At 64.1% G+C, this 56,464-nt stretch carries 55 protein-coding genes, 3 tRNA genes and 1 other RNA gene (2 of these 59 only partly in view); 22 read left to right on the forward strand and 37 right to left on the reverse strand.

The window, feature by feature from the left end; all coding sequences use genetic code 11:
• A protein-coding gene (locus AB0O52_RS12165) for a hypothetical protein (protein WP_364537865.1) crosses the window boundary here: on the reverse strand, positions 1-316 show its beginning. It extends 359 nt beyond the left edge of the window; only the first 316 of its 675 coding nucleotides appear in the window; it begins with the start codon at positions 314-316; the stop codon falls past the left edge of the window.
• 63 nt (positions 317-379) lie between these two features.
• Here AB0O52_RS12165 and tesB point away from each other — a divergent pair, with 63 nt between their 5' ends.
• Entirely contained in the window at positions 380-1,288 is a 909-nt protein-coding gene (gene tesB / locus AB0O52_RS12170) for an acyl-CoA thioesterase II (RefSeq protein ID WP_364537867.1), read from the forward strand.
• Positions 1,289-1,376: 88 nt separating this feature from the next.
• Here tesB and ettA read toward each other — a convergent pair whose 3' ends face one another.
• From ettA to AB0O52_RS12185, 3 genes are all read right to left on the reverse strand, one after another.
• Positions 1,377-3,059, reverse strand: coding sequence for an energy-dependent translational throttle protein EttA (ettA, locus tag AB0O52_RS12175; protein WP_364537869.1), 1,683 nt, complete (start codon positions 3,057-3,059; stop codon positions 1,377-1,379).
• Positions 3,060-3,106: 47 nt separating this feature from the next.
• Positions 3,107-3,583 (reverse strand): hypothetical protein, encoded by a 477-nt coding sequence (locus AB0O52_RS12180; protein ID WP_364537871.1) that lies wholly within the window; start codon positions 3,581-3,583, stop codon positions 3,107-3,109.
• 167 nt (positions 3,584-3,750) lie between these two features.
• Positions 3,751-4,317, reverse strand: a complete 567-nt coding sequence (locus AB0O52_RS12185) for a single-stranded DNA-binding protein (protein ID WP_364537873.1) — start codon at positions 4,315-4,317, stop codon at positions 3,751-3,753.
• Between the two features lie 218 nt (positions 4,318-4,535).
• Between AB0O52_RS12185 and AB0O52_RS12190 the strand changes: the two genes are divergently transcribed.
• Both AB0O52_RS12190 and AB0O52_RS12195 read left to right on the forward strand, forming a co-directional pair.
• A tRNA-Arg gene (locus AB0O52_RS12190) sits at positions 4,536-4,608 on the forward strand.
• Positions 4,609-5,260: 652 nt separating this feature from the next.
• Positions 5,261-5,845: a GNAT family N-acetyltransferase gene (locus tag AB0O52_RS12195; RefSeq protein ID WP_364537875.1), complete on the forward strand. Its 585-nt coding sequence runs from the start codon at positions 5,261-5,263 to the stop codon at positions 5,843-5,845.
• Between the two features lie 35 nt (positions 5,846-5,880).
• On the opposite strand, the gene map is transcribed toward AB0O52_RS12195, so the two are convergent.
• Positions 5,881-6,648, reverse strand: coding sequence for a type I methionyl aminopeptidase (gene map / locus AB0O52_RS12200; RefSeq protein WP_364537877.1), 768 nt, complete (start codon positions 6,646-6,648; stop codon positions 5,881-5,883).
• A gap of 135 nt (positions 6,649-6,783) precedes the next feature.
• Between map and AB0O52_RS12205 the strand changes: the two genes are divergently transcribed.
• Complete coding sequence (locus AB0O52_RS12205) at positions 6,784-6,954, forward strand: DNA alkylation repair protein (RefSeq protein WP_364537879.1); 171 nt, start codon at positions 6,784-6,786, stop codon at positions 6,952-6,954.
• 7 nt (positions 6,955-6,961) lie between these two features.
• Here AB0O52_RS12205 and mptB (AB0O52_RS12210) read toward each other — a convergent pair whose 3' ends face one another.
• Entirely contained in the window at positions 6,962-8,581 is a 1,620-nt protein-coding gene (gene mptB / locus AB0O52_RS12210) for a polyprenol phosphomannose-dependent alpha 1,6 mannosyltransferase MptB (RefSeq protein WP_364537881.1), read from the reverse strand.
• A 267-nt stretch (positions 8,582-8,848) separates the two neighbouring features.
• Between mptB (AB0O52_RS12210) and AB0O52_RS12215 the strand changes: the two genes are divergently transcribed.
• Both AB0O52_RS12215 and AB0O52_RS12220 read left to right on the forward strand, forming a co-directional pair.
• Positions 8,849-10,099, forward strand: coding sequence for a glycosyltransferase 87 family protein (locus AB0O52_RS12215; RefSeq protein ID WP_364537883.1), 1,251 nt, complete (start codon positions 8,849-8,851; stop codon positions 10,097-10,099).
• 34 nt (positions 10,100-10,133) lie between these two features.
• Positions 10,134-11,387 carry a glycosyltransferase 87 family protein gene (locus AB0O52_RS12220; protein ID WP_364537885.1) on the forward strand — a complete coding sequence of 418 codons (1,254 nt, stop codon included), beginning with the start codon at positions 10,134-10,136 and terminating at the stop codon, positions 11,385-11,387.
• On the opposite strand, the gene mptB (AB0O52_RS12225) is transcribed toward AB0O52_RS12220, so the two are convergent.
• Positions 11,371-12,996 (reverse strand): polyprenol phosphomannose-dependent alpha 1,6 mannosyltransferase MptB, encoded by a 1,626-nt coding sequence (gene mptB, locus AB0O52_RS12225; protein WP_364537887.1) that lies wholly within the window; start codon positions 12,994-12,996, stop codon positions 11,371-11,373. The two genes, AB0O52_RS12220 and mptB (AB0O52_RS12225), sit on opposite strands and share 17 nt — an antisense overlap.
• A gap of 151 nt (positions 12,997-13,147) precedes the next feature.
• On the opposite strand from mptB (AB0O52_RS12225), the gene orn reads away from it, so the two are divergent.
• From orn to AB0O52_RS12245, 4 genes are all read left to right on the forward strand, one after another.
• Positions 13,148-13,774 carry an oligoribonuclease gene (gene orn / locus AB0O52_RS12230; protein WP_364537889.1) on the forward strand — a complete coding sequence of 209 codons (627 nt, stop codon included), beginning with the start codon at positions 13,148-13,150 and terminating at the stop codon, positions 13,772-13,774.
• 130 nt (positions 13,775-13,904) lie between these two features.
• Positions 13,905-13,977 (forward strand) — tRNA-His (locus AB0O52_RS12235).
• Between the two features lie 124 nt (positions 13,978-14,101).
• Positions 14,102-14,674 carry a peptide deformylase gene (def, locus tag AB0O52_RS12240; RefSeq protein ID WP_364537891.1) on the forward strand — a complete coding sequence of 191 codons (573 nt, stop codon included), beginning with the start codon at positions 14,102-14,104 and terminating at the stop codon, positions 14,672-14,674.
• A 3-nt stretch (positions 14,675-14,677) separates the two neighbouring features.
• Positions 14,678-15,529 (forward strand): acyltransferase domain-containing protein, encoded by an 852-nt coding sequence (locus AB0O52_RS12245; RefSeq protein WP_364537893.1) that lies wholly within the window; start codon positions 14,678-14,680, stop codon positions 15,527-15,529.
• A gap of 21 nt (positions 15,530-15,550) precedes the next feature.
• On the opposite strand, the gene AB0O52_RS12250 is transcribed toward AB0O52_RS12245, so the two are convergent.
• From AB0O52_RS12250 to rnpB, 4 genes are all read right to left on the reverse strand, one after another.
• Entirely contained in the window at positions 15,551-16,348 is a 798-nt protein-coding gene (locus AB0O52_RS12250) for an HNH endonuclease family protein (protein ID WP_364537895.1), read from the reverse strand.
• A 104-nt stretch (positions 16,349-16,452) separates the two neighbouring features.
• Positions 16,453-16,662, reverse strand: a complete 210-nt coding sequence (locus AB0O52_RS12255; RefSeq protein WP_364537897.1) for a hypothetical protein — start codon at positions 16,660-16,662, stop codon at positions 16,453-16,455.
• 86 nt (positions 16,663-16,748) lie between these two features.
• The gene (locus AB0O52_RS12260) at positions 16,749-18,245 is read right to left on the reverse strand and encodes a glyceraldehyde-3-phosphate dehydrogenase (RefSeq protein WP_364537899.1); all 1,497 of its coding nucleotides are present in this window, start codon (positions 18,243-18,245) and stop codon (positions 16,749-16,751) included.
• A 245-nt stretch (positions 18,246-18,490) separates the two neighbouring features.
• Positions 18,491-18,882: RNase P RNA component class A (gene rnpB / locus AB0O52_RS12265), an RNA gene on the reverse strand.
• Between the two features lie 78 nt (positions 18,883-18,960).
• Here rnpB and AB0O52_RS12270 point away from each other — a divergent pair.
• Positions 18,961-19,731 carry a peroxide stress protein YaaA gene (locus AB0O52_RS12270; protein WP_364537901.1) on the forward strand — a complete coding sequence of 257 codons (771 nt, stop codon included), beginning with the start codon at positions 18,961-18,963 and terminating at the stop codon, positions 19,729-19,731.
• Here the strand turns inward: AB0O52_RS12270 and AB0O52_RS12275 are convergent.
• Complete coding sequence (locus AB0O52_RS12275; protein WP_364537903.1) at positions 19,728-20,465, reverse strand: C4-type zinc ribbon domain-containing protein; 738 nt, start codon at positions 20,463-20,465, stop codon at positions 19,728-19,730. The two genes, AB0O52_RS12270 and AB0O52_RS12275, sit on opposite strands and share 4 nt — an antisense overlap.
• 101 nt (positions 20,466-20,566) lie before the next feature.
• Positions 20,567-21,484, reverse strand: coding sequence for a Nif3-like dinuclear metal center hexameric protein (locus tag AB0O52_RS12280; RefSeq protein WP_364537905.1), 918 nt, complete (start codon positions 21,482-21,484; stop codon positions 20,567-20,569).
• Between the two features lie 146 nt (positions 21,485-21,630).
• Here AB0O52_RS12280 and msrA point away from each other — a divergent pair, with 146 nt between their 5' ends.
• The 3 genes from msrA (at position 21,631) to epsC (ending at position 23,801) form a co-directional block, all read left to right on the forward strand.
• Positions 21,631-22,155 (forward strand): peptide-methionine (S)-S-oxide reductase MsrA, encoded by a 525-nt coding sequence (gene msrA / locus AB0O52_RS12285; RefSeq protein WP_364537907.1) that lies wholly within the window; start codon positions 21,631-21,633, stop codon positions 22,153-22,155.
• Positions 22,156-22,230: 75 nt separating this feature from the next.
• Positions 22,231-23,166 carry a cysteine synthase A gene (gene cysK / locus AB0O52_RS12290; RefSeq protein WP_364537909.1) on the forward strand — a complete coding sequence of 312 codons (936 nt, stop codon included), beginning with the start codon at positions 22,231-22,233 and terminating at the stop codon, positions 23,164-23,166.
• Between the two features lie 50 nt (positions 23,167-23,216).
• A complete protein-coding gene (gene epsC, locus AB0O52_RS12295) occupies positions 23,217-23,801 on the forward strand; it encodes a serine O-acetyltransferase EpsC (protein ID WP_284984325.1) in 585 nt (194 codons plus the stop codon).
• On the opposite strand, the gene AB0O52_RS12300 is transcribed toward epsC, so the two are convergent.
• Together AB0O52_RS12300 and gndA are read right to left on the reverse strand one after the other, a co-directional pair.
• Positions 23,798-24,631 carry an oxidoreductase gene (locus AB0O52_RS12300; protein ID WP_364537911.1) on the reverse strand — a complete coding sequence of 278 codons (834 nt, stop codon included), beginning with the start codon at positions 24,629-24,631 and terminating at the stop codon, positions 23,798-23,800. The two genes, epsC and AB0O52_RS12300, sit on opposite strands and share 4 nt — an antisense overlap.
• 123 nt (positions 24,632-24,754) lie before the next feature.
• On the reverse strand, positions 24,755-26,191 hold the full coding sequence (gndA, locus tag AB0O52_RS12305; RefSeq protein ID WP_364537913.1) for an NADP-dependent phosphogluconate dehydrogenase: 1,437 nt from the start codon (positions 26,189-26,191) through the stop codon (positions 24,755-24,757).
• Between the two features lie 233 nt (positions 26,192-26,424).
• Here gndA and AB0O52_RS12310 point away from each other — a divergent pair, with 233 nt between their 5' ends.
• Positions 26,425-27,159: an FCD domain-containing protein gene (locus AB0O52_RS12310; protein WP_364537915.1), complete on the forward strand. Its 735-nt coding sequence runs from the start codon at positions 26,425-26,427 to the stop codon at positions 27,157-27,159.
• Here AB0O52_RS12310 and AB0O52_RS12315 read toward each other — a convergent pair.
• The 3 genes from AB0O52_RS12315 to AB0O52_RS12325 are packed head-to-tail and all read right to left on the reverse strand — an operon-like array spanning position 27,156 to position 29,910.
• Positions 27,156-28,214: an L-idonate 5-dehydrogenase gene (locus AB0O52_RS12315; protein WP_364537917.1), complete on the reverse strand. Its 1,059-nt coding sequence runs from the start codon at positions 28,212-28,214 to the stop codon at positions 27,156-27,158. The two genes, AB0O52_RS12310 and AB0O52_RS12315, sit on opposite strands and share 4 nt — an antisense overlap.
• Positions 28,214-28,984 (reverse strand): SDR family oxidoreductase, encoded by a 771-nt coding sequence (locus AB0O52_RS12320; protein WP_364537919.1) that lies wholly within the window; start codon positions 28,982-28,984, stop codon positions 28,214-28,216. Before AB0O52_RS12320 ends, AB0O52_RS12315 begins: the two co-directional genes overlap by 1 nt.
• Positions 28,985-28,998: 14 nt before the next feature.
• Complete coding sequence (locus AB0O52_RS12325; RefSeq protein ID WP_364537921.1) at positions 28,999-29,910, reverse strand: NAD(P)-dependent oxidoreductase; 912 nt, start codon at positions 29,908-29,910, stop codon at positions 28,999-29,001.
• Between the two features lie 72 nt (positions 29,911-29,982).
• Between AB0O52_RS12325 and AB0O52_RS12330 the strand changes: the two genes are divergently transcribed.
• Positions 29,983-31,050: a D-2-hydroxyacid dehydrogenase gene (locus AB0O52_RS12330; protein WP_364537923.1), complete on the forward strand. Its 1,068-nt coding sequence runs from the start codon at positions 29,983-29,985 to the stop codon at positions 31,048-31,050.
• A gap of 175 nt (positions 31,051-31,225) precedes the next feature.
• Here the strand turns inward: AB0O52_RS12330 and AB0O52_RS12335 are convergent, their stop codons facing one another.
• The 10 genes from AB0O52_RS12335 to AB0O52_RS12380 form a co-directional block, all read right to left on the reverse strand.
• The gene (locus tag AB0O52_RS12335) at positions 31,226-32,581 is read right to left on the reverse strand and encodes an MFS transporter (RefSeq protein WP_364537925.1); all 1,356 of its coding nucleotides are present in this window, start codon (positions 32,579-32,581) and stop codon (positions 31,226-31,228) included.
• 176 nt (positions 32,582-32,757) lie between these two features.
• Complete coding sequence (locus tag AB0O52_RS12340) at positions 32,758-33,555, reverse strand: IclR family transcriptional regulator (RefSeq protein ID WP_284751978.1); 798 nt, start codon at positions 33,553-33,555, stop codon at positions 32,758-32,760.
• Between the two features lie 276 nt (positions 33,556-33,831).
• The gene (locus AB0O52_RS12345; RefSeq protein WP_364537927.1) at positions 33,832-34,371 is read right to left on the reverse strand and encodes an isoprenylcysteine carboxylmethyltransferase family protein; all 540 of its coding nucleotides are present in this window, start codon (positions 34,369-34,371) and stop codon (positions 33,832-33,834) included.
• A gap of 127 nt (positions 34,372-34,498) precedes the next feature.
• Positions 34,499-37,201 (reverse strand): GH92 family glycosyl hydrolase, encoded by a 2,703-nt coding sequence (locus AB0O52_RS12350; protein WP_364537929.1) that lies wholly within the window; start codon positions 37,199-37,201, stop codon positions 34,499-34,501.
• Positions 37,134-37,592, reverse strand: coding sequence for a hypothetical protein (locus AB0O52_RS12355; RefSeq protein WP_364537930.1), 459 nt, complete (start codon positions 37,590-37,592; stop codon positions 37,134-37,136). Before AB0O52_RS12355 ends, AB0O52_RS12350 begins: the two co-directional genes overlap by 68 nt.
• Before the next feature lie 105 nt (positions 37,593-37,697).
• Positions 37,698-38,702, reverse strand: a complete 1,005-nt coding sequence (locus AB0O52_RS12360; RefSeq protein WP_364537932.1) for a LacI family DNA-binding transcriptional regulator — start codon at positions 38,700-38,702, stop codon at positions 37,698-37,700.
• 134 nt (positions 38,703-38,836) lie between these two features.
• Positions 38,837-38,912: transfer RNA gene (locus AB0O52_RS12365), tRNA-Val, on the reverse strand.
• 56 nt (positions 38,913-38,968) lie between these two features.
• Positions 38,969-39,925 (reverse strand): Sir2 family NAD-dependent protein deacetylase, encoded by a 957-nt coding sequence (locus AB0O52_RS12370; RefSeq protein WP_364537934.1) that lies wholly within the window; start codon positions 39,923-39,925, stop codon positions 38,969-38,971.
• Positions 39,926-39,930: 5 nt separating this feature from the next.
• Positions 39,931-40,419, reverse strand: a complete 489-nt coding sequence (locus AB0O52_RS12375; protein ID WP_364538055.1) for a peroxiredoxin — start codon at positions 40,417-40,419, stop codon at positions 39,931-39,933.
• An 11-nt stretch (positions 40,420-40,430) separates the two neighbouring features.
• Complete coding sequence (locus AB0O52_RS12380) at positions 40,431-40,853, reverse strand: DUF3052 domain-containing protein (RefSeq protein WP_364537936.1); 423 nt, start codon at positions 40,851-40,853, stop codon at positions 40,431-40,433.
• Between the two features lie 400 nt (positions 40,854-41,253).
• Between AB0O52_RS12380 and aceE the strand changes: the two genes are divergently transcribed.
• The 6 genes from aceE (at position 41,254) to fabF (ending at position 49,270) form a co-directional block, all read left to right on the forward strand.
• Positions 41,254-44,022: a pyruvate dehydrogenase (acetyl-transferring), homodimeric type gene (gene aceE / locus AB0O52_RS12385; protein ID WP_364537938.1), complete on the forward strand. Its 2,769-nt coding sequence runs from the start codon at positions 41,254-41,256 to the stop codon at positions 44,020-44,022.
• 195 nt (positions 44,023-44,217) lie between these two features.
• Positions 44,218-45,462, forward strand: coding sequence for a helix-turn-helix domain-containing protein (locus AB0O52_RS12390; RefSeq protein WP_364537940.1), 1,245 nt, complete (start codon positions 44,218-44,220; stop codon positions 45,460-45,462).
• 88 nt (positions 45,463-45,550) lie between these two features.
• Positions 45,551-46,480 carry an ACP S-malonyltransferase gene (locus AB0O52_RS12395; protein ID WP_364537942.1) on the forward strand — a complete coding sequence of 310 codons (930 nt, stop codon included), beginning with the start codon at positions 45,551-45,553 and terminating at the stop codon, positions 46,478-46,480.
• Positions 46,477-47,538 carry a beta-ketoacyl-ACP synthase III gene (locus AB0O52_RS12400; RefSeq protein WP_364537943.1) on the forward strand — a complete coding sequence of 354 codons (1,062 nt, stop codon included), beginning with the start codon at positions 46,477-46,479 and terminating at the stop codon, positions 47,536-47,538. Before AB0O52_RS12395 ends, AB0O52_RS12400 begins: the two co-directional genes overlap by 4 nt.
• A 109-nt stretch (positions 47,539-47,647) precedes the next feature.
• Positions 47,648-47,893 carry an acyl carrier protein gene (locus AB0O52_RS12405; RefSeq protein WP_028267518.1) on the forward strand — a complete coding sequence of 82 codons (246 nt, stop codon included), beginning with the start codon at positions 47,648-47,650 and terminating at the stop codon, positions 47,891-47,893.
• Positions 47,894-48,034: 141 nt separating this feature from the next.
• The gene (gene fabF, locus AB0O52_RS12410) at positions 48,035-49,270 is read left to right on the forward strand and encodes a beta-ketoacyl-ACP synthase II (RefSeq protein WP_364537946.1); all 1,236 of its coding nucleotides are present in this window, start codon (positions 48,035-48,037) and stop codon (positions 49,268-49,270) included.
• A gap of 101 nt (positions 49,271-49,371) precedes the next feature.
• On the opposite strand, the gene AB0O52_RS12415 is transcribed toward fabF, so the two are convergent.
• The 9 genes from AB0O52_RS12415 to lepB all read right to left on the reverse strand — a co-directional run.
• Positions 49,372-49,875 (reverse strand): DUF3145 domain-containing protein, encoded by a 504-nt coding sequence (locus tag AB0O52_RS12415; RefSeq protein ID WP_284988323.1) that lies wholly within the window; start codon positions 49,873-49,875, stop codon positions 49,372-49,374.
• 259 nt (positions 49,876-50,134) lie between these two features.
• The gene (locus tag AB0O52_RS12420) at positions 50,135-51,061 is read right to left on the reverse strand and encodes a tyrosine recombinase XerC (protein ID WP_364537948.1); all 927 of its coding nucleotides are present in this window, start codon (positions 51,059-51,061) and stop codon (positions 50,135-50,137) included.
• 57 nt (positions 51,062-51,118) lie between these two features.
• The gene (locus tag AB0O52_RS12425; protein ID WP_364537950.1) at positions 51,119-51,310 is read right to left on the reverse strand and encodes a hypothetical protein; all 192 of its coding nucleotides are present in this window, start codon (positions 51,308-51,310) and stop codon (positions 51,119-51,121) included.
• 64 nt (positions 51,311-51,374) lie between these two features.
• The gene (dprA, locus tag AB0O52_RS12430; protein WP_364537952.1) at positions 51,375-52,601 is read right to left on the reverse strand and encodes a DNA-processing protein DprA; all 1,227 of its coding nucleotides are present in this window, start codon (positions 52,599-52,601) and stop codon (positions 51,375-51,377) included.
• 11 nt (positions 52,602-52,612) lie between these two features.
• The gene (locus tag AB0O52_RS12435) at positions 52,613-54,154 is read right to left on the reverse strand and encodes a YifB family Mg chelatase-like AAA ATPase (protein WP_364537954.1); all 1,542 of its coding nucleotides are present in this window, start codon (positions 54,152-54,154) and stop codon (positions 52,613-52,615) included.
• Positions 54,155-54,511, reverse strand: coding sequence for a YraN family protein (locus AB0O52_RS12440; protein ID WP_364537956.1), 357 nt, complete (start codon positions 54,509-54,511; stop codon positions 54,155-54,157).
• Positions 54,512-54,643: 132 nt separating this feature from the next.
• Entirely contained in the window at positions 54,644-54,988 is a 345-nt protein-coding gene (locus tag AB0O52_RS12445) for a DUF2469 domain-containing protein (protein ID WP_059387678.1), read from the reverse strand.
• 78 nt (positions 54,989-55,066) lie between these two features.
• On the reverse strand, positions 55,067-55,807 hold the full coding sequence (locus AB0O52_RS12450; protein ID WP_364537958.1) for a ribonuclease HII: 741 nt from the start codon (positions 55,805-55,807) through the stop codon (positions 55,067-55,069).
• Positions 55,804-56,464, reverse strand: partial view of a signal peptidase I gene (gene lepB, locus AB0O52_RS12455; protein WP_364537960.1) — the 3' portion only. 287 nt of this gene lie beyond the right edge of the window; the window shows 661 of its 948 coding nt (coding positions 288-948); its start codon lies off the right edge, out of view; it ends in the stop codon at positions 55,804-55,806. The genes AB0O52_RS12450 and lepB overlap by 4 nt, the downstream gene beginning before the upstream one ends.

Here is a 56,464-nt window from a genome sequence, read left to right on the forward strand (position 1 = left end):
TCGACGGCGGGATCGGAAGCTCGACGTCCTCGGTACCGGAACGCGCCAAGCGGTCCAGGACCGAGGATAGGCTCACGGTGACGTCCGCTTGCGCGTCAGCGGCGAGGGCGATGGTCCGAAGCCCGAGAATGGTCGGCGTAGCTTCGCCCAGGAGGCGGGGCCTCAGGACGCACACATATGCAGCCAGGACGCGTCCGGAGGCCTGCAGCCGGATGGCGCCGTCGTCGATGCTCTTGGCACGGGTGACATAGGTGCGGAGATCCGCCAGATCACGGGGATCGACGAAACGGAAGGACTGGGTCAATACATCGGACACATCATCGACTCTACCGGCATGTCCCCGGTTGAGAGGGGTCAGGGGGGCGTCTAGAGTCGAACCATGACTGACGCGCGCGCCGGCCTGGAACATCAGGTCGCCCTTGAGGACCCCACATCCACCCTCATCGACCTGTTGTCCTTGGCCGACTTCGACGGTGCGAGGACCGCCGAGGACATCTTCCTCGGCCCCTCCCAGAAACAGCCACGCCACCGCGTGTTCGGCGGGCAGGTGCTCGCCCAGTCCCTCGTTGCCGGCATGCGCACAGTCGAGGAGGACCGGACCGTCCATTCCATGCATGGCTATTTCCTTCGTCCGGGCGACGCCAACCAGCCCATCACGTTCAGCGTCGAACGGCTTCGTGACGGACGCTCGTTCTCCGCCCGGCGGGTGCACGCCTACCAGGAAGGCCAACCGATCCTGTCGATGATCGCTTCCTTCCAGACCGAAGCCGAGGGTGTGGAACACCAGTCCGCCATGCCGGCTGGAATCCCGGACCCAGAATCGCTGCCGAGCACGGCGGAACTGCTGCAGAAGTACGACCATCCGCTCGCCCGCCACATGTCCTTCGAGCGGCCCTTCGATGTCCGCCACGTCGATCCCGCAATCTACGTGGAGGCGCCGAAGGACCGGGTAGCCAGCAATGCGGTCTGGATGAAGACCTTCGGCCCCATGCCGGACGATCCCAACCTTCATCTTGCCGCCCTGGCATACGCCAGCGACTACACCATCCTGGAATCGGTGCTGCGCAAGAACGGATTGAGCTGGATGACGCCGGGCATGAGCGTCGCGAGCCTTGATCACGCCATGTGGTGGCATCGCCCTGTCCGTGTGGACGAGTGGCTGCTCTACGTGCAGGAGTCCCCCAGCGCCCAAGGCGCCCGCGGACTCGCCACCGGCAAGATTTTCAGCCGCGATGGCCGGCACGTCGCCACGGTAGCGCAAGAGGGCATGCTCCGGATCCCGTCGTAGCTGCCGCAACGCAGCCAGGATCTTCGAAGCAAGAAGGCCGGCGCCCCGGGAAATATCCGGGGCACCGGCCTTCTGTGGAGCAATTCGCTTAGTCGCGGGTCAGCTTGCGGTGCGTGACACGGTGCGGCTTGGCAGCGTCCGCACCAAGGCGCTCCACTTTGTTCTCCTCGTAGGACTCGAAGTTGCCCTCGAACCAGTACCACTTCGACGGGTTCTCCTCGTCGCCTTCGTAGGCCAGGATGTGGGTGGCAACCCGGTCGAGGAACCACCGGTCGTGCGAGACCACTACGGCACAGCCGGGGAATTCGAGCAAGGCGTTCTCAAGACTGCTGAGGGTTTCGACGTCGAGGTCGTTGGTGGGCTCGTCAAGAAGCAGGAGGTTTCCGCCCTGCTTGAGGGTCAGCGCCAGGTTCAGGCGGTTACGCTCACCACCGGAGAGCACCCCGGCTTTCTTTTGCTGGTCCGGCCCCTTGAAGCCGAAGGCTGCGACGTAGGCGCGGGACGGCATTTCAACATGGCCGACCTGGATGAAGTCCAGACCGTCTGAAACGACCTCCCACAGGGTCTTGTTGGGGTCGATGCCGCCACGGCTCTGGTCTGCGTAGGAGATCTTGACCGAGTCACCGATCTTGAGGTCGCCGCCGTCGAGCGGTTCCAGCCCGACGATGGTCTTGAACAAGGTGGTCTTGCCGACGCCGTTAGGACCGATGACGCCGACGATGCCGTTCCGGGGCAGCGTGAACGAAAGCCCGTCGATCAGGGTCCGGTCCTCGAAGCCCTTTTGCAGGTTCCTGGCTTCCAGGACCAGGCCACCCAGGCGCGGTCCTGGCGGAATCTGGATTTCCTCGAAGTCGAGCTTCCTGGTGCGGTCGGCCTCGGCTGCCATTTCCTCGTACCGGGCCAGACGGGCCTTCGACTTGGTCTGGCGACCCTTCGCGTTGGAGCGGACCCATTCAAGTTCCTCGCTGAGGCGCTTGGCCTGCTTGGCGTCCTTCTTGCCTTGGATTTCGAGGCGGGCACGCTTCTTCTCCAAGTACGTGGAGTAGTTGCCTTCATAGGGGTACAGGCGGCCCCGGTCCACTTCACAGATCCACTCGGCGACGTGGTCCAGGAAGTAGCGGTCGTGGGTGATGGCGAGGACGGCACCAGGGTAGGCCGAGAGGTGCTGCTCCAGCCACAGGACACTTTCGGCGTCCAGGTGGTTGGTGGGCTCGTCAAGGAGCAGGAGGTCCGGCTTCTGCAGCAGGAGCTTGCAGAGAGCTACGCGCCGGCGTTCACCACCGGACAGGACAGTCACGTCGGAGTCGCCCGGCGGGCAGCGGAGTGCGTCCATGGCCTGCTCGAGCTGGGAATCGATGTCCCACGCATCTGCAGCGTCGATCGCTTCCTGAAGGTGGCCCATTTCCTCCAGCAGGGTGTCGTAGTCGGCGTCCGGGTTGGCCATTTCCTCGGAGATCTCGTTAAAGCGCTGGATCTTCGAGTAGATCTCGCCCACGCCTTCCTGGACATTGCCCAGGACGGTCTTTTCCTCGTTCAGGGGCGGCTCCTGCAGGAGGATGCCCACGGAGTAGCCGGGGCTGAGGCGGGCTTCGCCGTTCGACGGTGTGTCGATACCAGCCATGATCTTCAGGATCGTGGATTTGCCGGCTCCGTTCGGGCCAACGACGCCGATCTTCGCGCCAGGGAAGAACGACATGCTGACATCGTCCAGGATTAGTTTTTCGCCAACGGCCTTGCGAGCCTTGGTCATCGTATAAATGAATTCCGCCATGCCGTTAAATCTAATGGGTGGCAAGGCATAACTCACATTCGGCCCTGCTAGCGGGAATCCCCGACGAAGCATTTGCCGCTGGCCAATACTGGCAAGACTGTCACGGAAACCTGGCCGGCCCTGATCTCGCCCATGACGCAGTCCTTGTCCAGTCTCGCCGCGGCCTCGATGGCGTCGACATCCAGCCCCGTTGGCGTCTTGCTCGCCGATACCTCCACAGCAGGGGCTGGAATGCCGGCCGATACGAGTTGCGATCGCAGTTCGTCTTGTGCCGGTTTCGGAGTTGCGGCGGCAATGGTCTTCAGTACGGACTCCATGGTCTGCTTCAGGGCCGCCGTGCCCGGGCTGAGCGAAGCGGACGCCGATGCCGGTGAGTTTCCAGCACTGGGGGTGACTGCGGGAGCGGCAGTGGCTGTGTTCGATGGGGCAGGCGATGAAACCGCCGTGCTTCCTGACACCACAGGAGCAGGCGCCGTGCAGCCGGCCATCAGCCCGGCCACGATTAACGGTACTGCAAGCAGCAAACGCGGGCTCCCGGCCGCGTCGCGGCGTTCTGATCGTTTTCGCGGCGTTCCCCTGCTCATCACCCGGCCATTCTGCCATGCGATGCACTACGCGCTGCGCCACACGGCATCCGCGGATGTCCGTGCCATCCCGGTTTCAGGCGCCGGCGTCATTTCAGACGCCCGAGTCATTTCAGAGCGTCCACGAGTTCTCCGGTGCGGGTATCAACGAGAACCGACTCATCGCCTTCTCCGGCCGGGAGGATAATTTCCCGTTCGGCTGCGGCACTGCCGTCTTCGTCGTCGTGCGGGCCGTCTTCACCGTCTTCCTCGTCCGAGGGCCACGGGTTCTCCGGCTCTGCCTCGGCGGCCAGGGGCGTGCTTTGCGGGCCGGTGCTACCGGTGGTCCGGATGAAGTTCGCCGAGCCCCACATGAGGTCGTGCCCCACGGACTCGGCGACGATTTCGGCAACGTGGTAGATCCTGCCGTCGTGTTCCCATTGCCTCAACTTGAGTTTCCCGACCACGATGACCCGCTGGCCCTTCTTGACGCTGCATCCGATGTTTCCCGCGAGATGCCTGAACGCCTGGACGCTGAACCAATTGGTGTTGCCATCCACCCAGGCATCGTTCGCGCGGTCGAACCTGCGGGCGGTTGAGCCCAGCCGGAACGAGGCCGTCCCCGTTCCGCCCGGGGTAGTCGAACTTTTGGGTTCCGTGGCAACGAATCCCCGGACAGTGATGATGTCGTTCATGGTCTTGTCCTAACGTGAGTTGAGCTGCCTGTCTGGCCCTTTCAGCTTCACGTGCCGCGCAGATCCGCGGCAGTATCCACTTCGCGTATGTGGATAGCCAAGCCCAATGGCCGCCTGTGGGGGGAGAGTCACGGTCGAAGGCGAGCTGACTGCACAGGCAGCCGCCGCAATGTAAACTCTTGGTGGCACCTCAGCCATGTGCTGTGCGTGCGTCGCCTGCCTCGGTAGCTCAGAGGATAGAGCAGGAGCCTTCTAATCTCTTGGTCGGGGGTTCGATTCCCTCCCGGGGCACTCATAGAGCGGCTCTGACCTGCGGAAACGTAGTCCAGAGCCGCTCTTCTCTTGCCTTCGGATGCATCGGATCCCGTTTATCCGCCAGAATCATTTCCTCCGTACCGAAAGTCCGTAAAGCCTGCGGACCGGAGCCTCCTTGATTAACGACAGCAGCGCAAGAGGCTCAAAAGTCGGGTATGGACCACTCGCGACGGTGATTACGAGCCAATCTAATGTTTCGCTGAGGATCCGTTCCGAGCCGGACAGGCCGGACTGCCACGACTGAGCACAGACAATCGACGACCTGAGATTGGTGAAGAACTTGGACGGACAACAATGGATCTGGGTCATTGCGGTGCTGACGGGCGCGGCACTCGTAGCACTTGTTTTGATCTTCGGGAGGCGACCCCCGGCGCTCAAAAATCGCAAACGGTTTGCCAAACACCGCGAACGCGACGCCGGAACCGGGCGGGCGGCTAAGGCCAAGGCGGGACCACTCAGCCGACCGGATGGGCTCGGGGCCGCCCCGCCGGACGGGGTCGAGCTCATCACTGACCCCACGCGCCATTAGACGAGGCAACGGCAAGCGGCTAGCCGTCCGGCCCGGGATGGGGTTACACCCGCCACCGCAACCCGGGCGTTGGCCCTCGCTGCGTTCTAGGCTGGTTGCATGAGCCACAACTCCGCAGCCATCACCACGGGCCCCGCAAGCTGGCCGGACGTCGAAAGGCTCTTCGGCGTCCGTGGCGAGCCCTCGCGCTGTTGGTGCCGGTGGTTCGCACTCACCGGCCAGGATTGGAAGACCACTCCCCCAGATGAGCGAAAGGAACAGCTCAAAGCCAAATTCGACGACGGCCCCGAACCCGGCGTCCTGGCGTTCCGGGGCGGCGAAGCGGTGGGCTGGTGCGCCGTGGAGCCGCGCCAGTGCTATCCGCGCATCGAACGATCCAAGGTCCTCAAAACCGCGGGAGCAGGTGCCCATGAAGGCACGGGAGTTTGGTCGGTGAGCTGTTTCGTGGTTTCTCCCGGCCACCGCCGGAGCGGGGTGGCCGCCGCATTGCTGGAGGCCGCCGTCGGGCATGCCTTCGCCCATGGCGCCGAAATCGTGGAAGGCTACCCCGTGGATCCCTCGCTGCGGCCCAAGGCCGGACCGGCCGATCTCTACCAAGGAACTGTGAAGTTGTTCGAGGCGGCTGGCTTCTTTACGGTTTCCACAGCGGTACCCGGAAGGGCGGTCATGCGCCTGCGGCGCTGATTCTCCAACCCCGGTATGCCCGCGAAACAACCCAGCTAAGGCAGTGTCAACACAACCGGGCCGTCTGCAGTGATCGCCACGGTGTGTTCGCTGTGCGCCGCACGGCGGCCGTTGGCGGAGCGCAGTGTCCACTGGTCGTCATCGTGGTAGTAGTCGTCGCTGCCGCCTAGGATCAACATCGGCTCGATAGCGATCACGAGGCCCTCAACGAGCTTCACGCCACGGCCCGGCCGCCCGAGGTTCGGCACGCTCGGCTCGGCGTGCATGGTCCGGCCAATGCCATGCCCGCCGTGATCTGCAAGGATCCCGTAGCCGCTGCGCTTGGCTTCTCCGCCAATGGCGTACGCGAGGTCGCCCATCTTGTTTCCAATCCTGGCGGCCTCGATTCCGCGGGCGAGGGCAGCGTCCGTGGCATCGATCAATTCCTGGTCCACCGGATCCACGGTGCCCACAATGAAACTGACTGCCGCGTCCCCGCACCAACCATCTACGAATGCCCCGCAATCGACGCTCAACAGATCGCCGTCCTGCAACACATATCCGTCCGGGATGCCGTGCACCACGGCGTCATTGACGCTCGTGCAGATGACCCCTGAAAAGGAAGTGGACGCCCACCGCGGACGGTAATTCAGGAACGCGGGCTTGGCCCCGGCGGCCCCCATGAAAGCGGCCGCCACCTCGTCGAGTTCCTTGAGGGATACGCCAACCCCGGCGTGCGCACGAACCGCCGAAAGTGTGTTGGCAACCACTCTTCCGGCTTCGCGCATGAGCGCAATCTCTTCTGGGGTCTTCACCATAGACACTGAGGCCTCCAAGTACGAGGAACCAGGGCCGGACCGGCCGCCGGACGAACTCTTCCACCCACTCTATGGGCGCCGCCATCCCAGTCAAGCTGGCGGCGGGTCCGCCCTGGCGCAGGAGTGTCCTAAAGTCTCGGTATGGAACACCGAAGAATCGCCATCATCCGCGAACGCCTGCAGGCAGAGGCAGATCCGGACCGTGCGAAAGCGGCACAGGCGTACATGAAATCAGCCATGCCCTACCTCGGTGTCGGGGTCCCCGCAGTCCGCCGCACGGTCCTCGCGACCGCGCTGAAACACCTCGGGTGAATCCGGTTCAGGACTTCGGTTTGAGCTTGAGTTTCAAAGTTCCGCGCCGTGGGCGGAAGAGCACGTGGGTTTTCTTGTCAAAGAACACCAGGTAGGCGATGAAGGAGACCGCGATGGCGATGGCCACTCCGCGCACCACCTCAATGGGGATCCACGGGAAGACACTCAATTGGTCCGTCAGGGCGATGAGGGTGAAGAACGCCGTCAAATAGAACACCGTCCGAAGCTGGGCGCCGTCCGCAATGCCCGTCACGGTAAAGAACACCAGCAGCCACACCATGTACCAAGGCTGGATCACCGGCGCCAGGACGACGACGGCGGCGAAGGCCCAAGCCATCCGGCGAAGCACGGTCTTGTTGAACTCGGTTTCGTTCTCGAGCGGCGCGGGCAAACCCAATCCGCGGCCAGGCGTCCGTACGGCGAGCCACACGATGGCAAGCGCTGAGACCGCTGTTCCGATGGTCTGGATAACATCCGTCACGGGAACGCCGGGACCCCCGAAAAGCCCTACGACGAGTCCTGCCGTGTGTGCGAGCAACCCCACCGGCGCGTACCAGATCCAGACGGCACCGGGAGTCTGGAGGGCACCAAGCCAGCCGAACCCCAGGCCGTTCACCAATCCTGCGGCTGCCAGCAGTCCCAGGGACAAACCCAACGTTGCAGACCAGCAGAGCATTCTGCGGCCCCAGCCGGCACGGGCACCGGCCCACAGCAGCCCGGCAAAAGGCAACGCAATCAAGGTAATCGGCTTGATGGCGATCGAGGCCGTGATCAGCACGATTCCAAGCACGGGCCGTTTGACGGAGGCGAAGTACAACCCGGCAACAACCAGTCCCAACATCAGGGAGTCGTTGTGCGCGCTGGCGATGAAATTGATCAGGAGAACCGGGTTGAGGACCCCAAGCCAGAGCGCCCGCTCCGGGTTCACGCCGTGGAGCGCGGCCAAGCGGGGAACGTAGACCGCGAGCAGCATGACCCCAGCGAGGGCAGCCAGGCGGAAGGGAATCAGTGCAAGCTCGGGGACACTGGCGCTCACCCACACGGCGCCCTGTTCGATCCAGAGCCACAGCGGACCGTATGGCGTCGGTGCTTCGGTCCACAATTTGTCCGGTCCAAGCGAAAAGTAGTTACTCAGGGCTGAGATGCCGTTGGTGTACGGATTCAGTCCCTGCTCCATGAGACGGCCCTGGCCGATGTAGGCATATGCGTCCCTGCTGAACAACGGCAAGCTGAACATCATCGGGACCGCCCACATCCACAATGCGCGCCGAAGGACAGGGCGCGAGGACGGGTTCCAACCGCCGATCCGCTGGGCAATGCGAAGCCAGGAGCGCAGGAGCAGGAGTGCGCCGAGACAGAGCATTACGGTGCAGAGGATCACTCCAACCGGAGACGTCCTGGCCATGATGAAGACGGGGGTCCGGATCAAGGCGCTGCTACTGGCCAGCCAGCCGACCCCGACCGACCCTGCCACCATGAGCAGCGAACCGACGAACCCTTGCAGGATCGCCTTCCGTGCCACTTTCTCTATTACAGTGCCGTGTACCGGGGCGTTGGAATCGCCAAGCGCCTCTGGATGAGCCAACGAACTCCCCACCTCACGCTCACGAAACTTCGACGTCACCATCAAACAAATCCTGTCCGGTTCCCTGCCGCATCCGGGCCAAAGTGGCACTGCCGGCTGCCATGGATTAGTGCAACTGTAGCATCGCCGCCCCTGGCTTCCCGGGGCCAACCGGCCCGTGGGTCCGGCCGCGAAAGTGGCCTGGGATAGGATGGATGGGGCTCTTACGGCACCCTGTGACGATAACTACCTGACAAGGATCCTCCCATTTCCACGGACTCATTCTTCAGCGCGCTCACACGGTTCCGGCATCGTGTTCTCCCCTCTTCGGTGGAGGCAAGGCTCAATTCTCCCAAGGGCTTGTTTGTGGGCTTCTGCGTCGTGCACCTGGTCTTCCTCGTGTTCGCCCTGATTCTTTCGCTGCGTGGCGAGGCCTTCAGCGACACTTTCATCTATCGGGAGTGGACCTCTGCCGGGTTCCGGGATGAGAACCTCAGCAGCGGGCCCAGCCCGTGGGTATACCCCGTTCTGGCCTTGGTGCCCATGGCCGTCGCGGGCGTGGCCGGACCCGGTCCGTTCTTCTTTCTCTGGGTGCTCATGATCACCCTGCTCAACGGAGCCGCCCTCGCCAAGCTCACGGGACGGGGCCGCCGTCGCGAGGCCATCCCGGCGGGCTGGTGGTGGCTGGTCTTTGTCTTCATCATGGGTTGGCTCGGATTCGCCCGGGTCGACGGATTGACTGCCCCCATCGTGCTGATCGCCTTGGCGTACGGGGTCTCGAACCCTTTCATTGCCTCGACCCTCCTGAGCATTGCCACCTGGATGAAGGTCTGGCCGGCCGCCGTCATGCTCTCCCTGTTCACCGTGGTCAAGCAGAGAACCAAAGTGGTTGCTGCCGGAATTCTCACCAGCGTCTTAGTCATCGCCCTCACGGCTGCCGTAGGTCAGCTGCCGAAGCTCCTCAACTTCCTGACCCAGCAAGGCGATCGTGGCATGCAGTTGGAGGCCACCTTCACCACTCCATGGTTGTGGCTCTCGGTCCTCCATGTGGGTGACTCGAGAATGTACATGAACACCGACATCAACTCGATGCAGGTGGATGGCCCTGGCACGGCCTTCATGTCGTTCCTTATGCAGCCCCTTCTTGTCCTGGCCGCCATCCTGGTTGCCGCCCTGACCTTCTGGGCACTGCACAACGGCAAGCGAACAGGCGGGGCGGACCGCACCGAACTGTTGCTGGCTGGATCCCTCACCATGGCCACGGCTTTCGTCGTATTCAACAAGGTCGGCTCACCCCAGTTCATGGTGTGGCTGGCGCCTGCTGTCGCCGTCGGGCTTGCCCACAGCTGGAAGGATTGGCGGGTTCCCGCGGCGATGCTGATCGCCATCGGGGTGGCGACATACTTCATCTACCCCCTCTTCTATGACGCACTCAGCCACAACAACCCTTGGATGGCGCTGGTGTTGACGGTGCGCAATGTCCTGCTGGTGGTCCTGTTCTGCTGGTCCGTACGCCGCTTGTACCTTTTGGGCAAGAAGATCCCGGCCAACGAACCGGCCGCCGCTGCCAAGGAGTCCTGAGATTTCCGTTCGATTCTTTGACGGGCTGGCCCGCGTGCGCGACGCCGCCCTGCCGCCTGCCGCCGTCGCCTGGTTCGGCCGTCCCTCAAGCGTTTGGTGGGGTTTCGCCGCCATCCATGTGTACTTCCTCGGCTGGATGGCAAGCTTCTTCCTGTCCGGAAACACGTTCAGCGACACTGAGCAGTACCGCCAGTGGGCCATGGCCGGCTACAACCCCGCGGATCTCCACGGAGCCATCAGCCCCTGGGTATACCCGGTGCTCGCCCAGATTCCGATCTTCCTGGCCAACATCGCGGGCCCGGGCCCATACCTGCTGGTGTGGACGTTGATCATCACCGCGCTCAATGCCGCCGGCTTGTTCATCCTGACCCGCGGCCCGCGCAGGACAACGGGCATTGCCCCTGCCTGGTGGTGGCTGTTCTTCACCGCTTTCATGGGCTACCTCAGCTTCGCGCGCGTGGAAGGCATCACGGCACCCATCGTGTTGGTCGCGCTGCTGTATGCCGCCACGCGGCCCGTGGCGGCGGGCATCCTCCTCAGCATCGCCACGTGGATCAAAGTCTGGCCGGCCGCCGTTCTGGTGCCTATCATCATCGCGAGCCACCGCAGGCTGCGGATCATCGCGTGCGGCGCCGCCGTAACCGCCGCCGTCACACTGGGCACCTACCTTTCCGGCGGCCTCCCGCATATCCTCGACTTTTTGACCAACCAGGGTGAGCGCGGCATGCAACTTGAAGCGACGTTCTCGACCCCTTGGGTCTGGCTGAGTGTGCTCAACATCGGCGGTTCCAAAATTGCCGACAATGTCGCCATCAATTCCACCGAGGTATACGGGCCGGGGGCCAATGTGGCGGCATTCATGATGCAGCCGCTCCTGGTGCTTGCCGCCGTCGCCAGCTCTGCCCTTTTGCTTTGGGCGCTTCGGCGGGGTGCCGAAGCGGAAGAGCTGTTCCTCGAGGGCGCCCTCATGATGACCACCGCGTTCATCGTGTTCAACAAGGTGGGTTCGCCCCAATTCATCATCTGGCTCGCGCCGGTGGTTATCGCCGGGCTGACCCACGACTGGAATCGTTGGCGGGTTCCCGCGGCCCTCCTGATGGGGATCGCCATGACGACCTTCGTGATCTACCCGTTGTTCTACACGCCGCTGATCCATGCCAACCCCGTGATGGCAACAGTGCTCACCGCCCGGAACGTGCTTCTGGTTGTCCTGCTCTGGTGGTCCGTGCAGCGGACCTTGGAACTGGGCCGCAAGGCCAGCGCAAGAACCGCTATTCAGAGCGCCTGAGCCGCCGCTCAAGCCTGCGGAGCAGTTGCGCAGGGGTGGAACGGATCAACAGTCTGCGCGTGTGAACGTCCAACACCATCAGGTAGACGGTGAATCCCAAGGCCACGAGGAAGGACAGGGAGGACACTTTGACGTTCAGTTCCACGAAGGACAGCACCGAAATCTGGTCCTGGGCGCCGAAGGCCACGAAGAACGTGACCGCGACATAGAGGGACTTGATCTGCCAGTCGTCCCTGATGCCCGTGACCGCGAGCAGCGGGATGAACCACAGGATGTACCACGGCTGGATAATCGGCGAAAGCATGACGACGGCGGCAAACGCCAGGGCCGCTCGCCGCACCAGCCGTGAATAGTCGCCGCGGAACATCAGTAACACCACCAGCCCGATTCCGGCCCACTTCATGAGGATCCGGAGCCCAGTGGCTACGGTGGATCCCGGCAGGCCGAGGAGATTGGCGATCACTTCGACCTGCTGGCCGAGGAAGCCCGAAGGCGAGTATCCCGTGTAGCCGGGCGTCGGGTCAAGGATGGCCCAGACCCATCCAAAGCCAAGGTTGTAAGGAATTCCGCTCACTGCCAGGACGGCAAAGCTGATCCCCGCCGTCGCGCCCCAGAAGAGGAACTTGCGGGCCCAACTCGCTGCCGGACCCGCCCACATGAGGCCTATGAAAGGCAGGAGAAGTACCGTGATCGGCTTGATGCCGATGGAAGCCGTGACCAGCAGAAGCCCGGTGATGTGGCGCCCGGTAGCTGCGAAGTACATTCCGGCCACGGCCAGGCCCACCATTAGGGCATCATTGTGGGCGCTGGCGACGAAGCTGATGAGAAAGAGCGGGTTGGCTACCGCGATCCACAGGGCGCGGCCGGGATTGATCCCGTGCAATTCGGCGAGCCTGGGAACATACACCACGCAGAGCAGCACTCCCACGGTCGCAAGAACGCGAAACAGCAGAACAGAAAGATCGGGCTGGGCGTCGGTGGTGCCCACTACCCACCTGGCAAGCCACAGGAAGTACGGTCCGTACGGAGTCTTGGCTTCAGCCCAGGCAGGATCGGCGCCCAGCGAAAACCAGTTGCTGAGCGAGGAAATGCCCGCGGTGTAGGGGTTCTGGCCTTCCAGCACCAGCCTGCCCTGGCCGGTGTAGGCGTACACGTCGCGCGAATAGATGGGCACGGCAAACATCAGGGGCGCCGCCCACGCCGCAACAGCGACAACCACGGACCTGAGCGAGCCAGGCCCCCAATCCTTGAGCCTTTGCCCGAGCCTCAACCATGACCTGACCAAAAGCATGGCCCCGGCCGTCAGCAGGATGGTGGAGATCGTCACGCCCCAGCCCTCCGTGCGCAGGGCGATGACAAGGGGGTGCCTGAACATGGGCGAGCCGTTGGCGATCCAGCCGGCACCGATCGAGCCGACGAAGATCATCAGGGATCCAAAAAATCCTTGCCAGATTGCCACATAGGCCTTGATCTGGGCGGGGGTGCCGCCGCCGATGCGCGCGGCGTCCGGGGAATAGAGGCCCGCGGCGGCTTTCTCCGACGGCGCCGCGGGTTCCTTTGCCTCATCCCGGCTATTTGAGGTGCCCACGCCCGTTCCGCCTGCCGTCATGATATTCCAGTCCCTACGTACATTGGTCCAGCTCATCGATGCAGGCAACAACCGCTCGACAACGGCCCAGTTTACCAGCCGCGGTAAGCAGCAGAGGTGGAATGGAGCGCTCCGACACCCTTCCGACGCGCCCGAACGGTAGGCTTGGCGGGTGCCTATTACTAATGAACGCATCGTCTGGATTGACTGTGAGATGACCGGTCTCGACCTGGTAAACGACGCCCTGATCGAGGTCGCGGCCTTGGTCACCGATTCGGAGCTCAACATCCTGGGTGACGGGGTCGACGTCGTCATCAAACCCGAAGACGCCGCGCTTGAACAGATGAACGACTTCGTCCGCGACATGCACACCCGCTCGAAACTCCTGGACGAACTCCCGCACGGCAAGACCATGGCCGAAGCCGAAGCGATCGTCATGGATTACATCGAGAAGTGGGTACCGGATCCGAAGAAGGCACCGCTGGGTGGCAACTCAGTCGGAACCGACCGGATGTTCCTCGCGCGGGATATGCCCAACATCGTCGAACACCTCCACTACCGGGTCATCGACGTCAGCACCATCAAGGAACTCTCGCGCCGATGGTTCCCCCGCGCCTATTTCCAGTCGCCCGCCAAACACGGTGGCCACCGCGCCCTGGGTGACATCAGGGACTCCATCGACGAACTGCGTTATTACCGCGAGGCCGTGTTCGTCCCGGCCCCTGGCCCTGATACGGCAACGGCACAGAAGATTTCCAAGCAGATCGCGGCCGGACCGGAGACGCCGGAAAGCACGTGATCTGCGGCACCTTTTCGGGAATTTTCAGCCAAACGGTCAAAAGTGGCAAAACCACCCCCTAAGACGGGGTATAGTTTTTGTCGTTGCCTTCACAGCTAACGGGTCATTCCGAAAGCATAAAAGGCTCATGGTGGGCGTAGCTCAGTTGGCAGAGCGCCTGGTTGTGGTCCAGGAGGTCGCGGGTTCAACCCCCGTCGCTCACCCTCATGGGATTGGTAGCAGCTTATCGATCGCAGCCAAAGGCCGTACTGGATATCCAGTGCGGCCTTTGTTTTGTTCCGGCCGATTTCGGCCATTCCAGACCCGAGAACCAGAGGACCACCTGACATGACCGTCCTGCCAGTCACCATCTGGGGCGAGCCCGTGCTTCACCGGCGGGCGAGCGAGGTGGAAGAGTTCGACGACGAGCTGCGCACCTTGATTGCCGACATGTTCGAGACGAACGAAGCCGCCAACGGCGTCGGGCTGGCCGCACCCCAGGTGGGGGTCGGCAAGCGGATCTTCGTCTTCAAATACGCCAACGAGGACGACGCACCGGACGAAGGCGTTCTGGTGAACCCGGTCCTCACCCTCTCCAAGATCCCTGGCGCCCTTCCCGATCCGGAGGAAGACGTCGAAGGCTGCTTGTCGTTCCCCGGCGAGCACTACCCGCTGCAGAGGGCCGAATGGGCCCGCGTCCAGGGCTTCGACGGCGACGGCCAACCGGTGGACTTCGTCGCGACAGGCTGGTTCGCGAGGGTCATGCAGCACGAGTTCGACCACCTTGACGGAAAGCTCTATGTGGACCGCCTTGTTGACCGATACGCCAAGAAAGCGATGAAGCAGGCCAAGAAGAACGGCTGGGGAGTTCCCGGGCTGACTTGGATGCCTGGTGTTGACCCGGACCCCTTCGGACACTGAGCGATGACCGGCGTCGCGCAGAACGAATTGTTCGAGCTTCTCGACATCCACGGCGAGGACGCTTTGGCATGTGCCTCGCTGTTGGCGTCAGCTCCCGGAGACGGGACGCGACAGGCCCTTGCCAGCCTTCACGCCCGAATTGGCACCTTTCCAAGCAAGTCCGCGTCCGCCGATGGCTGCACGGAAACGGACTGGATCGAAGCGCTCCTGCGCTTCGCGCCGGTAGTCCACCGCCATCATCTTTCCCTCGGCATCCCGCCGGAGTACTCCGCCGCGATCCTGGCCGACGTAGGACTGAACCTTCGTATCAACCGACGGGTCCATGGACGGTTCGGCTTGGACACGTGGGCGTGGCTGACCCTCCACATGGCCGGAAACATCTTCCGGATCGGCCGCTTGCAATTCCACCTTGTGCGCGGCGACGCGGGAGGACCAGCCGCCGTTGAAGACTCTTGGGTGCTGGGTGTCCATATCCCCGAGGACGGCGGCCTCTCCCCTGCCCTCGTGGACACGAGCTTCAGCCAGGCCAGGGAGTTCTTCGAGCGATACTTCCCGGACAAGGCGGTCACCGTGGCGAGCTGCGACTCGTGGATGCTGGATCCCTATCTGGCCCGGAAACTTCCGGACAGCAACATCGCCGCTTTTGCCCGCCGGTTCACCCTTGACCGCTGTTCAGACGCTCCGGCCGACGCCGTCTACTTCACCTTCCGGCAGCGCGGCCTGGAAAACCTCGATCGGCTCCCCCGCGAGACCTCTCTTCAGCGGGTGGTGCTGGAACGGATCGACGACGGCGGGGTCTGGCAACTTGGACACGGCCACTTGGTGCTTCCCCCGGCGCCGGGCAACCAGGCCTGACCCGGGCGCCCCCTCAGGCGGCTACATCGCCCTGATGGTCCGCTGACCGGGGCACGAGTCCAGGACGCGCCTTATGGCGTCTTTCTCCCCCTGGGTGACCCAGAGCCGGTAGGCGGCTTTGACGGAAACCTGACGGGCTACGTAATGGCAACGAAAGCCCTTGTTGGCAGGGAGCCAGCTCGCGGCGTCGCTCGCGCCTTTCTTCACGTTGGCGGGACCGTCAACGGCAATGAGGTTGAGGGGGTCGTTGGCGAGGCTTTGGCGCTGTTTGGCGGTGAGCTGCTGGGCGCCCTTCTGCCAGGCGTCCCCGAGAGCCACCACATGGTCGATCTGTACGGCTGAACTGCTTTCGGAGCCCCTGCGGAAATGGATGACCTGCCCGACGTAGGGCTCACGTAGCTCCCCGGAGGCGATCCTGCATTTGGAGCCTGCGGTGAACTCCGACGCCGTGAGATCCCGCCTCAGGATGTCGTTCCTTGTATCGCAGCCGTTTCGGTCGACGTCGAGCCACGCCTGGCCGAATTCGTTGCGGTCGTAGTTGTCCTTGCCTGCCCGTCCCTTCACGGGAAGCGCCTCCAAGGCATCAACGGCCGAACCGACGGGCACGGGCTGAACAGCTTCCACCGGCTTCATCCAGTCCGGGTCGAAGACCGGAGCTTCCGTTGGCCCGTTAACCGGGTCCTGGCCACCTGCGAACTGCCCGTCGGTGAAGAACCATCCGATGCCGGCGAGTCCACCCGCGATGATGAGAATCACCAGCACCCAGGCCTGAAGGGACTGGCGGCGGGCGCGTCGATAGGCGGCCCAGGTGGTGCTCAAGGGATTGTGTCCTTTCGGGGAGGATTACGTCCCTTGAGACTAGATGAGGGTCAGGTGGCCGATGCCGATATCCACAGTGTGGAGGGGAAGTCGGGGCGCCGGGCTTACTGCTCCTTGGTGACGCGTTTCAGGTCTTCGGCCGCCAACTCCAAAAGGGACCCCAACTGGATAACCCGGTCCTCGGAGATATCACCCGCTGCGTGTGCGGCTTTGGCTTCGTCAAGCAGGCGCTGGGCTTCCTTAAGGTTGGCGCGCGCCACGTCCAGTGCGTGCTCCAGGGTTGTTTCATGTTCCAGAATCTTTTCGCTTTCCATGCGTCCATTCTGGTCAGGTTTCCCGGCTGATACCAGCGCATCAGCCGGGAATACCCTGTGTCTTTCCCGGCCTTGGCCAGGGCAGGCTAGACCGCTGCCGGCTCCAGCGATGCCTTCGGCTCCAGGCCAACGGAGACGCTGCGTGCCGGGAACGACGGCGGGTTCACGCCGGCCATTTCCTCCATGACGCGCACTACCTGGCAGGAGTAGCCGAATTCGTTGTCGTACCAGACATACACCACGAGGTTCTTGTCGTTGGCGATGGTAGCCAGGCCGTCCACGATGCCCGCACGGCGGGAGCCGACGAAGTCCGTGGAGACGACCTCGGGAGAGTCGATGAAGTCGATCTGCTTGCGCAGTTCCGAGTGCAGGGACATCTCGCGAAGGTAGTTGTTGACTTCATCCTTCGTGGTTCCCTTTTCAAGGTTCAGGTTCAGGATGGCCATCGACACGTCCGGGGTGGGAACGCGGATCGCGTTGCCGGTCAGCTTGCCCTGCAGTTCCGGGAGGGCCTTCGCTACCGCCTTGGCCGCGCCTGTTTCGGTGATGACCATGTTCAGGGCAGCCGAGCGGCCGCGGCGGTCGCCCTTGTGGAAGTTGTCGATCAGGTTCTGGTCGTTCGTGAACGAGTGGACGGTCTCCACGTGGCCGTGAATGACACCGAACTTGTCGTTGAGCGCCTTGAGCACGGGAGTGATCGCATTGGTGGTGCAGGATGCTGCCGTAATGATCTTGTCCGTGTCCTCGATGGAGGAGTGGTTGATGCCGTGGACGATGTTCTTCAGCTCGCCCTTGCCCGGAGCCGTGAGCAGCACGCGCGCGACACCTTTGCTCTGCAGGTGCTGGGACAGGCCCTCGGCGTCGCGCCAACGGCCCGTGTTGTCAACCACGAGGGCATCCTTGATCCCGAAGGCCGTGTAGTCGACCGTGGAGGGGTTGTCCGAGTAGATGACCTGGATCTGGACACCGTTGGCCGTAATCGTGTTTGCGGCCTCGTCCACGCGGATGGTGCCTTCAAAGGAACCGTGCACGGAGTCGCGCCGCAGCAGGCTGGCGCGCTTGACGAGGTCGTTCTCGGCTCCCTTGCGGACCACGATGGCGCGCAGGCGCAGGCCGTGCCCGCCGCCGGCCTTTTCGATCAGGAGGCGGGCCAGCAGGCGGCCGATGCGGCCGAAACCGTAAAGCACGACGTCGGTGCTGGTCCGGTCGTCCGCGCCGCGGCGCCCCACAACCTCGGCAAGTTCGGCACGGAGGAAGTCTTCCAGGGGCGTGCCCGCGGCCTCGGCCTTGTACTTCTCGTTCAGGCGGGCGATGTCGATCGCGGCGGCCCCGAGTTCAAGTTCGGCCAATGTGTTCAGTAGCGGCGCGGTTTCCTCGAGCCGGAGTTCGTCCTTGCTCATCCGGCGCGCAAAACGGTGGGCTTTCAGGATGTTCATCGACGACTTGTTGATGAGGCTGCGCCCGTGGATGCTTGTCACCACGTTGTTCTCACGGTACAGCCGGCCGATCACCGGAATCATGGCCTCGGCCAGCGCTTCGCGGCCCATCCATGTATCAAGACAAGAATCTGATGACTGGCTCACAGAACTACCTTCCTAGGGTCAGCTACATACGTCCTCGTACGTAGATGGCGGCCGCCCGGAGTAATCCTGCGGCACTGGCATCGGCGGGACTTCGGTCTGCCCGGACACCTCGAACGCTGCAAAGAAAAACCGCCGGCTGCGAACGCAGAACCGGCGGTGGAACTTCTACGTTCACTGTCCATTCTAAGGTCTGGCACGGGAGGCTTTGGCCGCCCGAACGCGTGAATTCACTCACACACGGCTGAGGGATGGGTTGACCGATACGCCGGGTTCTGTGCTCCCGCGCCGTTGCCGGCGAAGGAGTGGCGACCATCCATCTACGAACGCCGTTGCCGACGCCCTCCAGCGGCCTACCCGGACACTCGGGCGAGCAGCCCTCAATCGTGTCCTGTCTGGCCTTGCTCCGGGTGGGGTTTACCTAGCCTCCCTGGTCACCCAGGGAGCTGGTGGTCTCTTACACCACCGTTTCACCCTTACCCGCTGCCTCCCCGTGCTGGCACAAGCAGGCGCGGGCGGTCTGTTCTCTGTGGCACTGGCCTGCGGGTTACCCCGAGTGGGCGTTACCCACCACCCTGCCCTGTGGAGCCCGGACGTTCCTCGAGCCACTTGCGTGGCGCGCGGCCGCCTAGCCAACCCATCCGCCCTACAGTCTACCGGCGTCGGGCCCAGCACCCCGACCAGTCAATGGTCCCGGCAATGCGGCTAATATCGACTGGTGCTGATTCTGCTGCCGCCTTCCGAAGGCAAGACCCCCGCGGTGAGGGGCTCCGCCCTCGATTGGGAGTCCTTGAGCTTTCCCGAACTCAACAGCTACCGGGCCAAGGTGCTCGACGCGCTGGGCCTGGTCAGCGCGCATGAGGACGCCCTCGCCCTGTTGGGGGTGGGCGCATCCTTGAAGGACGACGTCGAACGCAATACCCGGCTCCACGCCGAACCCGCAGCCCCTGCCCATCAGGTGTATTCCGGTGTCCTCTACGACGCGCTCGGCTACCAGACCCTGACATCGGCACAGCGCCGCAAGGCGGTGGAGTCGATCCTCGTGGTATCCGCCCTGTGGGGCGCCATCGGCTTCGGCGACCGCGTGCCTGCCTACCGCTTGTCCATGGGAACGGCCCTGCCCGACGTCGGGCGCCTCGCGTCGTTCTGGAAACCGCAGCTTACGCAGGCCCTCGCCTTCCGGGTGGAGGGCGAGCTGCTCGTGGACTGCCGCTCGAGCACATACGCCGCGGCCTGGGCTCCGCCCGCGGCGCAGACTGTCTCCGTCAACGTCTTTTCCGAGTCCAACGGCAAACGCACGGTCGTCAGCCACTTCGCCAAGCACACCCGCGGCGAACTGGCCCGGCACTTGCTCAGCCGTCGAGGCAAGGCACCGGGGACCCCCGAACAGCTGCTCAAGGCTGCCTCGGAAATCTGGACAGCGGAGTTGACGGAAGGCACGGCGCGCAAGCCGCACACCCTCAGCATCATCCTGAAAACAGGCAGTTAGTTCCACTCGGCGGAGCGCACCAGGATGCAGCCGGAATCGGGGCAGAACACGATCTCGTCGTCGGCAGCGGCTTTAACCTCGGCGAGGTCGCCCGGGCTGAGCGTCATTCCCGAGCCTTCGGACTTGCCGTGGAACAGCCGGGCGGCCCCCACCCCGCGCTTGGCGAGGGTCTTTTCGTAGATGGCAAGCATCCCGGCGTCGAGCCCTTCGGCGAAGGCGGTCCGCTGAGCGCGTAGATCCTCCTCTTCGGCAACAATCTCGGCGATCGCGGCGTCCAGCTCCGCACGGATCCCGGAGAAGGAACCCTGGATGTCATCGACTATCTGCTGTTGCGCGGCTTGGCGCTCCCTGAGTCCGTCCAGGCGTTCCAGGATTTCCAGTTCGACATCTTCAAGGTCCGAGCGGCGCTTGTTCAGCGACGCGATGTCGCTTTGCAGTGCGACGAGATCCTTGGAAAGTCCCGTCCCACTGTTCAGCCGTGCCTCGTCCCGCGCAATGCGGCTGGCCACCTGCTCGACGTCTGCCTCTGACTTGCGCAGCTCTGTTTCGGCGTCGTGGACGGCAAGTTTCGCGGTCCCGAGAGCACCGTTGGCCACGCTGAGGGCGTCCTGGAGATCGGTGATGCGGGGGTCGTTCTCCAACGTGCGACGGCGGTTCGCCAAGGATTTGAGCTTCGCATCCAACCCCTGCAGTTCGAGCAATTTCAACTGTTCCGCCGGTGCTGCCTTGGCCACGCTTACCTCCGCTTGATCGTGCCGGGGTTGATGTTCAGCCCCAGCCAGGCCTTGGGCCTGCTTGTCTCGACTCTAGCGCCTGGGGTGCTCCCCTGCCTCGCTTAGCCGGGAGTCAGAATGAAGTCCCAGGGATCGCTGTTGGTGGTAGCCACCCGGATCTCGACGTCGTGGCCCTGGTCAGCGAGCACATTGCCGAGCGCTTCGGCCGCCGCGGGCAGCCACAGCCACTCGCTCGCGAAATGCGACACGTCAACGAGGTACGGCCTGCCGTCAACGGCAGCTTCGCGGGCCTCGGATGCGGGGTGGTGCCGCATATCCGCGGTGACGTAGATGTCTGCCTGGCTGGCACGGACGGCGTCGAAGAGACTGTCTCCGGCTCCCCCGCAGACGGCCACACGGCGCACGAGCCCATCCTTGTCCCCGGCGACGCGCACGCCGCCGGCCACTGAGGGCAGGATCTCGAATACCCGCGCGGCGAAATCTCCCAGGGTCATGACTTCGGGCAGGTCGCCGACCCGGCCGATGCCCTCTTCCGGCAGGCCGTGGGCCGCAGGAGCCAGGGGCACGACGTTGTCCAGTCCAAACGCGTCAGCGAGGACATCGGAAACGCCTCCGACGGCGGAGTCCCCGTTGGTGTGCACGGTCAGCAACCCGGTACCGGACTCAATGAGCCGGTGGACAGCAAGGCCCTTGGCACTCGTGGCGGCAACGGAGGTGACGCCCTTGAGCAGCAAAGGATGGTGCGTAACGAGGAGCTCGGCACCCCATTCAATGGCTTCTTCAATGGCGGCGAGTGTCGGATCCACAGCGAACATGACCTTGGTGACGGTGGCGGTAGGCCGTCCGACCACCAGTCCTACCTCGTCCCATTCCTCGGCGAGCGATTCCGGCCAGAGCTCCTCCGCTGCCAAGAGGACCTGACCTAGCGTAGGGGTGCTGGCTCTTGGAGTTCCGGCTGCGCCATTCTCCGGTTCTTCGCCGGATCCTGTATCTGCAACCGAGGTGTTCACAGCTTCCATGCATTACATTCTTGCGCATCCGGCGGCCAAGTCGCGCTTGCCGCAACCGGCCGGTTCGAGATTGTTGCCACTGCCCGGGTCCGCGCCGTCACAGTCCCGTAAGGTTGTGCGGGAATCATCCGGGACTCCCGGCCATTGAAGAGATCATGAAAACTTTTGTACTTGGCGGAGGCTGCTTCTGGTGCCTCGACGCTGTCTACCAGAAGACCAAGGGAGTCAGTTCGGTGGTTTCCGGCTACACGGGCGGGCATATCCGCAATCCTGACTATTACGATGTGTGCTCCGGAATGACGGGCCACGCGGAGGTCGTCGCCGTGACTTTCGACGAGGACATCATTCCGGCGGACATTATCCTTGACATGTTCTTTGCACTACACGATCCCACCACGCTCAACCGCCAGGGCTACGACGTCGGAACCCAGTACCGTTCCTCGATGTTCTACACCACCACGGAAGAAAAGATCCTTTTCGAGGAAGCCATCCTGCGGAACCAGAAACTGTGGTCCAAGCCGATTGTGACCGAGGTCAGCAGGCTGCCGGAATTCTACGAGGCCGAATCCATCCACCAGAACTACTACGCCAAGTTCCCGGAGCAAGGCTATTGCCAGGTGATCATCAACCCCAAGCTCGCCAAGGCCCGGAAATATTACTCTTCGTGGCTCCGCGCGTAGCAGCGTGTAGCACGGCTCGTTAGGCTGACCTCAGCAGTAGCTATTTCAGCGCATTCAGAGAATAGGCATGATTACATGGCACGGATCTACGACGACGTCACCCAGCTGATCGGCGGAACCCCCCTGGTCCGCTTGAACAGGCTCACCGAAGGCTTGGATGCCACGGTTGCCGTGAAGCTGGAGTTCTACAACCCCGCCAATAGCGTCAAGGACCGCATCGGCGTCGCGATCGTCGATGCTGCCGAGAAGTCCGGTGCGCTGAAGCCCGGTGGCACGATCGTCGAGGGAACCTCCGGCAACACCGGCATCGCGCTGGCCTTGGTCGGCGCGGCGCGCGGTTACAAGGTCATCCTGACCATGCCGGAGACCATGTCCACCGAGCGCCGTGTCATGCTGCGCGCTTACGGTGCTGAGATCGTCCTGACTCCGGGCTCTGAAGGCATGCGCGGTGCCGTCGAAAAGGCCCAGGAAATCGTCGCCAACACGGAAAACTCCGTCTGGGCCCAGCAGTTCGCCAACGAGGCAAACCCGGAGATCCACCGCACAACCACTGCCGAGGAAATCTGGGCGGACACCGAGGGCGGCGTGGACATCTTCGTCGGCGGAGTCGGCACGGGCGGCACCATCACCGGCGTCGGGCAGGTCCTGAAGGAGCGCAAGCCGGAGATCCAGATCGTGGCCGTCGAGCCCAAGGACTCCCCCATCCTGAATGGCGGCGCCCCCGGCCCGCACAAGATCCAGGGCCTGGGTGCGAACTTCATCCCGGAAATCCTGGACACCAACGTCTATGACGAGGTTCTCGACGCAACCCTCGAGGACTCGGTGGCCACCGCACGCGCCCTTGGCACCAAGGAGGGCATCCTGGGCGGCATCTCTGCCGGCGCAGCCGTCTGGGGTGCACTGCAGCTCGCGAAGCGTCCGGAGAACAAGGACAAGCTCATCGTGGCAATCGTTCCCGACTTCGGCGAACGTTACATCTCCACCGTGCTTTTTGACGATATTCGCGGCTGATTGCGGACCCCGCGCAACCGCTTTCTTTCATTTCCTGTAGAAAGGTCTTTGTGAGCTTCTTCGCAAGACTTATGGAGGACCTCGAGGCCGCCCGGTCACATGACCCGGCGGCCCGAGGCTCCTTTGAGAACTTTTTTGCCTACTCCGGCCTGCATGCCATCTGGGCACACCGCGTGACGCACAAATTGTGGCAACACCCTGAGCTGCGCTTCCCGGCACGGCTCATTTCCCAGCTTGCCCGGTTCCTGACCGGGATCGAGATCCACCCCGGGGCGACCATCGGCCGCAGGTTCTTCATTGACCACGGCATGGGCGTGGTGATCGGCGAGACCGCCGAGATCGGCGAAGACGTCATGATCTACCACGGAGTGACGCTGGGTGGCCGGTCCTTGGCCAAGGTCAAGCGCCATCCCACCATCGGGGATCGGGTCACCATCGGAGCCGGAGCCAAGGTCCTTGGTCCCATCACCATAGGCGCCGACAGTGCGATCGGCGCCAACGCCGTCGTGGTCAAGGACGCACCGCCTGAATCGATCATCACCGGCGTTCCCGCGACGTGGCGGCACCGTGATGCCAAGAGCGAAACGAAACCCGCCGTCGACCCCGCCGAGTACTACATCGAGTACCGGATCTAACCGGAAAAGCGTTTGTAGGCGTTCCAGAAAACTGTGTCGAAGGCCCGGTCGGGAAGCACCCTCCGCAAGGCCAGAATGGTCCAGGCACCCCTGCCCACCGGGTAGCGGGTCCTGGGCCTCCGCGAAGTCGCCGCATGGACTATGGCGCCCGCCACAGTACGCGGGTGAGTCGAAAGAGCGGTTCCCGACGTCGATGCAAGGGCGGCCGCCACGATCCCGGCCTGCTCGCGGTAGGGTCCATGTCCCGAGACCATCAGCAGGCTCTCCCCGGCGATGGTTCCCCATTCCGTGTCGGTGCCGGCAGGTTCGATGATTGCCACGTCGATGCCATAGGGCTTCAGTTCCAGGCGGAGCGAATCGCTGAGGCCCTCGACGGCGAATTTGGTTCCGTGGTACCACGCTCCCAGGGGCTCATACATTTTGCCGCCGATCGAGGACACGTTGATGATCCTGCCCGAAGCCGCAGCCCGCATCACCGGAATCACCAGCTGAGACATCCGGGCGAGACCGAAGACGTTGACCTCGAACTGGCGCCGGCCCTCGTCCAGCGGGACCTCTTCCAAGGAACCATAGGAGCCATATCCGGCGTTGTTGACCAGCACGTCGAGCCGCCCCTGCTCGGCCAGGATAAGGTCCACGGCGGCCTTCATCGAGTCATCCTCAGTGACGTCCAGGGGCAACACCTTGATTCCGTGGGCTTTGAGCGGTTCCATCTTTTCGACCCGCCGCGCCCCTGCGTACACGATCATCCCTGTTTTGCTGAGCTTGATGGCGGCTTCGAAACCGATTCCGGTTGACGCACCTGTGACAAATGCGACGCGTTGCGGCATGGACTGCTCCCTCGTGCGGCGGATGGTGATTCCTTCAGGACGTACCTACGGCAAAGGCCGGCGCCTCCACAGTAACGCGGAAGTGCCGGCCTTAGCCGTGAACCGAGTGGGGCAGCAGGGTCCCTAGTGGGTGTCGACTGCCGAGATCTCGGACTTGTCTTCGCCCCAGAGGGTGTGGAAGGTTCCTTCGGCGTCCACGCGGCCGTAGGTGTGTGCGCCGAAGAGGTCGCGCTGTCCCTGGATGACGGCTGCGGCGAGGCGCTTGCGGCGAAGTCCGTCGTAGTAGGCCAGCGAGGAGGAGAACACGGGAACCGGGATGCCCAGCTGCACGGCCGTTGCCACGACGCGGCGCCATGCCGGCAGGGCGCCGGCGATCGCCTTGGTGAAGGCCGGTGCGAACAGCAAGTTGGCTGGCTTCTCCTCGGCTGCGTAGGCGTTGGTGATTTCCTTGAGCAGCTCGGCGCGGATGATGCAGCCGCCGCGCCACAGCGAAGCGATTTCATCGAGCTTGAGGTCCCAGCCGTATTCCTTCGCGGCGGAGGTCAGCATGTCCAGGCCCTGGGCGTAGGAAACGAGCTTGGAAGCGTAGAGCGCCTGGCGGACGTCCTCGACGAAGTCTTCGGGGACCTCGACGGCGATTTCCTCGCCCGCGAGCAGCTCCTGGCCCAGCTTGCGCTGTTCTGCCTGGGAAGAGAGGGCCCGGGCGAAGACGGACTCCGCGATGCCCGAAACCGGGGAGCCGAGCTCGAGTGCGGAGATGACCGTCCAGCGGCCGGTGCCCTTCTGCCCGGCAGCATCGACGACCACATCGACGAACGGCTTGCCCGTCTTGGCGTCGACGTGGCCCAGGACCTCTGCGGAGATTTCGATCAGGAAGGAAGCGAGTTCGCCCTTGTTCCATTCGGCGAAGATCTTGGACTGCTCGGCCGGCTCGATGCCAGCGCCGGAGCGCAGGAGATCGAAGGCTTCACCGATGACCTGCATGTCGGCGTATTCGATGCCGTTGTGGACCATCTTGACGAAGTGTCCGGCGCCGTCGGTGCCTATCCACGCGCAGCAGGGCTTGCCGTCAACCTTGGCGGAGATCTTTTCGAGCAGCGGGCCCAGAGCCTCGTAGGACTCCTTGGAACCGCCGGGCATGATGGAGGGGCCGTTGAGGGCCCCCTCTTCGCCGCCGGAAACGCCGACGCCCACGAAGTGCAGGTCCTTCTCGGCCAGCGCGGATTCGCGGCGGCGGGTGTCCTCGTAGTGCGAGTTGCCGGCGTCGATCACGATGTCACCGGGTTCCAGCAAGGGGACGAGCTGGTCGATGACGGCGTCAACCGGCTTGCCGGCCTTCACCATGATCAGGACTCGGCGGGGCTTCTCGAGGGAGTCCACGAGTTCCTGGAGGGTTTCCGTGCGGATGAAGTCGCCGTCCGTGCCGTGCTTGGCCAGCAGGGCGTCGGTCTTCTCGACGGAGCGGTTGTGGAGGGCAACGGTGAAGCCGTTGCGGGCCAGGTTGCGGGCCAGATTGGCGCCCATCACCGCGAGGCCGGTGACACCGATGTGTGCTGACATCAAAACTCCAATTCATTCTTGTGCATCGAGTCCTGCTAAGAGCGAGGAAACGCTTTCTAGAGCAGTAGCTGGAATAAACCATACGTATTCGGACCACGTCTGGGAAAGTTGCGCCCACGTTTTGGAAACGTCCGCGTCACAAAAGAGTCTATGTTGCGAGCTCGTCCTCTGGGGAGTTCGCCGGCGCCCGGGCTTCCGGTGGCAGGGCGGTCAACGCCACTATGCTTACGACTATGTCAACCAGTCTCCACTACCGCGCGGTCGAGCACCTCGGTACCCGGATCGTCGGCGGTAAGCTCCCCACCGGTCACGTCATGTTGGCTGAGCACCTTGAGGAGGAACTCAAAGTGTCGCGGTCGGTGGTACGTGAGGCCGTCAGGGTATTGCAGTCTCTGGGACTGGTGGAAACCATCAAGCGTGTTGGCATCCGGGTCCTCCCGGCGCATCGCTGGAATCCCTTCGATCCGCTTGTCATCCGCTGGCGGTTGGCTGGAGAAGGCCGCGGCGCACAGTTGCGCTCCCTCGCCGAACTCCGCTCCGCCGTCGAGCCCGTAGCCGCGGAACTGGCCGCCGAAAACGCTCCCGAGTCCCTGCGAAGCGAGCTGGTGGACATCTCCCTGGCCATGCGGGAAGCGGGCCGTGCGGGCGACATGCCCACCTTTCTGGACCTCGACATCCGCTTTCACGCGCTGGTCCTCTCCGGTTCCGGCAATGAAATGTTCGCAAACCTGATCGGGCAGGTCGCGGAGACACTCACCGGCCGGACAGTTCACGGCCTTATGCCGGAACATCCGAAGGAAGCTGCCCTGCAATGGCATCTGGATGTAGCCCAGGGCATCAGGGACGGGGACGGCGACAAGGCCCGCGAGGCCTCGTCCAACATCATGCGGGAGACCATCGCGGACCTGTCGCCGGGCTGGGAAGGCCAGCCCCGGGTATTTGTTCCAGTCGAACGGCCGCGTGCTTAGGCCACCGGCTGGAAGTTCAGCAGGACCTTTCCGGATTCGGCGGAGTTCCTGGCCACCTCGAAGGCCTCCAGGCCGCGGTCCAGCGTGAATTCGTGGGTCACCACCGGATCCACGTAGAGCGAACCGTCCGCGAGCGCCGCAATGACCTCGTCAATCTCGTTGTTGAAACGGAAGGAACCGAACAGTTCGAGCTCACGGGTGATGGCCAGCGAAATGAAGACCGGCTGCGGTCCCGAGGGCAGCAGCCCGACCATGACCACCTTGCCGCCGCGTACTGCGCCCTTGATGGCCGACGCCAGTCCGAAGTGGCTGCCGGAGGACTCAATGACGACGTCGGCTTCCACGGCGGCAATTGCCTCTGCGTCATCGCCCTTGAGAACTTCGTCGGCGCCCACTGCACGCGCGATCTCAAGTGGCTTGTCGTGCATGTCGACTGCCACGATCCGGGTTGCCCCCGCGCGCTTGAGGACGGCTACTGCCAGCGCGCCGATCGGACCGCTTCCGATCACCAGCGCCGTCTTTCCGGCCACGTCACCTGCGCGGGAGACGGCGTGCCAGGCAACGCTGGCCGGCTCCACAAGCGCCGCCGTGCGCAAGTCCAGCGTGGCCGGAAGGGCCCGGAGCATGCGGGACGGCAGGGTGGCGTAGCGGCTAAAGGCGCCGTCCGTGTGCGGGTACCGCGCTGCACTGCCGAGGTAGGTGCACCCCGGCGATAGGTTGGGCCGGTCTTCCGGATACCTGGCGGCACCCGGAGCGGGGGTTGCCGGATGAACTGCGACGGCGGTTCCGGCTGCCGGGCCGCTGCCATCGGCGGCCTGCTGGACGACGGTGCCGACGATTTCGTGGCCGAGCACCATGGGAGCCTTGAGGATCGATTCCCCCGCCGCGCCATGGAGCCAGTAGTGCAGGTCCGAGCCGCAGATGCCACCGTAGGCGATCTCGACGACGGCCTGGTCAGGGGTAGGAACAACGAGGGCTATGTCCTCGATGCGAAGGTCGCCGGCGGCGTGGGCCACCACCGCGGGTGAGGACTGGGGAAGCTGGAAATCGCTCATTAGACGACCACCGTCATTCCGCCGTCGACGAAGATCGTCTGCCCGTTGACGAAGTTCGAAGCCTCGGAGGCAAGCCATACCGCCGGGCCGGCGAGATCCGCCACGGTGCCCCATCGGTGGGCCGGCGTCCGGCCGAGGATCCAGGAGTTGAAGTCGGGATCGTCCACGAGGTTCTGGGTCATCTCAGTGTGGATGTAACCCGGAGCGATGCCGTTGATCTGGAGTCCGGAGGCCGCCCATTCGGCGGTCATGGCGCGGGTCAGGTTGCGCAGTCCACCCTTGGCGGCGACATAGGGTGCAATAGTGGGGCGCGCCAGGTCAGTCTGCACGGAGCAGATGTTGATGATCTTGCCGCGGCCCCGGGGGATCATGTGGCGGGCTGCTTCACGTCCTACGAGGAAGGCGCTTGTCAGGTCAGTGGTGATGACCCGGTCCCAGTCCTTTACATCCAAGTCCAGCATCGGAACGCGGTGCTGGATTCCGGCATTGTTGACGAGGATATCGAGGGGGCCGACGTTCTCCTCGACCCAGGCAACACCGCGGGAGGCCTCGGTATCGCTGGTGACGTCGAACGCACAGCTGTGGATGCGGCCGGGCCCGAAGTCCGCCGCCATGGCCGCTTCCGCGTCCTTGAGCCGCTCGGCGTTGATCCCGTTGAGGACAACGGTCGCACCGGCGTCGGCCAATCCGCGGGCCAGCGCGTTGCCGATGCCGCGGCTGGATCCGGTAACGAGCGCAACGCGCCCGGTGAGATCAAAGAGTCCACTCATGGTTGATTCCTTACTTAGTTCAAGGGGCTTAGGGAAGAGTCGCTGAGGTTGGCGATGGCCTGGCGGACAACTGCGAGGTCCTGGTCGCCGAGGCCCTGATCAATCAGTTCGCGGTAGAGTTCGACGCCGGCAGTCGCCATCGGGACAGCGGCACCGGCCGCTTCGGCGCTTTCGAGCACGAAATTGAGGTCCTTGTGCATGAACTTCGCGGGACCCGTGGGCGCGTAGTCCTTGGCTGCCAGGCGTGGGCCGACGATCTCCAGGACCCGGCTTCCGGCGAGTCCACCGGCCAGGACATCGAAGAGGGCAGAAGCATCCATGCCCGAGCGCTCGGCGAGTTCGGCTGCTTCCGCGAGCGCCGCCGTCGTGGTCCCGACGATCAGCTGGTTGCAGGCCTTCGCCAGCGAACCGGCACCCAGGTTGCCCATGCGGCGGACCGTGGTGCCCATGGATTGGAGCACGGGAAGCGAGCGCTGGAAGTCTTCTTCGCTGGCTCCCACCATGATGGCCAGCGTGCCGTCCTGCGCCCCCTTGGTGCCCCCGCTGACCGGGGCGTCGACGACGACCGCGTTCCCGCCGCTGGCGTCCTGGACCGTCCGGCCGAATTCCTGGACGGCCGTGGGAGACACGCTGCTCATGATGAGGATCGTGGTTCCCGGAACCGGCGCGCTGGAACGCCAGGAGTCGAGCAGCGGCGCGGCTGCGTCCTGGATATAGGAGAGATCCGGAAGCATGAAAATGATCACGGCTTGGTCCCGGAGCCCGGCAACCGATTCCGAACGTTTCCCGCCGAGCTTCTCCAGTTCGGCCAGCGCCTCGGCCGAACGGTTCCAGGCGGTCACTTCCCAGCCGCCGGCAAGTAGATTGGCGGCCATGGGGAATCCCATGAGCCCGAGCCCCACGAAACCTACGGTCCTGGCAGTCATGTTCCGTTTGCACCTCACTTCTTTGTGGTTCATATTCTCAAAAACTGTTCAATATCCTAGCCGCAATTCAGTATGATGAACACTATGACGACTGATGAACTTGCCATCGCGATCGCGGTCCCGCTCGAAGCTGAGCATGTGGAGCGTATCCGCGCAGTGGATCCCCGCATTACTGTCCTTTACGAACCCGAACTTCTTCCCCCGGAGCGCTTTCCGGCCGACCACTCCGGCGATCCGGATTTCAAGCGCACCCCGGAACAAGAGGAGCGCTACTGGTCCATGCTGAACAAGGCACAGGTCCTTTACGGCTTCCCCAATGAGAACCCGGCCGGGCTGGCCCGCATCGCCCTGAGCAACCCGCACCTGCAGTGGATCCACGCCATGGCAGCGGGCGCCGGTGGCGCCGTCAAGGCTTCCGGCCTCGACAGCGAGACCCTGCAGAAGTTCAAGGTGACCACCTCCGCAGGCGTGCACGCCCTTCCGCTTGCCGAGTTTGCCGCCCTTGGCATCCTCAATGGCTTCAAGCGGAGCGCGGAACTCGCGCAGGACCAGGCTGCGAAGGTCTGGCCGGAGCTGCGGACCCCCACCAAACTTGTCAACGGCTCCAAGCTGGTCGTCACGGGCCTCGGCGAAATCGGCCTTGAGACCGCCCGCATCGCCCGCGCACTCGGCATGAAGGTCAGCGGAACCAAGCGGAACGTCGAAGCGATCGAAGGAATCGACGAGGTCTCGGACAACGATGGCCTGGCAGGACTCCTGGCCACGGCCGATGCCGTCGTCAACACCCTGCCCGGTACGCCGTACACGGAAAAGCTCTTCAACCGCGAGGTTTTCTCGGCCATGAAGCCCGGAACGGTCTTTGTCAACGTTGGCCGTGGAACCGTGGTTGACGAGGAGGCCCTCCTCGAAGCCCTGGACAACGGCCAGGTGTCCTACGCCTGCCTTGACGTCTTCGCCGTCGAGCCGCTCCCCCAGGACAGCCCACTGTGGAACCATCCCAAGGTCATGGTCTCTCCGCATACGTCGGCACTCAGCGCGGCTGAGAACCGCCTCATTGCCGAGCGTTTCGTCAGCAACCTGCGTACGTTCCTCGACGGCGGGGAGCTCCCCCACCTCGTGGATACGGTGCACTTCTACTAAAGCGCGAACAACCAGCGCGTCCTGGCGGCCCCTCCGGTATTTCCGGAGGGGCCGCTTTGCTGTGTGGGGCTTACTGTGCGGGGCTTACTGTGTGGGGCGGCGCAACAAAGCGACGGCCCCCTCCGAATTTCGGAGGGGGCCGTCGCTGCTTGCGTACCTCGGGGTACGGGACTAGCTACTTCGCGTCTTCCAGGGAAAGGAGGTCGCGGCCAGCCGTTTCCGGGGTGAAGAAGGTGGTGATGTACGAAATCAGCGCCAGGACCAGCGAGTAGACCGCCAGGACCACCCAGGAGTTGCCCGTAGCGGCAAGGAGTGCGACGCCAACGAGGGGCACGAGTCCGCCGGCCAGGACCGCAGACAGTTCCCGGCTCAGGGCGACGCCGGTGAAGCGGTACTGCGAGCCGAAGAGTTCGGGCAGAAGCGGGCACTGCGGGCCAAGCATGGACTGCACGCCGAGGGCGATGCCGACCACCATGACGGCCCACACGAGGGTCACGTTGCCGAGGGTCACCAGGTAGAAGGCGGGAATCGCGAAGATTGCCTGGAACAGGGCTCCATAGCGGTAGACCTTGACGCGACCGATTCGGTCAGACAAGGCACCGAACGTAACCACCATGACGGCGGCAAATCCGGCGGCGATCAAGAGACCGACCGGGCCGATGAACTTGTCGCCCGGGAAGACGCCTTCCTTGACGGACATGAATGAGATGAGCAGTGCCGAGTAGATCGAGGAGTTGCCGTTCTCGCCCATGCGGAGGCCGATGCCCACCAGCACGTTCTTTTTGGAGTGCTTCCAGAGCTCTCCAACGGGGTTCTTCACCACGTTCTTGTGCTTCTCCAACTCCTGGAACACCGGGGTTTCCTTCAGCCTGAGACGGATGAAGATTGCGACGACGATCAGCAGGAAGCTGGCGAGGAAAGGCACACGCCACAGCCAGCCTTCGAGCACGCTCTTGTTGGCCATGCCAATCAGGGCGAAGGTGCCGGCGCCGAGGAGGGTTCCAAGCTGGATGCCAACGAACGGAAGTGAAGCGAAGTAGCCGCGGCGCTTGGGCGGAGCGACTTCGGAGATCAGCGTGGTTGCGCCCGCCTGTTCCGCACCGGCACCGAGGCCCTGGATAATACGGAGCGTCACCAGGAGGACAGCGCCGAGCATGCCGGCCTGGTCGAACGTCGGCAGCAAGCCAATGGCGAAGCTGGCGAGGCCCATCATGCCAATGGTCATCAGAAGGACCATCTTGCGGCCGAAGCGGTCACCGATGAATCCGAAGAAGATACCGCCGAAGGGCCGCGCCGCGAATCCGACGCCATACGTGGCGAACGACGCGATCAATGCGCCGCTTTCACCCAAGGGCTTGAAGAACAGCGGTCCGAAGATCAGGGCCGAAGCCAGGCCGTAAATGTAGAAGTCGTAGTACTCCAGGGCGGATCCTACGGAGCTGGCAAGAGTTGCCCTTCGCAGCTGTTCCGGCTCAACTACTGCGCCGTCCGTCTCAGCAAGCTTTGTCTTAGTACGAGTTGTCACAAGCACTCCCTCAAGAACACCCCAGACCCCCGTTGGCCTGGCGAGATAGTGTCAGCCGCCATGGCGTGAATCACTATAGTGAACAGAGTACAGCACGTTGGACAAGTTTCAAGTGGTGTAATCAGATTTATTTATGACCCCGCCGGGCGGCGGGCTTATGACCGGCCGGGCGGCGGGATCCGCTACCCCATCGGGTTGCCCAGCGAGTGGGCGAGCTCCTTGAGTTCCTTCACCATCAGGGCAGCCTGCTCCTCGGAAAAAGTGGCCTTTAGGGCTGTCACCGAGAGACCGAGACTGGGGCCGTGCGCCCCGTGGGTCGGCACGGGCACGGCAAGGCAAACCACGCCGAGCGTGGATTCCTCGTCCTCCAGGGCATAGCCCTGCTTCCGGATCGCGGCGACCTGGGCTTTGAGCTCGGCGGCACTCCGCAGGGACTTCGGGGTCATGACAGGGAGCTCCACGTCGTCCGGGAACATCGCCTCGATGTCATGGTCGTGAAGCTGGGCCAGGAGAACCTTTCCGACGGCGCTCAAGGAAAGCGGCATTTTGTCGCCGATGTTCGACGTGAGCCGGACGGCCGGGTGCCCTTCGTAGCGCGCCAGGTAGATGATGTGGTCGCCGTCGATCATCGCGATCCGCACGGTTTCGCCGGAGAGCGTTGGTGCCTGCTCGCAGAACTTGTAAAACTCCTGGACTTCATCGAGCCTGCTGAGATACGCGGCGCCAAGCTCAACCAGCTTCCGGCCCAGTGAAAAGTCGGCACCTTCGCGGGTAATGAGCCGGGCCTCCTCAAGAGCGAGCAGCAGGTTCGACGTGGAAGACTTCGGAATCCCGAGCTCCCTCGAAAGGTCGCTCAGCGTCAGCCGGCCCGAAGGTGCCTCCGCCAAGGCATCCAAGACTGCGGCTGCGCGGGTCACGGCGGGCGCCGGCGAGGAGCTCCCCAATCCCTCGGCGGAACGGGGGGTGCGGGAATCGGCCATGATTCTCCTTCGCAATCGTGCGTCTGGCGCAGAGTGGGCGCGTGCCAGGCAGAAACGCTACCCAGGGGCAGCGGAACTCCGGTCCGCGGCAGTCGCGCTTGTTCAATCCACTGAACAACCACCATCATAGTGGCTCGGTGCCGGGATGGGACGCGCCGGACGGAGAGCGGCTTCCTTTCCATATCCAAAAATTCTCTGTATATTCATCTATGAGCTCTCCACCGCGGCATCCCCCAATAGTCGCGGTGGAGAGCTCTTCCACTTTCCCGGCTCGAATCAGGTGCGCCGCTGGCCCTGCTGCCGCCAGGGTGTGAGCCGTGGCAGCCAGCGCGGAACGTTGGCACGGTAGTCCTCATACTCGGCGCCGAACCTCCTTGCCAGCGTTGGCTCCTCATACAGCCTGACGAAAGCCACCACGGGAATTGCGCCCAGCGCGGCAAGGCCAAAAAGCTTAGGTTGTCCCAGCAGCAGGCCCTGTCCGGTGATCGCAGCGCCAACGCCTACGTAGATGGGGTTCCGCACGAACTGGTAGAAACCGCTGACCACCAGGTTCTTCGGCGGCGCAAAGGGTGCGGGCGTGCCCATTCCCTCCAGGGCGAACCGCGCAAACGAATTGGTGATCACGGCCGCGCCTGCGCCGACCAGGAGAACACCTGCGCACTGGGCCGCCAGTCCGCCGGGCACCGGCTGTTGCACTTTCCAGCGGGTCACAACCCACGGCAACAAACCGGCGGCGGTAGCCGGAGCTGCGGCGAACACCGCTGTACCTATTTTCGCCAGCCTCTTCTCACGCGCTGCATCTCCGGATGCCGTCATGCTGCCATTCTGAACCGCCGAACGATTGGCGGCAACCATCAGGACACGAACGTACCCGGAATAGAAGGAAAGCCCCTGAGCTGCGTTTTCGCAGATCAGGGGCTCTTCTTCCTTGGTCGGCAGTCTCCTAGCTGTTCGCTCGCTTGCGGCGAATCACCAAGGCCGAGCCGAGTGCAATAGCGGCGAGAGCTGCGAGCGTGAGGGAGAACACCATTGGGGCCATGCCGGTATCGGCCAGTCCGCTCGTTGCCTTAACGGTTCCGGTGGTTGGGGGAACCACGGTGACCCCGGCGTCGACGGGCGGATTGACCGGCAGGACGACGGGCGGAGTGACCGGTGGTTTGACCGGTGGGTCGACGGGTGCGGCGCCGACCACAACCGTGAGGTTGGCCGAGGTCGGCTCGAACAGCGCTGGCGAGAACCTCGGCGTGTTCGAGGCACTCGCGATGCTCACCACTCCCCTCACGGTTCCGGCAGCCGGGAACGTCGAGGTGGAACTGATCACCCAGGCGCCGTTGTCCTCGGTCACAGTTGCCGCGACCGGGTCTTTCCCTGCCCACGACACCGTTGCGGTGATGGGTTCGGCAGCACCGGCGAATGTGACGCGCGCGACCTCGACTGTCTTCTCCCGGCCGGCGATCGCGGTCAAGTCCGCACCCGGCACGATCACCGGAGTGGCCTTGCGGGGAGCGGAGACACTCGGGATCCAGTCTTTCCGGGCCGTGGCCCAGCTGAGGCCAGTCTTGCTTCCGGACAGCGCGAAGTCGAGCCGGCCGCCGTTCCGAAGCTCGTCCACGTCGACCCAGGCAGCCGTGTGCTCTTTGCCGTTCACAGTCACACCGGCGATGTAGCTCGGGAGCAACTCCTTCGCGCCTGCAGCAGTGATCCGCAGCTTTTCACCGCTCTCAAGGGTGATGGCGGCGGCCTGGACCTTGGGGGCGTTGAGCGCCATGATCCCGGAGCCGGGCGCCACCGGCTGGATGCCGAGCGAGGCCATCACATACCAGGAGGCGAGGGTGCCGAGGTCGTCATTGCCGACTCCGCCGCCGGGGGTGTTCGGGAAGCGGTTGAGGTTGGCCGCGAGCACATCGTTCGTCTTGGCCGGCTCACCGACGAAGCCGTACAGCCAGGGGTTCATCATCATCGGCTCGTTGCCCGGGTTGTACCCGATGCTCGTGTAGTACGTACTGCCACCAGCGGCCCAGCTACCCGGAGAGACCCCCGGAGCAGATTGGAGGGCAGGCTGGTTGAAGTAGTAGTCGAGTCGCTTGACGAATTCATCGCGACCACCCATCTTCTGCTGCAGACCGACCACATCCTGCGTCGCCATCCACTGGTAGTGCCAGGGGGTGCCTTCGTGGAAACCGGACCGGGTCACATCCGAGAGCTCGGGAACAGAGACGAACTTCCCGTCGGGGGTGACGGCGTTGACGACACCTTTGAAACCGCCGCTGAGTGTGACATCCGGGTTCCAGAGCTTCGACCAGTTGGTGCCACGGGCCAGGAATTCCGCGGCCTGCGCGGTCTTGCCCAGACGCTGTGCGGCCGAGCCGATGCTGGCGTCCGCAGCGGCGAACTCCATCGTGGCCGAGCCGCCGTGGCGGTACTCTTCGAACTGGCCGCCGAGGCCGCTGCCCGACTCCGGGTAGAAGGGGATGTGGCCCTTGGCCAGGTAGAACGCGGCGCTCTGCCGGCCGACGGATGCGACGCCGGCGGGAGGCGCCGTCGTGGCGTTCTCGACGAGATGGTCCCACATCCGGTCGGCGATATCGGCGGGCACGGTGCCGAGCGTGAAGTTCTCGGCGATCCATGGCGAGACCGGGTCGCCGGCCATGATGTTCGTCTCGACCGAGCCGAGCGACCAGCGCGGGAACCAACCGCCCTCGACCCGGGCCTGGTACATCGACCGGACGATGTCGGCAGTGCGGTTCTTTGCGAACAGAGCATGGAACGTCGCCTGCGTGCGGTAGGTGTCCCAGAGCGAGAACGTCTGGTAGTAGTTCCAGCCGTCCGCGGTGTGAGTCTTGGCGTCCATTCCCGTGTACCGGCCGTCGACGTCGCTGCCGATGGTCGGTGACAGCAGCGCCTTGTACAGCTGGGTGTAGAAGATCCTGCGCTGCTCGGCGGACGCAGTGATTTCGAACCGGCCGAGTTCGGCGTTCCAGGCGTCGCGGGCTTTCGCGCGGATCTGGTCAAACGGCACCCGAGTGCCGCTTGAGGTCGCCTCCGCGATCCGGTTACCGCGGGCGCCTTCGACGCTCACGTATGAGACCCCGACGCTCACCTCGACATCGCGGTCGGTAGTGGTATCGAACGTGGCGACGAAACCGTTGTTGCCGTTGGTGACCTCGCTGGAGTTCCGGCCGACGACGAACTGGGCGTTGGTGCCCCATGTGCCCGTCGAAAGCGGAGCGCGGTCGAAGGTGGCGCTGAAGTAGTAGCGGGACTTCTTCTCGTTGCCGCTGCAGAATCCGCCGTTGTCGATCCAGCCCTCGAGGGTGGTCCCATCGACCCAGGAGACCGAACTCGCGCCGGCGGTGCGCAGCGTCTGACCCGTGTTGAACGAGAGATTGGAGGTCGTGCCGGCCGGGAAGGTGTACTTGTGCGCGCCCACTCTGGTGGTGGCCGAGAGATCGACCTTGACGGAGTTGTCCAGAGTGACACCGTAGTAACCGGCTGTGGCGGACTCGCTTCCGGATTGGATGCCCGTGAACCGCCGCGAGGTTGTGGGCGTGGCGGTGGTGCTGGGCGAGGCCAGGAACTCACCGGCGGCGGGGCAACCAGCGCTGTTGACGTGCCGGTGGCTGAAGCCCCACACCGCGACCGGCATCGTGGCTGTACGACGTGGAACCGTAGGTGTTGGTGTTGTCAGGACTGAGCTGGACCATTCCGAACGGGAGCGTCGCCCCCGGGTAGGCGTTGCCCTCGCTCTCGGTGCCGACGAACGGGTTGACCTCCTTGGAAAGGTCAGTGGCGGCGGGGGCTGCGGTTGCCTCCACCGGAGTTCCGATCGCGAGCGCGGCCGCGACCGCCATCGCCGGCGCGAGCCGCGAACGACGTGGCCCCCACCTGCTCCCTGGGCGTAACGCCGGACTGTCGTGTGGGCTTGACATCGTGGGGGTGTCCTCCTTGACCTGGCTCACGGGTACCGAGCATCGACGCTCATCACCGGCGTCCGCCGTCGAGCGGTGGCGGATAGCGGTGCGTGGAAACGTTTCCACGCGGCCGAGTCTACTGAGCGCACCTCGATCGCGTCAACGGCGAAGAAGTAGCGACCGAGATGAGTGCCGGTCAAAGTGGGATTTACAGGGGCTTCCGAACTGGTGTCAGCGCGCGGCGAGCACTGCGTCGCGGCTCAGCTCTCCCGAGCCCCGCACAATGAGACGGGTGTCCAGCGTGATCCTCCGCGAGGGCGAGACATCGCCGTCCAGGCGCTTGTAGAGCATCCCCACCGCGATCTGCCCCATCGCCTTCGGGTCCTGCGCCACCACTGTGATCCCGGGCACGACGACGTCGGCAAGTTCGAAGTCGTCAAAACCCACGATCGCCAGCGACGTGTTGAGGATACGCAGCGCGCCGATCACGTTGATGCTCGTGCGATTGTTGCCGGCGAAAACCGCGGTCGGCGGGTCATTCGACGCCAGCATCCGCCCGAGGGGCTCGTCCACCGGTTCCCGTGTCGTCGCGCTGGAGTAGACGAGTTCGGGGTCGAACGGGATGCCCGCTTCCTCGAGCGCAGCCCGATAGCCGGCGATGCGTTCGCTCGCGGTATAGAGGTCCGGCCGATCGGTGAAGCACGCGATCCGCCTATGCCCGTAGCCGATGAGATGCGCGACGCCGGTGCGCGCGCCGCCGCGGTTGTCCACGATCACGGAGTCGACGTCGAGCACGCGCGGCGGGCGGTCAACGAAGACCATACTCGTACCGGCGTCGAGCTCGGCACGCAGGTATTCCTCGTCGCCGCCTTCGGGGAGAGTGATCACCAGGCCGTCGACCCGGCGGGCGCAGAAGGTGAGGATCATCTTGCGGGCGCGCTCCGGATCCTTGTCCGAGGAGGCTGTCAGGAGCACTGAATCGCGTCGGAGGACCTCCTCCTCCACGGAGCGGTTCAGCAGGGAGAAGAACGGGTCCGCGACATCTTCGACCAGCAGCCCGATACTGGCCGTCTCCCCGGTTCTGAGCATCCTGGCACTGTCGTTGCGACGGAATCCGAGGCTCTCGATCGCAGCGTTGACCGCGGCGATGCTCTCCTCGCTCACGTTCGACTTGCCGTTGACGACCCGGGAGACCGTGCCGACGCCGACTCCGGCGACCCGTGCGACGTCTTTCATCGTGGCACGGGGATTTGGACGCTCGGTAGCCGCTCTCACCCCGTCACCTGCGTCCTTTTCCGAAACCATTCCGCGTTGCATATTTGAAAAGAGCCCCTGAGCTGCGTATTCGCAGTTCAGGGGCTCTTCTTTCCTGGTGGGTCCTACCGGGATCGAACCGATGACATCCACGGTGTAAACGTGGCGCTCTACCAGCTGAGCTAAAGACCCAAAGACTGATTTCAGCACCCTCAGCGCTTCAACCAACGAACATGTACTCTACCGGATCATTCGCCTGGAACACCAATCGGCTGCCCGAGAGGCAGCAAGTCGGGAAGCTCGGCGGCAAGCCAGGCCAGCGCGCCGCTGACTCCGGCTTCCACTTTGAGGTTCGCGAACCCGTCCCCGCGGGTCGGCCCACGGTTGATGATCACTACCGGCTTGCCGAGTTTGGCTGCGTGCCTCACGAATCTCAGCCCGCTCATTACCGTCAACGAAGAACCTGCCACCAGCAACGCCGCGGCATCGTCCACCATGGAATAGGCGCGCTGCACCCGGTCCCTGGGCACATTTTCACCGAAGTACACGAAGTCGGGTTTGAGGGTTCCCCCGCACACGGGACAAACGGCGACGACGAACGACCGGATGAGCTCGGGATCCTCCACCGAGGCGTCCGCGTCGGGTGCCATCTCCACGACGCCTAAAGCCTGCGCGGCTTCGAGGAAGCCGGGATTGATTTCCTCAAGAATCGACGCCACGAGCCGCCGGGTGAAGACGTGTCCCCCGTTAAGGCAGATCACGCGATCGTAGCGGCCGTGCAGGTCGACCACATTGATGCTGCCCGCGTCCTCGTGCAGACGGTCCACGTTCTGCGTGATGAGCCCCGTGATCAGCCCGCGCCGCTCAAGGAGGGCGACGGCGGCGTGCCCGGCATTGGGGTCCGCATGCCGGAGGTGCGACCAGCCAAGGTGGTTCCTCGCCCAATACCGGCGCCCGTTGGCGGCGCTTCCGATGAACTCCTGGAAGGTCATCGGATTCCGCGGCGCGGCTCCGGGGCCGCGGTAGTCCGGGATTCCGGAGTCGGTGCTGAGGCCGGCTCCTGTCAGGACAGCAAACCGCTTGCCGCCCAGGATCCCGGCGGCTTGGCGCAAAACGTCCAACTCGCCTGCATCCAACTCAACTGTGGGTGCCGGCGGATGTATGGCGAAGCCGGTCATTCCGACGCCGGGCCGTTGGGCGCTCATCCGCGCTAGGCCTGGCCAAGTGCGGACAAAGCCTCGCGATATTCCGCTAAGTCGCGTGCCTGGCCGCGCGGATTGACCACGACATAGCGGATGATGCCCGCGGCATCGATGATGAAAGTGCCCCGCAAGGACATGCCGGTAGCTGTATCAAACACGCCATACTTTTGGGCTACTTCCCCGTGCGGCCAGAAGTCCGCCAAAAGATCGAACTCATAGCCTTCCTTGTCCGCGTAAGCCCGCAAAGCGAACTTGCTGTCCACGGACACCCCGAGAACTGTGGCGTTGGCGTGTTCGAAAATACCCAGATTGTCGCGGATCTCGCACAACTCCCCGGTGCAGATTCCAGAGAAGGCGAAGGGATAGAAGACCACTACCACGTTGCGGCCGCGAAGCTCGGACAGGCGAACCGGCTCCCCGAACTGGTTCACAAGCTCAAAATCCGGGGCTTCCTGGCCCACAACGGGAACTCCCGGACGCAGTCCGGGAGGGGTCAACCTGGTGTGAGTCACTTGTTCTTCTTGCGCGCCACAAGCCGCGTGGCGCTCCAGTCCTTGGAGACGCCTGCGGAGGTAGTGTAATGCAGGCCGGCGGTGGGAGCAGCGTCCTGGATCTCCGAGGGAGAAACGTAGTTGTCGCGGCCCGACTTGGGGGTCAGTACCCAGACCACGCCGCCTTCACCCAAGGTGGTCAGTGAATCAACTAGTGCGTCGACCAGGTCTCCATCACCATCGCGCCACCAGAAAATGACCGCGTCCACTACCTCGTGATCGTCTTCGTCAAGCAGCTCGGAACCCGTGAGTTCCTCAATGTCATCACGCAAATCGAAATCGACATCATCGTCGTAACCGAGTTCCTGAATTAGATCCCCATCTTTGAAACCCAATCTTTCCGCCACATTTACCGATGTGGCGGCGTCGGCCTCGCTCACGTTTCCTCCTCTTGAAGTGATTTCGATTACTACAAGCCAACACCCTTTGGGCGTGTGCTTCAAGCCATTGTCCCGCGTTCCACCATAATCCGCGCCCTAGCCACGGCTAAAGCCACGGTGACATTCGGGGCCGTAGCCATGGCCGCAGCGACAACTGCCTTCGATGTAACAGCTTGAGTGTGACATACAACGCCTTCACGACCGCGCGGCTACGCATCGCGGCTCGTACAAAGCTACAGTGGCCAGTGAAGACTTTGGCTGCAGGGCAACCGCCCGCCGCGAATAGCGCAGCTCGAGCTCAACAGAACCTGCCCGGCGCACATGACCGGGCTGTTGTAACCGATATGTCGCACACGCCGCGTTCATGACGGGCAGTTACCCTGCCGGACCTGAGGCGACGATGAATGCGCCAAAAGAGAGGTTGGACGTGGCTGCAGGAGAAGAGACCTCACACATCCTTAGCGGGTTGACTTCCCAGCTGCCTGATCGTGATCCGGAAGAGACTGCCGAGTGGGCTGAGTCTTTGGATGCGTTGATCAGGGAGCAGGGCACGGAGCGGGCGCAGTTCATCATGCGCAGCCTGCTTCAGCGGGCGGGGTCCCAGTCGGTGGGGGTGCCGATGGTGACGACCACCGATTACGTGAACACGATCCCGGCGGACCAGGAAGCGCCGTTCCCGGGCAACGAGGAGTTCGAGCGCCGGTACCGGGCGTACATGCGCTGGAACGCGGCCGTCATGGTGCACCGGGCCCAGCGCTCGGACATCGGGGTCGGCGGGCACATCTCCACCTACGCCGGGGCCGCGACCCTGTACGAGGTCGGCTTCAACCATTTCTTCCGCGGCAAGGACCACCCCTCGGGCGGGGACCAGGTCTTCTTCCAGGGACACGCGTCCCCGGGCATGTACGCCAGGGCGTTCATGGAAGGCCGGCTCTCCGAGGAGGACCTGGACGGGTTCCGGCAGGAAAAGTCCAAGCAGGGCCACGCGCTGTCCTCCTACCCGCACCCGCGCCTGATGCCCGCGTTCTGGGAATTCCCGACCGTGTCCATGGGCATCGGCCCGATGAACGCGATCTACCAGGCCCAGTCCAACCGCTACCTGCACGACCGCGGCCTCAAAGACACCTCCGGGCAGCAGGTCTGGGCGTTCCTGGGCGACGGGGAAATGGACGAGCCCGAGTCCCGCGGCCTGCTCCAGCTCGCCGCGAACGAGAACCTGGACAACCTGAACTTCGTGATCAACTGCAACCTCCAGCGCCTGGACGGGCCGGTGCGGGGCAACGGGAAGATCATGCAGGAACTCGAAGCGTTCTTCCGCGGCGCGGGCTGGAACGTCATCAAGGTCGTCTGGGGCCGGGAATGGGATGAGCTGCTGGCCAAGGACACCGACGGGTCCCTGGTGAAGATCATGAACGAAACCGTCGACGGGGACTACCAGACCTACAAGGCCGAATCCGGCGGGTTCGTCCGCGAACACTTCTTCGGGAAGACCCCGGCCACCAAGGACATGGTCGCGGACCTGGACGACGAGCAGATCTGGAACCTCAAACGCGGCGGCCACGACTACCGCAAGGTCTACGCCGCGTACAAGGCCGCGACCGAGTTCAAGGGCAAACCCACCGTGATCCTGGCCAAGACCGTCAAGGGCTACGGACTCGGACCCCACTTCGAGGGCCGCAACGCGACCCACCAAATGAAGAAACTCACCATGGAAGACCTCAAGGCCTTCCGCGACCACCTGCGCATCCCCATCACGGACGCCCAGCTCGACACCGACCTGTACCGGCCCCCGTACTACCACCCCGGCATGGACGCCCCGGAAATCCGGTACATGATGGACCGCCGCGCGGCCCTGGGCGGGTCCGTGCCCGAACGCCGCTCCACGCACACCCCCGTGGTGCTGCCGGACGCGAAGTCCTACGAGGTCGCCAAGCGCGGCTCCGGCAAGCAGCAGGCCGCCACCACCATGGCCTTCGTGAGGCTCCTGAAGGACCTCATGCGGGACAAGAACTTCGGCACACGCTTCGTCCCGGTCGTCCCGGATGAATCCCGGACCTTCGGCATGGACGCGTTCTTCCCCACCGCGAAGATCTACAACCCCAAGGGCCAGAACTACCTCTCCGTGGACCGGGACCTCGTCCTGGCCTACAAGGAATCCCCCATGGGCCAGCTCATCCACCCCGGCATCAACGAAGCCGGCGCCGTCGCGGCCTTCACCGCCGCCGGCACCGCCTACGCCACCCACGGCGAACCCCTCGTGCCGATCTACGTCTTCTACTCCATGTTCGGCTTCCAACGCACCGGCGACGCCTTCTGGGCCGCCGCGGACCAAATGACCCGCGGCTTCATCATCGGCGCCACCGCAGGACGGACCACCCTCACCGGCGAAGGACTCCAACACGCCGACGGACACTCCCCCATCCTGGCCTCCACCAACCCCGCCGTGCTCACCTACGACCCCGCCTACGGCTACGAAATCGGCCACATCATCCGCGACGGACTCGAACGCATGTACGGCGAGAACTCGGCCGACAGAAACCTGATGTACTACCTCACCGTGTACAACGAACCCATCACCCAGCCCGCGGAACCGGAAAACCTCGACATCCAGGGCCTCCTGAAGGGCATCTACCTCCTGGCCCCGGCCAAAACAGACGGCCCCCGCGCCCAGCTCCTGGCCTCCGGCGTCTCGGTCCCCTGGGCCCTGGAAGCCCAGAAAGTCCTCGCCCAGGACTGGGGAGTCTCCGCCGACGTCTGGTCCGTGACCTCCTGGAACGAACTCCGACGCGACGGACTCGCCGCCGAAGAACACGCCTTCCTGAACCCCGGCGAAGAACCCCGCACCCCGTTCGTCGCCCAGCAACTCGCCGGCGCCACCGGACCGGTCATCGCCGTCACCGACTACATGAAGGCCGTCCCGGACCAGATCCGCCAATTCATCCCCAACGAATTCGCCTCCCTCGGCGCCGACGGCTTCGGATTCTCCGACACCCGCCAGGCCGCACGCCGCTTCTTCAAAAACGACACCCACTCCATCGTCGTGAAAACCCTGCAACTCCTCGGCCGCCGAGGAGAAGTCGACGCCCAGGCGGCAGCCCAGGCAATCGAGAAGTACAGTCTCCTCGATGTCAACGCCGGCACCACCGGAGGGGCAGGCGGCGAAAGCTAAGCCTCCAGCGAAGCCAGGCAACATTCCGACGGCGGCCGGCACCGAAAGGTGCGGGCCGCCGTCGGGCATTAACACCCGGGCTTCAACAATCGCCGCACAACACCAATCGATGCGCCCGGCACGTGACGCGCACCAAACGCAGTTGTAGCCTTCGCACAAATGGAGCTTGTGGATGATGCGCCGTATGCTCAAGGCATGGCAGAGCCGATTCAATCCCCCGCGAAACGCAAAGCGGCTGCGCGCCCGGTAACACCGGAAAAGGCGGAGACCCTCAAGCGCCTCCGCGCCAATGTGGGGCAGTTGTCCACCACCACCATGCGCAAGCTTGAGAAATCGTTGCCTTGGTACAGCCGGCTGAGCTCCGACGAACGTTCAGCCTTGGGCCTGGTTGCCCAAAACGGAATCGCCGCTTTCGTGACGTGGTACGAAAGGCCGAGCTCGCCGTCGTGGATCCTGACGGACGTCTTCGGGAATGCCCCCACGGAGCTGACCCGCTCCATCAGCCTGCAGAAGGCCCTCCAGCTGATCCGGATCGTCGTTGAGGTAGTCGAGGACCAGGTCCCCGTGATCGCTCCCGAAGCCGACCAGCCTTCTTTGCGCGAGGCGGTCCTGCGCTATTCGCGCGAAGTGGCATTCGCCGCCGCGGATGTATATGCCCGCGCCGCCGAGTCCCGCGGTTCCTGGGACACCAGGCTCGAAGCCCTGATTGTGGATGCCATCCTCCGCGGCGAGAACACCGACGCCCTTCGTTCCCGGATCGCGGCCCTCGGCTGGAAGGCCCAGGAGCGCTTCACGGTGATGGTGGGAAACTCTCCGTCGGAACCAAGCGCAAGCTATGTGAGCGAGTTGCGCCGGACCGCGGGACGCTACGCGGAGGACGCCCTCGTGGGCATCCAGGGCGACCGCCTCATCCTGATTCTGGGTGGCGTGCAGGACCGGGACACCGCGTATCTGAAACTCAGCGAGCTTTTCGCCCCCGGCCCGGTGGTCTACGGCCCTGAGGCCGGCTCCCTGTTGGAGGCAAGCAGCTCTGCCCAGGCGGCCTTTGCAGGGCTCACCGCCGCCAGGGCCTGGCCTTCGGCCCCGCGACCGGTAGCCGCGGACGATCTCCTCCCGGAGCGCGTGGTCTCCGGTGACGACGCTGCCCGCCGTTCCCTCATCAAGAACATTTACCGGCCGCTGCTGGCCGCTTCCAACGGCCTTGTCGAAACCCTCAGCACCTACCTGGAACTTGGCCATTCCCTCGAAGCAACAGCCCGCGAGCTGTTCGTCCACGCGAACACGGTGCGGTATCGTCTCAAGCGCGTCTGCGACGTCACGGGGTGGGATCCACTCCTCCCCCGGGAGGCTTTCGTACTCCAAACTGCGTTGGTCGTCGGCAGGCTTTCGGCCCCGCCAAAGGCGACGTCGGAGCGTCACGGTACCCGATCCGCGGGTTGAACCGTTGTAGACTTCCTACAAACTGACCCAGTGAGCTTGGTGTACGCAAACACCAGTAGTTCACGCGGCAATTTGGAAAGCTGGTTACGTGCTTGCAATCGTCTGCCCTGGACAGGGCTCCCAGACCCCTGGATTTTTGGCCCCCTGGCTGGAGCTCCCTTCCGTAGAAGGCCATTTGGCCTCCCTGAGCGAAATCGCAGGCATCGACCTCAAGGCCCACGGCACCACCTCCGATGAAGAAACCATAAAGGACACCGCCGTCGCGCAGCCCTTGATTGTTGCCGCGGGGCTCGTGGCAGCGAAATCGCTGTTCGACGTCGAACTCAGTACCCTTCCGATCGTCCTTGCCGGCCACTCGGTCGGGGAGATCACGGCCTCGGCGCTTGCGGGCGTCCTAAGCGAGGAAGAAGCCATGACGTTCGTCCGCGAGCGGGCCAACAACATGGCCGCTGCCGCCGCCGTCACCCCCACCGGAATGAGTGCAGTCGTCGGCGGCGATCCGGCCGAGGTGCTGTCCGCTATTGAGGCCGCCGGAGCCACTCCAGCGAACGTCAACGGCGCGGGCCAGACCGTAGCCGCAGGCACGTTCGAACAGCTTCAGGCCCTGGCTGACAACCCGCCGGCCAAAGCCCGGGTCATCCCGCTGAAGGTCGCCGGAGCATTCCACACCTCCCACATGGCTCCGGCCGTGAGCGCGCTTGAAGCACTACGGCCGTCGCTCAAGCCCCAGGCTCCCACGGTTCCCTTGCTCTCGAACTTCGACGGCCAGGAGGTCACGGACGGGGGCGCCGCCGTCGAAAGCCTGATCGCCCAGGTCTCGCGCCCGGTACGTTGGGACAAGTGCATGGAAAACCTCGTCCAGCGCGGAGTCACCGGACTTATCGAACTGGCACCGGCCGGCACGCTGGCCGGCCTCGCCAAGCGCGGCATGCCCGGCGTGAAGACCGTTGCCGTCAAGACCCCGGATGACTTGTCCGCTGCACTTGCACTCTTCGCGGAATTGGAGGGAGACGCATGAGCGCCCCAGTACTCAAGCAGGCACCGACGAGGGAACATTCACGCATTGTGGGCATCGGGGCATACCGCCCGGACATCATCGTCACCAACGACGACGTCTGCCAGTGGATCGATTCCTCGGACGAATGGATCCGCCAGCGCACCGGTATCGTGACCCGCCACCGCGCCGCAGCCAATGTCAGCGTCATCGACATGGCCGAGGGGGCCGCCCGCGAGGCACTCAAGCAGGCCGGCATTGAGGCTTCCCAACTTGGTGCCGTCATCATCTCCACTGTCACGCACCCGTATGCCACGCCGTCCGCGGCTGCCGCCCTCGCCGACCGTTTGGGGGCCACCCCGGCGCCTGCCTTCGACATTTCCGCGGCGTGCGCAGGCTACTGCTACGGCATTGCCCAGGGCGATGCCCTGGTCCGGTCGGGCGCGGCTGAATACGTCCTGGTGGTCGGCGCTGAGAAGCTCTCGGACGTCATCGACAACCATGAACGAACCATTTCCTTCCTTCTCGGCGACGGTGCCGGCGCAGTGGTCATCGGCCCCTCCGACACGCCCGGCATAGCCCCGTCCGTCTGGGGATCCGATGGCAGCAAGTGGAACGCGATCGGCATGACGCATTCCCTTGACGAAGTCCGCACTCTTGGCGAGACCGCCCGTCATTCGGATGAATCCGACGATCAGGCCATTATTTCCGCAGCGCAGGATGTTTGGCCGACGCTCCGGCAGGACGGCCAGACGGTCTTCCGTTGGGCTGTGTGGGAAATGGCGAAGGTCGCCCAGCAAGCCCTCGACGCCGCAGGGATTGAAGCCTCGGATCTGGCAGCGTTCGTCCCCCACCAGGCGAACATGCGGATCATCGACGAAATGGTCAAGAAGCTCAAACTTCCCGAAACCGTGGTGGTTGCACGGGACATCGCTGATGCGGGAAACACTTCGGCCGCCTCGATTCCGCTGGCCACGCACCGGCTCCTCAAGGAGAACCCTGCGCTCAGCGGTGGCCTTGCCCTGCAGATCGGCTTCGGTGCCGGTCTGGTCTTTGGTGCCCAGGTAGTCGTTCTTCCGTAGTTTCGGACCGCGCCTACCTTCCAATTGAATAGTGCTTTGAAACCCAAGCCGTGTCCGCGGTTTGGCCCCATTTCGGCAATAGCCGGCACAACAAGAAAAGGAGCCAACAATGGCTAGCAACGAAGAAATCCTGGCCGGCCTGGCTGAAATCGTGAACGAAGAGACCGGCCTCGCCACCGAAGCCGTGGAGCTGGACAAGTCCTTCACCGAGGACCTGGACATCGACTCCATCTCCATGATGACGATCGTCGTCAACGCTGAAGAGAAGTTCGGCGTCCGCATCCCGGACGAAGAGGTCAAGAACCTCAAGACCGTCGGCGACGCCGTCAACTTCATCTCGAACGCACAGGCCTAGCCTGGCCTCAACTGTGCCGGACTTCGGGTGCGCCCTGTTGCATCCGAAGTCCGGCACAGCTGCTATATCTCCCAAAGTTTTTTCCTGCCTCCCCGGTGAGAACAGCACCTGGGTTTGGCTGATCCGACAGAGAGTGATCGCATGGCACGCAAAGTAGTCATAACCGGTCTGGGCGCTACAACGCCCATCGGCGGCGACGTCCCCACGATGTGGAAGAACGCGCTCAAAGGGGTCTCCGGTGCCCACACACTCGAGGACGAGTGGGTAGCCAAGTATGACCTTCCGGTCCACTTTGCCGCCCGGTGCTCGACGCCGGCCCTCGAGGTCCTGAGCCGCGTTGAAGCCAAGCGCATGGACCCGTCCACGCAGTTCGGTGTCATCGCCGCCCGCGAGGCATGGGCGGATTCCGGTATCGCCGACATCGACCACGATCGCCTAGCCGTGGCTTTCGCCACGGGCATCGGCGGCGTCTGGACGCTGCTGGACGCTTGGGACACGCTGAAGGAAAAGGGCCCCCGCCGGGTCCTGCCCATGACGGTCCCGATGCTTATGCCGAACGGCGTCGCCGCCGCGGTCAGCCTTGACCTTGGTGCCCGCGCCGGTGCGCACACCCCGGTTTCGGCTTGCGCTTCCGGCACCGAAGCGATGCACCTCGGCCTGGATCTCATCCGCTCGGGCAAGGCCGACGTCGTCGTGTGCGGTGGTGCCGAAGCCGCCATCCACCCGATGCCCCTCGCGGCGTTTTCCTCGATGCAGGCGCTCTCCCGCCGCAATGACGATCCCGAGCACGCTTCGCGGCCATACGACCGCGACCGCGACGGCTTCGTCATGGGCGAAGGCGCCGGCGCCCTGGTCCTGGAAGCCGAAGAGCACGCGATCGCCCGCGGCGCGCGCATCTACGCTGAGCTCGCCGGCACTTCGGTCACCGCGGACGCATACCACATCACGGCACCGGACCCGGAAGGCCTGGGCGCTACCCGCGCTTTGAAGGCTGCCATGTTCGATGGACGCATCCAGGCCGAGGACGTCGTGCACGTCAACGCCCACGCCACCTCGACCCCTGTCGGCGACAAGCCCGAGTACACGGCGCTCCGTGCCGCGCTGGGCGCCCACGTCGACAATGTGGCGGTCTCCGCCACCAAGTCGCAGATGGGCCACCTGTTGGGCGCTTCAGGGGCCGTAGAGGCAGTGCTGACGGTTCTTGCCGTCTACGAACGCCAGGCTCCGTTGACCATCAACCTTGAGAACCAGGATCCGGAGATCCCGCTCGACGTCGTCACTTCGGCACGGACTTTGCCCGCAGGTGACATCGTCGCTTTGAGCAACTCCTTCGGTTTCGGTGGCCACAACGCGGTCATCGCCATCCGCAACGTCTGACCGTCGCGGCCGGTCCGAGGCACAGGCCAGGCACAAGAGGAGGGCCCCACCGTGGTGGGGCCCTCCTCTTTGCTATGGAAACCGTCTCGGTACTTTGTTCCCTAACCGACCTGGTGGAGCCAACGGACAGGGGCGCCTTCGGCGGCGTGCCGGAACGGCTCGAGCTCTTCGTCCCAGGCCTCACCGAGCGCCAGGGACAGTTCATGGTAGACGGCGGCAGGATCTCCCGCCGCTGACTCGTAGGCGTAGCGGATGCGGTCTTCAGTCACCATGATGTTGCCGTGGACATCGGTGACGGCATGGAAAATACCCAGCTCCGGTGTGTGCGACCAGCGCGCGCCGTCCACGCCTTGGCTCGGCTCCTCGGTGACTTCGTAGCGAAGGTGCGCCCACCCTCGTAATGCCGAAGCCAATTGGGCGCCCGTTCCGGGGACTCCTACCCAAGAGAGCTCGGCGCGGAACATTCCGGGCGCGGCAGGTTGAGGGGTCCACTCAAGATCGGTCCGCTTGTCAACGACCGATCCGATGGCCCACTCAACGTGAGGGCACAACGCGGTAGGGGCCGAATGCACGAACAAGACACCACGGGTTATTGCAACAGACATTCCATCCTCCATAGCTGTAGGTACGTCTTCCCCAACGACCTCTGCCTGGATGAAATTTTGCTGCGCGGGTGCCACGCCGTTCCGGTTTCCCTGCCTATCTATGATTTTTCCGCAGCGGAAGAACATTCAAGTTTAGGTTGAAAGTTTCCCCACAGTGCTTTCATTTTGCCGTACGGACCGGAATTACGCCAGTGCGATTCACGGACGGGCGGATTTCCTCCTTTGGGACTCCTCGAAGTGTTGCACGGTTTCCAGGTCTTCATGCGCGGGGGTGGGCTTGCTGATAGCTCTTGCGAAGCCGGTGGACCGACACATGGGTGTAGATCTGGGTTGTTGCGAGGCTGCTGTGCCCCAGGATTTCCTGCACGGCGCGCAGGTCCGCCCCGCCGTCGAGCAGGTGGGTGGCGGCGGTGTGGCGCAGGGCGTGGGGTCCGGTTGCCGCCGTATCCCCCAGGGCCGTCAGCAGATCGTTGACGACGCTGCGGGCCTGGCGCTGATCGATGCGGTTCCCCCTTGAACTGAGGAAGAGCGCCGGTCCGCTACGCTCGTTTGCGAGCCGCGGACGGCCGCGGCGGAGCCAGTCGTCGACGGCGAGCGCGGCCGGGACCCCATATGGCACCGTCCGTTCCTTGTTGCCTTTGCCGAGCACGCGGAGAGTCCTGCGATCCCGATCGAGATCGTCGATGTCCAGGCCGGCGAGCTCGCCGACGCGGATCCCCGTGGCGTAGAGCAATTCGACGACGGCGCGGTTCCTCAGCGGCATCGGAGAGCCGTCCGCGGCTGTCTCCGACAGGTTTTCGAAGATCCTGGAGACCTGCTGCTGATGAAGGACGCCAGGGAGCGTGTGGTCCCGCTTGGGGGCTTGGAGGCGAAGAGCCGGGTCCGAGGCGATGAGCTCTTCCCGCAGGGCCCAGGAGGTGAATGCGCGGGCTGTGGCGGCATGACGGGCGAGCGTCGCCCTGGACCGGCCGGATTCGCTTTGCGCCCCGAGCCAACGCCGAAGAGTGCCGAGCTCCAAGGCCGCGAGCTCCCCGACGCCCTCCGCGGCGGCGAAGCGCAGCAGGTCCTCGACGTCTGCGATGTACGCCCTTACTGTGTGGGCGGATCTTGCCCGTTCGCCCTCGAGGTAACGCCGGAAGTCGTGAACAGACCGGGCGAGTGCTTCGGGGAGCGGATTCTCTTGCACACTTCCACTGTGCCAGCCGCGGGGCCCGATGGTTGGCATCGCCACGTCCGGCCGTCTTCACCCTTGACCGGTGGACCTGTAAATCCTGTAGTACTGCCACACGAGCAACCCCTGCCAGACCGCGAAGAGAACCCAAAGCCATGCCGGGCCAGGGCGGCCTTGGACGAACCAGACGGCTCCCGCGATCAGAAGGAGACCGATTTGCTGACCGATCACGAACCTCGCGGGCTGCGCCTTTGACTTCATCATGTCCACACCATCCCCACCGAAGCTACGCCAACCTCCAGCTAACCAATAGTCGACTATCCATAGCTCAACCCTGCTTTCCAGACCTCTTCCAGGCTCCGCTCGCTGATACCGCCAAGCCCAACAAGCCAAGGCGTCCAAGACCGGCCCTGACGGACTCCGGGCTAAGTCCTGCCACGACCGCGAGCTTCTCCACCGAGCTCGTCGAGCGGACGGGCAGGGCATCGAGCAGGATAAGGTCCTCCAAGGTGAGTCCGTCATGGTCCGAGGCAGCCGTTTCCTTATCCCGGGCGAGGGCCTCACCACTTGGCCCCGCCAGTTCAGCGATCTCGCCGACGTCCGTGACGCAGACAGCCCCGCCATCCCTGAGGAGCCTATGACAGCCCGCAGAGTTGGCACTGTGGATGGACCCCGGGACCGCGGCAACGGCCCTGCCAATGGATTCAGCATGATGGGCCGTATTCAGGGCGCCCGAACGCCATCGCGCTTCCACCACCACCGTCACGGCTGCCAAGGCGGCGATGATCCTGTTCCGCTGGAGGAACCTGTAGCGGGTGGGCGCCGACCCCGGGGGAACCTCCGCGATGACCGCCCCTTGGTTCGCCACGGCACGCAGTAGGTCCTCATTTCCGGACGGATAGTATCGATCCACGCCCCCGGCCATCACTGCGATGGTCGGCATGTCGTTCGTGCCCCCGGCCAAAGCCCCGCGGTGCGCGTGGGCGTCGATCCCATAGGCCCCTCCAGACACGACCGCGCAGCCGCGCTGACCGAGCCCGTAAGCGAAATCGCCCGTTACGGAGGCCCCGTAGCTGGTGCTGTCCCGTGAGCCGACAAGGGCCACGACCTGCCGGACCGGTGGGAACTCCATCTCGTGTCCCCGCCACCACAGGCACAGCGGTTCATGAAGGCCCAGGTCTGCCAGTTGCGAGGGCCACATCGGGTCGCCCGGGATGATCATGCGCCCGCCAAGGCGTTGCATCGTGGCAAGATCCCGTTCCGGGGCAAGATCCGGGATCCGTGGCGCCCACCGCCGCAATGCAGCGGCCAGTCCGGCCCCGGCAGAAGAAACCCCGCTGTCAAGCAACAGGGAAGCCACTTCCTGCTCAAGCCCTGGTCCGGGAGCGAGCTGGCCGCTCGCTATTTTGAGGCCGTCAACGGCCCCTGCAGCCCGCACCAGCGCGAGCCCTGCGGCATCTTGCGGTTCCATGAGCCGTGATAGGGCTGCCCGGGCTAGCCGCTCCGTTTTCCGGTCCGGAGGGTCCGGGGTGAGCTGCTGGCCGTGTTCAGTCATGGCGTGTCCTTTCATGCGGCCGCAACCGCCTGCCGCAAGCCGAGGGCCTGCCCGATGTCGTCACTGTGGGGTTGGTCCCGGTGGCCGAGATCCGCAAGTGTCCATGCGAGGCGCAGGACGCGGTCGTAGCCTCTTGCCGTGAGGATTCCACGTTCGAGGGAAGTATCCAGAATCTTGGTGGTCGCGGACGGAAGGCGCAGTTCGCCGCGCAGTACACGCCCGGGAACCTGCGAGTTGGTTTCCATCCCGTACCTGCCCAGGCGTTCACGTTGCCGTGACCGGGCGGCATGGACCCTCCGGGCGACGGTAGCCGTGTCCTCCTCCGCGCCGGATTGCCCGAAGTCCGCGAGGGACACTCGTTCCACCTGGAGCTGGATGTCCACTCTGTCCAGCAACGGCCCGGACATGCGCCCGAAATAGCGGCGCCGCATCACGGGAGTACAGGTGCAATCGACTCCCTTGCCGGCGGCCTTCCCGCAAGGGCAAGGATTCGCCGCGAGGACCAGTTGGAAGCGGGCCGGATATGCGGCTGTGCCGGCCGAACGATGAATGACCAGCTCTCCGCTTTCCAGCGGTTGCCGCAGGGCGTCCAGGACCCGCCGTTCGTACTCAGGCGCCTCGTCCAGGAACAGGACGCCACGGTGTGCCCGTGATGCGGCCCCGGGCCGCGGCAGGCCGGAGCCACCGCCGATGATTGCTGCGGCGGTCGCGCTGTGATGGGGGTTCTCAAAGGGCGGGCGGCGCAACAGCCGCACTGAGTCAACGTGCACAGCCGAAAGCGAGTGGATCGCGGTGACCTCCATGGCCTCCTGGTCCCCCAAATCCGGTAAGAGTCCCGGGAGCCGCTCGGCAAGCATCGTCTTGCCCGCACCCGGCGGACCACAAAGCAGCACGTGATGTGCCCCCGCTGCCGCAACCTCCAAGGCTCGGCGGGCATCGCCTTGCCCCGAGACATCGCAAAGGTCCGGAGCGAGCACGGCACCGATGTCACCGTCTCCCGCAACGTCACTATCGGCCGGGTCATAATCCAGGGCCAGGTCCTGCGGATCGGCCCCGAAATCAAAGGCAAGGCGAGCCAGGGTCTTGTAGCCACGGACCACCGCCCCCGGAACCAACTCCGCCTCGGCAACGTTTGCCTGGGCCACCACAATCTCGTCGTGGCCGGCCTGGACCGCTGCCATGACCGCCGGCAAGATGCCGCGAACCGGCCTCAGCCTGCCATCCAGTCCCAACTCGGCGACGAAGACCGTGTCTTCGGTGGAGCGGATATCTCCGGCGGCGCGCAATACTGCCATGGTGATCGCGAGGTCGAACCCCGAGCCACGCTTCGGCAGTGAGGCCGGAATCAGGTTTGCGGTGATCTTTCGGCGACTCAGGGGGATGCCCGAATTCTGCGCCGCGGAACGAATGCGTTCCTTGGCTTCGTTCAGGGAAGCGTCCGGCAGCCCCAGGATCACGAAATTGGGGAGGGTTTGGCCGATGTCTGCTTCGACCTCCACGATGTATCCGTTCAGGCCCAGCAGCGCCACGGAGTAGCTTCGGCCCACGCCCATCTAGCCCACGCCCCTGAGGTGTTCGAGCTTTGGCTCGCCCACCCCGTCGTCGATGATTCCCACGACATCCACACGGCGGCGCGGGGCACGCAGTTCGTGATCACGGCACCAGGAAAGGGCCAGGCGATGGAGCCGGGCGAGTTTGGTTGCGTCAACCGCTTCGAAAGGATGCCCATAAGCCAGGTTCTTCCGGGTCTTGACCTCGGCGATCACCAAGGTGTCGCCGTCGAGCGCCACGATGTCGATCTCGCCCTCGGAGCATCTCCAATTGCGGTCCACGATCCGCATTCCCTGGGTTTCAAGGAAAGTTACGGCAAGCGTTTCACCGTGCCGGCCCAGCAAGTCTTTGGCTTTCATGACCACCTCCGCTTCCAGCCTGGAGGCGCGGAAATACCAAAGACAGGGGGCAGTTTGGCTATGTGGGAAACTGCGTCTATCAGACGGTGTGGAGGAGCAGTCGGCGGGCTTGCTCAGCCAGCGGGCCTGCTCTTAGTTGCCCAGGTTGCCGAGATCGCCTAGATCGCCGTCCTTTGGCAGGGAAAGCTCTTCACTGCGCGGCAGTTCTTCAACGTTGACGTCCTTGAACGTAATGACCCGGACATTCTTCACGAATCGGGCGGAACGGTAGACGTCCCAAACCCAGGCATCCTGGAGCGTCAGGTCGAAGTAGACCTCGCCATCGGCACTCCGGGCCTGGAGGTCAACGTGGTTTGCCAGATAGAACCGGCGTTCGGTCTCGACAACGTAGCTGAACAAACCAACGACGTCGCGGTATTCGCGGTAGAGCTGCAGCTCCATGTCGGTTTCGTAGTTCTCAAGATCCTCGGCACTCATAGATCCATCTTGCACCATAGAGGGCGCACGCGACGCCACGATCGGGCAGGCGGCATCCAGGAGAAGGAAAAGCGGAGGCTAGAGCAGGTTCCAGCTGGTCCGATGGTACGGCGTGGGACCCAACGAACGGATGGCATCGCGGTGGAAGGACGTGGCGTAACCCTTGTTCTCGTTCCAGCCGAAGGGCGGATATTCTTCGTGCAGATCAAGCATGATCCGGTCCCTGGCCACCTTGGCCAGCACGCTGGCGGCCGCCACGCTGAGGCAGCTCAGGTCCGCCTTCACCCGGGTGTGCACCGGCGCCTCACAGGCGGGCCCGGTCGGCTCTGTATCGAACAAGGACCCTTGGCTCTGGGGCGAGAGCCAGTTGTGGCTCCCATCCAGCAGGACGAGGTCCGGATGCACGCCCGAGGCGAGAAGCTCGAACCACGCGCGTGTTCCGGCAAGGCGCAGGGCGCCCACTATCCCCAGCGCATCAATCTCCACAGAACTTGCGTGGCCCACCGCGGAGCCGACCGCCCACGCGCGTACCAGCGGGGCCAAGCGCTCGCGGTCCTCGGGCTTGAGAAGCTTGCTATCGCGGACGTCGGCGAGCAGGCCGTGGTCCCTGAGGTCGACGACGGCGATCCCCACCGACACGGGCCCGGCGAGGGCTCCGCGGCCCACTTCATCGACGCCGGCCAGGAGCGTGACCCCCGGAGACAGGAAACTCCGTTCGACATCCAGGGTCGGAAAATCAAGAGCATGCTTCGCCCCCGCCGCGGGTTTTCGCTGCGTTCGAACCGGAATTGCCGCTCCTGTCCCCGCCGGAGCCATCATTTACCCGCTGGAGCCGTGGGTGAAGCCGTGTTCTGGGGCGACGGCGCGGGAACGTTGCGGAAGACCTCGGAGTGGTTGTCGAGGATCTGCCAACGGTTGATGGGCCAGGCAATAACCGTGGCCTTGCCCTCGACGTCGGAGATGTCGATGAAACCACCGTTGACTGATTGGTGTTCGCGGGAGTCGGCCGAGTTATTGCGGTTATCGCCCATAACCCAAATTTTGCCCGCCGGGACCACTACATCGAAAGACTTGGCCATGGGAATCTGGGCAGGATTGATGTAGCTCTCGTTGAGAACCGTGCCGTTGACGCTGACCCGCGCGGAACTGTCGCAACAGGAGACCCTGTCCCCCGGCAGGCCGATCACGCGCTTGACGAGGTGCTGATTGGTCTCGTCCGGGAGCAGCCCGACGAAGACAAGGCCGTCCTGGAACCATTTGAAGGGCCCGGGCGTCGCCTTCTGCGTGGGTGGAAGCCATCCTTGTGTGTCCTTGAAGACCACGATGTCGCCGCGCTCCAGTGCGAACGGTTGCGGGACCAGCAGATTGACGAAGATCCGGTCGTCAACGTCAAGGGTGTTGACCATGGACTCAGAGGGAATGAAAAAAGCACGGAACAGGAAGGTCTTGATAAGGAACGACAAGACGATCGCGATG

It is taken from the genome of Arthrobacter sp. NPDC080073, assembly GCF_040686575.1.
Classification (GTDB): domain Bacteria; phylum Actinomycetota; class Actinomycetes; order Actinomycetales; family Micrococcaceae; genus Arthrobacter.

Bases quoted from the DNA above. Each gene is read 5' to 3' on its own strand.
- tesB (WP_364537867.1), top strand. From the start codon at position 380: ATGACTGACGCGCGCGCCGGCCTGGAACATCAGGTCGCCCTTGAGGAC.
- ettA (WP_364537869.1), bottom strand. From the start codon at position 3,059: ATGGCGGAATTCATTTATACGATGACCAAGGCTCGCAAGGCCGTTGGC.
- AB0O52_RS12185 (WP_364537873.1), bottom strand. From the start codon at position 4,317: ATGAACGACATCATCACTGTCCGGGGATTCGTTGCCACGGAACCCAAA.
- AB0O52_RS12195 (WP_364537875.1), top strand. From the start codon at position 5,261: ATGAGCCACAACTCCGCAGCCATCACCACGGGCCCCGCAAGCTGGCCG.
- AB0O52_RS12205 (WP_364537879.1), top strand. From the start codon at position 6,784: ATGGAACACCGAAGAATCGCCATCATCCGCGAACGCCTGCAGGCAGAG.
- mptB (WP_364537881.1), bottom strand. From the start codon at position 8,581: ATGGTGACGTCGAAGTTTCGTGAGCGTGAGGTGGGGAGTTCGTTGGCT.
- mptB (WP_364537887.1), bottom strand. From the start codon at position 12,996: ATGACGGCAGGCGGAACGGGCGTGGGCACCTCAAATAGCCGGGATGAG.
- def (WP_364537891.1), top strand. From the start codon at position 14,102: ATGACCGTCCTGCCAGTCACCATCTGGGGCGAGCCCGTGCTTCACCGG.
- AB0O52_RS12245 (WP_364537893.1), top strand. From the start codon at position 14,678: ATGACCGGCGTCGCGCAGAACGAATTGTTCGAGCTTCTCGACATCCAC.
- AB0O52_RS12255 (WP_364537897.1), bottom strand. From the start codon at position 16,662: ATGGAAAGCGAAAAGATTCTGGAACATGAAACAACCCTGGAGCACGCA.
- AB0O52_RS12280 (WP_364537905.1), bottom strand. From the start codon at position 21,484: ATGGAAGCTGTGAACACCTCGGTTGCAGATACAGGATCCGGCGAAGAA.
- msrA (WP_364537907.1), top strand. From the start codon at position 21,631: ATGAAAACTTTTGTACTTGGCGGAGGCTGCTTCTGGTGCCTCGACGCT.
- cysK (WP_364537909.1), top strand. From the start codon at position 22,231: ATGGCACGGATCTACGACGACGTCACCCAGCTGATCGGCGGAACCCCC.
- AB0O52_RS12300 (WP_364537911.1), bottom strand. From the start codon at position 24,631: ATGCCGCAACGCGTCGCATTTGTCACAGGTGCGTCAACCGGAATCGGT.
- gndA (WP_364537913.1), bottom strand. From the start codon at position 26,191: ATGTCAGCACACATCGGTGTCACCGGCCTCGCGGTGATGGGCGCCAAT.
- AB0O52_RS12310 (WP_364537915.1), top strand. From the start codon at position 26,425: ATGTCAACCAGTCTCCACTACCGCGCGGTCGAGCACCTCGGTACCCGG.
- AB0O52_RS12315 (WP_364537917.1), bottom strand. From the start codon at position 28,214: ATGAGCGATTTCCAGCTTCCCCAGTCCTCACCCGCGGTGGTGGCCCAC.
- AB0O52_RS12320 (WP_364537919.1), bottom strand. From the start codon at position 28,984: ATGAGTGGACTCTTTGATCTCACCGGGCGCGTTGCGCTCGTTACCGGA.
- AB0O52_RS12325 (WP_364537921.1), bottom strand. From the start codon at position 29,910: ATGACTGCCAGGACCGTAGGTTTCGTGGGGCTCGGGCTCATGGGATTC.
- AB0O52_RS12330 (WP_364537923.1), top strand. From the start codon at position 29,983: ATGATGAACACTATGACGACTGATGAACTTGCCATCGCGATCGCGGTC.
- AB0O52_RS12340 (WP_284751978.1), bottom strand. From the start codon at position 33,555: ATGGCCGATTCCCGCACCCCCCGTTCCGCCGAGGGATTGGGGAGCTCC.
- AB0O52_RS12345 (WP_364537927.1), bottom strand. From the start codon at position 34,371: ATGACGGCATCCGGAGATGCAGCGCGTGAGAAGAGGCTGGCGAAAATA.
- AB0O52_RS12350 (WP_364537929.1), bottom strand. From the start codon at position 37,201: ATGCCGGTCGCGGTGTGGGGCTTCAGCCACCGGCACGTCAACAGCGCT.
- AB0O52_RS12360 (WP_364537932.1), bottom strand. From the start codon at position 38,702: ATGAAAGACGTCGCACGGGTCGCCGGAGTCGGCGTCGGCACGGTCTCC.
- AB0O52_RS12370 (WP_364537934.1), bottom strand. From the start codon at position 39,925: ATGAGCGCCCAACGGCCCGGCGTCGGAATGACCGGCTTCGCCATACAT.
- aceE (WP_364537938.1), top strand. From the start codon at position 41,254: ATGAATGCGCCAAAAGAGAGGTTGGACGTGGCTGCAGGAGAAGAGACC.
- AB0O52_RS12390 (WP_364537940.1), top strand. From the start codon at position 44,218: ATGGCAGAGCCGATTCAATCCCCCGCGAAACGCAAAGCGGCTGCGCGC.
- AB0O52_RS12400 (WP_364537943.1), top strand. From the start codon at position 46,477: ATGAGCGCCCCAGTACTCAAGCAGGCACCGACGAGGGAACATTCACGC.
- AB0O52_RS12405 (WP_028267518.1), top strand. From the start codon at position 47,648: ATGGCTAGCAACGAAGAAATCCTGGCCGGCCTGGCTGAAATCGTGAAC.
- fabF (WP_364537946.1), top strand. From the start codon at position 48,035: ATGGCACGCAAAGTAGTCATAACCGGTCTGGGCGCTACAACGCCCATC.
- AB0O52_RS12415 (WP_284988323.1), bottom strand. From the start codon at position 49,875: ATGTCTGTTGCAATAACCCGTGGTGTCTTGTTCGTGCATTCGGCCCCT.
- AB0O52_RS12425 (WP_364537950.1), bottom strand. From the start codon at position 51,310: ATGATGAAGTCAAAGGCGCAGCCCGCGAGGTTCGTGATCGGTCAGCAA.
- dprA (WP_364537952.1), bottom strand. From the start codon at position 52,601: ATGACTGAACACGGCCAGCAGCTCACCCCGGACCCTCCGGACCGGAAA.
- AB0O52_RS12435 (WP_364537954.1), bottom strand. From the start codon at position 54,154: ATGGGCGTGGGCCGAAGCTACTCCGTGGCGCTGCTGGGCCTGAACGGA.
- AB0O52_RS12440 (WP_364537956.1), bottom strand. From the start codon at position 54,511: ATGAAAGCCAAAGACTTGCTGGGCCGGCACGGTGAAACGCTTGCCGTA.
- AB0O52_RS12445 (WP_059387678.1), bottom strand. From the start codon at position 54,988: ATGAGTGCCGAGGATCTTGAGAACTACGAAACCGACATGGAGCTGCAG.
- AB0O52_RS12450 (WP_364537958.1), bottom strand. From the start codon at position 55,807: ATGATGGCTCCGGCGGGGACAGGAGCGGCAATTCCGGTTCGAACGCAG.